This window comes from Streptomyces sp. NPDC054961 (assembly GCF_053609145.1).
This window is the reverse complement of sequence record NZ_JBSGWY010000014.1, coordinates 110,361-154,605: the sequence shown is the minus strand read 5'-3', so window position 1 is coordinate 154,605 and position 44,245 is coordinate 110,361. Positions and strand designations below refer to the sequence as shown.

The window sequence follows — 44,245 nt, the reverse complement described above, 5'->3', positions numbered from 1 at the left end:
CGAACACGAAGTCACCACCGAGACCAGCATCGACCAGATCGCGGGCGACCTCACCAAATGGCTGGCCGCCCGCGCTTCCTAAAACACGGCCTAGCGGCACGAGGAGGGCGGGGGACGCGGGGCACGGCACGGCACGGCACGGCGCGGCACGGCGCGGCGATCCGCGGGTCGGCCGGTTCCGGACCGAGGCGCTCGGCTGGAGCGTCACCGGCGAGGGGTGGCGCCGGGCGTCATCGCGCTCGGGGCGGCCTGCGTCCTCGTCGGGCCGGGCCCTGCGCGTCCGGCCCGGGCCGCAGGTCCAGCATGGCGAGCAGCGAGGCCAGCTCCTCGGGCCGGGTGGTGCGCGAGGCGACCACCTCGTGGGCCCGCTCGCGCAGGTCGGTGGCCCCGGGAAGGGTCTCCTGGTCCCGGGGCCGGCGCGCGGCGTCCGGTCCGGACCCGTCCTGACGGCCGGCGTGCGACCGGTGCTCGGCGGCGGTCGCACAGGTGGCCGCGGCGCCCGCGACGCGGCCTCGGCCGCGCCGGGTCACCAGGGCCAGGGTCCGTGTCAGAAGGCGCGGACCGAGCGCGGTCGGCCCGTTCGGCGAGCCGCGGGACATCCGCGGGGCGGTGCGGCGGGCGTCTGCCATGGGGTGTTCCTCGTCGTCGCGGCCGGGTCCTGACCGGTGGAACCGGGACCCGGGTGTCGTGCGAGGGGGAGGGCGGCCCACCCGGGGAACCGAGGCGCGGCAGCGGTGGGCCGGGCCCGCTCAGTGGGAGCCGGTGAGAGAGGCCGCCACCGCCTTCGCGCGGTGGGCCGTACCGGCGGCGGCCGCTTCCACGGGCCGGCGGACGGCCCGCACCGGGTGCCGGTGATCGAGCGCGTGCCGGGAGCGGTAGGCGAGCGAGGGCTTGCCGTGGGTGTCCGCGGCGGCGATGAGGAGCCCTCCCAGGACGGAGAGGTCGGTCAGGAAGTGGGCGCGGAGCCGTGCGCGCTCCTGCGGGTCCTCCACCGTCCAGAAGGCGTGGGCGGCGAGGGAGGTCGGGACCAGGGTGGTGGCGAGCGCGAGCGCCGCCAGGCGCGGGGCGCGCCCCGTCGCGAGCAGCAGACCCGCTGTCGCCTGGATCGTGCCGGTGACGCGCAGGAGCCGCCGCGGGTCCCCGGCGAGGGCGGGGACGCGCTGGCCGGCGGCCCGGAGCACGGGTGCGGCTGCTTCCGCGGCGCGCTCGGGGCGGCGCACGGTACGCAGTCCGTCGGTGACGAACGGGGCGGCGAGCAGAGGGCGGGCGAGCTTTCGTAGAACGGCCATGCCTCGCGGCTGCCCAGACCTGGCCCGTCCATCCGCTCCGGATCCGCGGCGGTTCCCCCGATCCGCGGGCGCCGTCCCGCCCCTGCGGCCGGGGGTCGGCCGCGGGCCGCCGTACGAGGCCCCTCCCGCGGTGTGAGCGAGGCCGCACCCCGCGGGCGAAGGCCGGCCGCTCGAGGGTTCCGGGCACATCACCGGGCGGTTACGGATCGGGTCCAGAGACCTGACGGGTCGACAGTTCGTCGCCCCCGCCCGCCGATTGGCAGTCCTTGTGTCGATTGTGGCGCAGGTCACGCGGTACGAGAGTGGCCGCCTTGCCATCGGCTATCCGCCGCCTGCGTCGAGAGGACGTCCATGTCCCACACTCCCACCGGTGAAGTACACCGGCTCAAGGCGAACTCGGTCGGCCTGGTCGGGGTGGTCTTCATGGCCGTGGCCACCGCCGCGCCGATCACCGCGATGACCGGCAACCTGCCGATCGCCGTCGGCTTCGGCAACGGCATCGGGGCCCCGGCCGGATATCTCTTCGCCACCCTCGTCCTGACGGTCTTCGCCGTCGGCTACGTCGCCATGGCCAAGCGGATCACCGCGGCCGGCGCGTTCTACGGATACATCTCACACGGCCTGGGCCGGATCGCCGGCATGGCCTCCGGGATGCTCGCGGTCCTCGCCTACATCGTCTTCGAGGCTTCGATCGTCGGCGTCTTCTCCTACTTCGCCAAGACGACCGTGCACGACCAGCTCGGTCTCGACCTGCCCTGGATCCTCTACGCGGCCGCCATGCTCGGCGTCACCGTCGTCCTCGCGCACTTCGACATCAACTTCACCGCCAAAGCGCTCGGCGTGATGCTGGTGGGCGAGATAGCCGTCCTCTTCGCGGTCGCCACCGCCGTGCTGCTCGCGGGCGGCGGCCCGGACGGCATCCCGCTCGAACCGGTCCACCCGAAGAACGCCTTCACCGGCACGTCCGCCGGGCTCGGCCTCTTCTTCGCCTTCTGGTCCTGGGTCGGCTTCGAATCGACCGCCATGTACGGCGAGGAGTCCCGCGACCCCAAGCGGGTGATCCCGAAGGCCACCCTGATCTCGGTCGTCGGCGTCGGTCTCTTCTACATCTACGTCTCCTGGATGACCATCGCCGGCAACGGCCTTTCCGCGTCCGTCGAGCTGTCCGCCTCCGCCAGCCCCCTGGACCTCTTCTTCGCGCCCACCCGGCAGTTCCTCGGATCCTGGGCCGTCGACTCCTTCCAGTGGCTGCTCCTGACCGGATCCTTCGCCTGCGGCATGGCCTTCCACCAGTGCGCCGCCCGCTACCTCTACGCCATCGGCCGGGAGGGCTTCCTCCACCCGGCGCTCGGCCGCACCCACGCCGAGCACGGATCCCCGTACATCGCCTCCCTCGTGCAGAGCGCCATCGCCGTCGCCCTCGTCGCCGCGTTCTGGCTCACCGGCCAGGACCCCTACATCCACCTCTACACCCTGCTCGCGATCCTCGGGACGATGGCGATCCTCATCGTCCAGACCCTCTGCTCCTTCGCCGTGATCGGCTACTTCCGCAAGAACCACCCCGAGGACCGGCACTGGTTCAAGACCTTCACCGCCCCGCTCCTCGGCGGGCTCGCGATGGGCGCCGTCGTCGTCCTGCTGGTCCTCAACATGAAGACAGCGGCCGGACTCGCCGCCGACTCCCTCGTCTTCACCCTCATCCCCTGGATCGTCGCCACCGTCTTCCTCGGCGGCCTGGCGCTCGGCGTCTACCTCAAGTACAAGGCGCCCGAGCGCTACGAGGTCATCGGCCGGGTCGTCCTCGAAGACGCCGCCGAACGCACCGATCCCACCGATCCCACCGCCGAGAGCACTTCCCCCTCCGCCGCGAACGTCTGACACCCGGGAGCCACCCGCCATGGCCCGAACCTCCGTCATGCACGCACTCAAGCGACTCGCCGCCGAACACGCCGCCGCCCGCCGCCTGGCCCTGCCCACCGCGGACGTGCGGGGACTGAGCCGTCGCGCTCTGCTGGAGCGCGCCGCGGCCCTCGGTCTGGGCACGACCCTGGCCGGCGCCGTCGCCGCCGTTCCCGCACGGGCGCAGACGGCCCCGGACGGCGAGAAGCCGTCGACGGGCACCCCCCGCATCGCCGTCATCGGTGCGGGCATCGCAGGCCTGACCGCCGCCCTCACCCTCAAGGACGCGGGCATCGCCTGCACCGTCTACGAGGCGAACCCCACACGGGTCGGCGGCCGCATGTGGACCCAGCGCGACCACTGGGCCTACGGCCAGACTTCCGAGATCGGTGGTGAGCTCATCGACACGAGCCACAAGAAGATCCTCGAACTGTGCCGCCGCTTCGGCCTCCCCACCGAGGACTTCCTCGGCGGCGGACCGAACGGAGCGGAGGAAGTCCTCTGGTTCGGCGGCGCCTACTACCCCCGCGCCCAGGCCGACGAGGACTTCAAGGCCGTCTACCAGGCGCTGCGCCGCGACCTCCAGGCGGCGGGCGAGGTCACGTGGAACTCCACCACCCCCGCCGGCACCGCCCTCGACGACATGTCCCTGTACCAGTGGATCGAGACCCGGGTCCCGGGCGGCCACACCTCACGCCTCGGCCGGTTCATCGACGTCGCCTACGCCGTCGAATACGGCGCCGACACCGTCGACCAGTCGGCCCTGGCCCTGGTCCTCCTCATGGGTTACCAGCCCAACCCCGGCCACTTCAACGTCTGGGGCCTGTCCAACGAGCGCTACCACATCACGGGCGGCAACGACCGGCTTCCCCACGCCATCGCCCAGGCCCTGCCCGCCGGATCCCTGCTGATGGGCCGCGAACTCACCGCCGTCAGGGCCAACGCCGACGGGACCCAGACCCTGACCTTCGACGACGCGGGCAGCACCCGCACCGTGACCGCCGACCACACCGTCCTGTGCGTACCGCTGCCCGTACTCCAGCGCATCGACCTCACGGCGGCCGGATTCGACCCCCTCATGCGCGACCTCCTGCGCGATGCCCGCATGGGCCACTGCACCAAGCTCAACATGCAGTTCACCAGCCGGCCCTGGCGTGGCAGCGGCCCGTGGCCCGGAGTCAGCGCCGGCGACTGCTTCACCGACTCAGGCCTCCAGCAGACCTGGGACACCACCAAGGTCCAGCCCGGCAACGGAGGCATCCTGCTCCAGTACGGGGGCGGCACCCCGGCAGGCGCGCTCACCCCCGCGACCCCCTTCGCCACCCAGACCGACCCCTACGTACGAGCCCTCGCCACCCGGACGCTCACCGGCATCGACGCGTTCTTCCCGGGCACCGGAGCCGCCTGGAACGGACGCGCCCAACTGTCCGCCTGGCACCGCAACCCCTTCTCGCTGGGCGCGTACTCCTACTGGCCCACCGGATACCTGCACCGGTACGCCCGCTACGAGGGCACCGCGCAGGGCAACGTCCACATCGGCGGCGAGCACTGCAGCTACGACTTCCAGGGCTTCATGGAAGGCGGCGCGACCGAGGGCGAACGCGCGGCACTCGAGGTCGTGGCCGCCCTGACGTAGACGGCCCGCCGCCGTCAGAAGGCGTTGCGCCGCCGGAGGCCGAACGTACGGCCGTCCGGGTCGACGAGGAGCCGGTACAGCGGCATGGTGAGGCGGCTCTCGGCGTACGAGAACTCGGGCGGCCGGTAGGTGCGCAGCCGGCCGGGCGGTTTCGGGCCGCGGCCGCCGCCCTCGTGCCAGGCGTCCAGCGCGGCAGCGGTCGCGGCGAACGCCTCGAAGGCCCCTACCGGGTCGCACAACGGGTCCGGGGCGCCGGGCGAGTCGGACTCGGACTCGGGGGAGCCGGGTCCGGGGGCGTCGAGGTGCTCGCGGGAGAGTTCCAGCCGCAGTTCCCTCGCGAAGCGCCGCGCGCCGTCACCCCGCCCGGCGGGATCGGCGGGCGCCCGGGCGTCCGCGTCCTCGTCCAGGACGGCGCAGTTGAGTTCCGAGTCATGGGTCCACGACCGGAGGTTGATGTTGTCGGATCCGATCGTGGCCCACACGTCGTCGACGACGCACACCTTGGCGTGCACGTACACGGGGGTACCGGCGCGGTTCTCCAGCCCGTAGACCGCCACCCGTCCGCCGCCCGCCTCGCGCAGCTTGTCCAGCGCCTTGACCCGCCCGACCAGGTTCATGGGCCGCGACAGCCGGCCGTCCTGGTCGGGCTCGGCCGGTATCACGGCGATCAGGCGCAGTCCGGGGTTCTCGCGCAGCGCCCGGGCGAAGGACTCCACCACCTCGGGGGACCACAGGTACTGGTCCTCCAGGTAGATGAGCCGTCTGGCCCGCTTCAGCGCCTTCAGGTAGCTGCGCGCGACGCTCCGCTCCCCGTCGGGCGCGAAGGGGTAGCCGCGCAGCAGCCGGTTCGGGTAGGTGCGCAGCACCTGCACGGTGTGGCGGCCGCAGGGCGGTGGGTCGGGAAGCTGCGGCGGGAGGGGATCCGCCGAGGTGTCCTCCCCGTTGACGAGCTCCCGCAGCTTGACGAGCGGGCTGCGGCTCAGCGCGGCCGGGTCCTCCCAGCGTTCGCGGAAGCCCGCCTCGATGTCCCCGACGGCCGGTCCCCGGACGGCCAGTTGCACGTCGTGCCACGGTGGCCGGGGACCGTAGACGGCCGCCAGGGGCATCGCCTGCGGATCCCCGTGGTGCGAGGCGTCGTCGTTGCGGCTGTGGCACAGGTCGATCCCGCCGACGTAGGCCACGTCCAGGGCGGGGCGGCCGGGGTGGCGCAGGACGACCAGCTTCTGGTGGTGGCTTCCTCCGGGACGGACCCGCAGGTCGAGCAGGCATTCGCCACCCGCCGCCTCGATCTCCTCCCCGAGGTGCCGGTTCTCGCTCTCGCTGTACCGCAGTCCGTCCAGGTGGGAGCGCCAGAGGAGGCCTTTGACGATCACGCCGCGCGCGGCCGCCGCCGCGAGCACGGCGCCGATCTCCGTCCCCTCGCCGTCGAGGCGTTCGTCGGGATCGCCGCGCCAGTCCGTGAAGAGGAGGAGGTCTCCCCGGCGCTGGGCCCGGACGGTGCGCAGGAGCTCCGCGAAGTACGTGGCACCGTGTACGAGCGGGCGCGCCTCGTTCCCGCGGGTCCAGGCGGCTCCGTCGGGGTGCCGGCGGTCCACCCGGGTGGCGCTGTTCCCCCGTTCACCGGCGGTGAGCATCCAGTCACTGAGTCTCATGTGGGGTGCCTCCCCAGACCGGCTACCCGCCCGGCGCCGTTTCAGACACGGGCCGGGCCCCCGCCGGTACCCCGGCCGCTCACCTCGGCCTGAAGGTCGGGTGCGAGGACGTGGTCGGGTGCGAGGACGTGGTGGGGTAGCCGCGGTCGGAGGGGGCCGTGCCCGTGGAAGCCCCACCCGTGGACGCGCCACCCGTGGACGCGCCACCCGTGGACGCCGCACCCGCGCCGGCCGTCGTCGCGGGACGGGCGGGTACGGCGCCGGAGGCGGGGATCCCGTTGCTCGACGACGCGGGCCGGGCGCCGGCGGCCGGCGCGAGGGCTCCGTCGGCACCGACGGAGGGGACCCGGGCGGGAGTCCCCTTGGGGACGGAGTCCACGAGGGTGTGGTGAAGGGTCTGGCCGGCGCCGATGCGCTCGATCCGCAGGACCAGGTTGCGCTCCTGCGTCCGGCCGGGCCAGTCGTGGTCCTTGCTGCGCACCACCTGGCTCTCCACCCCGTCCACGCTCTGCCAGCGGCTCGTCACCGCACGGACGTTGGGGCGCCACTCGTTGTCGTACTGGTGCTCCAGCGCCAGATCCCAGCTCGGCGCGTCGACGATCTGGGTCGCTCCCACGACGCCCGGGATGACCAGCCGGGTCCGGCTCCCGTGCACGGTCACCACCGTCCGCTGGGGCCAGTCGGCGTCCACGCCGATCACTGTGATGAGGCAGTGTCCCTGATACCAGGCCATGACTCTCCTTCGCTTCCGCTTCCGCTACCGGGAACGGGTCGATCGGTGGTTGACGGGGGCCAGACCGCGCGCCTCCAAGAGGGGGGCGAGGGCGCGTACGGCATAGAAGTTGCGGGACTTGACCGTGCCCGTGGGGACGCCGAGGACGCGGCCGGTCCTGGCGGCGGTGTGGTCGTGGAAGTGCAGGTGCACCAGCACCTCCCGCTGGTGCGGCGGCAGCCTCCGCAGGGTGCGGGCCACGTCGTGGGCAGTGATGACCTCGTCGTAGGGGTCCTGCGTGTCCGCCCGCTCGTCCTGGGCCTCGTCGCCCACCTCCTTGACCCGTGCGGCGGCCATCCTGAAGTGGTCGATCGCTATGCGCCGGCCCACCGTGAACAGCCAGGGGCGGCCGTGTTCGGGTCCGCGCGCCAGCGCCCGCGGGTTCTGCCAGGCCCGCAGGAAGGTCTCCTGGAGGATGTCCTCGGCCTTGCCGCGGTCACCGTTGGCCATCCTGAGCAGGGCCCGCAGCAAGTAGGGGGCGTGGAGCCGGTACAGCTCCGCCAGGGTGTCCTGGTCCAGGGTGTCCTGGTCCAGGGTGTCCTGGTCCAGGGGGGCCGCCGCCGTGTCCGTGTCGGTGCGGTCGAACATGGATGTCGTCACTGCTCTGCTCCCGGGCAGGGGGGGTGGGGAGGGGCTTCGACGGAGCCTGTCAGCGCCCGGAAACGTTCCGCTAAACCCCGCCTAACGCCGCCCGCACCGCGCGTTAGCGGCCCCCGTCGGCTCCCGCACCGGCTCCCGCACCCGCTCCCGCACCGCGCTCCCCATAGCGGCCCGGCCGCCAACCGCGACGCCGGCCCAGGGGAACCGCGTACCCGATGGCGGCCGCGGCCAGCACCGTGGCGAAGGCCGCGCCCGTGACCGCGTACGCCGCCCGCGCGCCCCCGTCGCCGGGGGCGTCCGGCATGTCCAGGTGCTGCCGGACCGGGGTCCGTACGGAGAGCTCGCCCTCTTCCGGCAGCACGGTGGTCGTGGCGGACACCGGGTCGAGGGAGCCGTAGCCCAGCCGCGCGTCGGGAAGGGCCGTCCCCGGGTGGTAGGCCGTGGACTGCAGCCGGTGGACCAACTGGCTGACGGTGAGGCCCGGCCGGTAGCCGAGCACCAGCGCCGCGGCGCCGGCGACCTCGGCGGCCGCGTAGCTCGGTCCCGACGCGGTGAAGTGACCGCTGCCCGCGGGGCCCGTGCTCAGCACGGAGTCCCCGGGCGCCACCAGGTCCACCCGGCCTGTGGAGGCCGAACGCGCCGGCGCCCCGCCCGGCCCGCTGTCGGTCACCGCGAGCACCTCGGGGTACGCGGCCGGATACACGGGCGCCTTGCTGCCCTGCGTGTCGGAGGCCGCCGGGGCGACGATCAGCGCGCCCTTGGCGGTGGCGTACGAGACGGCCGCCGCGAGGGAGTCGCCCGCGGCAGGGGTGACGGCGGCCACGTCGATGACGCGGGCGCCCCCGTCGGCCGCCGCCCGGATGCCCTGGGCCAGCAGGTCGGGATCGGTGTTTCCGGCCGCGTCTGTGACGGTGACGGAGAGGATCCGCGCCCGGGGTGCCATCCCGGCGAACCCGGTGCCCGGACCCCGCTTCGCCGCGATCAGTCCGGCCACGAAGGTGCCGTGGCCCACGCAGTCCGCACCCGGCCCCGCGTCGTGGAACCTGGGCCCGGCCTGCAGCCGACCGCCGAGGACCCCGGCCGTGTCGTCCACGCCCGAGCCCACCACGGCCACCAGTACGCCCTCCCCCTCGGTCAGCGGCCACACCGCGTCCGGGCGCAGGTACGCCTGCGCCCACGGCACCCGGCCGCTGACCCGGTCCGACCCCTTGCGGCACCCGGCCTGCCGGACGTCGGCCAGGGTCTGCGTCATGCCCGGCAGCGAATCCGGCTCCGCGTCGGAGCGCGCCCGTACCGCGTCCGCCCGCGCGGGCCCCGCCCCCGGGAACAGCGTGAGCGCCCCGGACGCGCCGCACACCGCGAAGACCCCGGCCAGGCTCGCCGCGGTGAGGGTACGGCGGAGCGCGCCGGCACCCGCCCTCACGCGGCGCTGCCCGTCCGCGCGCCCACGGGCAGGTCCGACGGCAGGAGCAGGCTGATCTCCGACAGGTCGTCGACCTCCAGCCGGCTCAGCCGCCCCGCCTGGCGGGTGATCATCGACTCCAGGGTCTGCCGGGCGAACCGGCCGTTGCCGAAGGTGCGGTCGCGCGGCGCCGCGGCGAACAGGCCGAGGAGCGCGGCGGTGGTGTCCGGCGCCAGTACGTAGCCCGCGGCCTGCGCCTGCTTCGTCACGATCTCCACCAGCTCGGCGTCCGAGTAGTGCTCGAACAGGACCTGCCGGGAGAACCGCGAGGCGAGACCCGGGTTGGACGCCAAGAAGCCCTCCATCTCGTCGGAGTAGCCGGCGACGATCACCGCCACCTCGTCGCGGTGGTCCTCCATCAGCTTCATCAGCGTGTCCACGGCCTCCTGTCCGAAGTCGTTGCCGCTGCCACCGCGCGGCGTCAGCGTGTACGCCTCGTCGATGAACAGGACTCCGCCCCGGGCCCGGTCGAAGGCCTCCTTCGTGAGCTGCGCCGTGTGGCCCACGAAGCGGCCCACCAGATCGGCCCGCGCCACTTCCACCAGCTGGCCGCCGGGCAGCACGCCCAACTCCGCGAGGAGCTTCCCGTACAGCCGCGCCACCGTGGTCTTTCCCGTACCGGGCGCGCCCGCGAACACCAGGTGGTGGCTGATGGTCGCGGTCGCCAGACCCGCCTCCCGCCGCCGGTTCACCTGCTTGATCAGGTTGACCAGGTCCTGGACCTGTTCCTTCGCGGCCGACAGGCCGATCATCGCCCCGAGCTGATCGAGGAGATCGGTGCGGGGCGCGCCGCCGGCCGGCGCGTCCGGTGCCGGTGCCGCCACGTCCTCGGGCAGCAGCAGCGCCAGGTCCGCGTTGCCGAACTCCGCGAGCCCCGCGAGCCGGGAGGCCTGCCGGTCGACCATCTCCTCGAAGACCTTGCGGGCGGCACGGCCGTTGCCGAAGTCCGCGCCCTTGGCCATCGCCCCGAAGTGCCGGGTCAGGACCTCGTGGGTGCCTTCGGCCAGCTCGTAGCCGTGGCCGTGGGCCGACATCTCCACGATCGTGGTCAGTTCGGCGTCCGAGTAGTTCTCGAAGTCGACCGTACGGCTGAAGCGCGAGGCGAGTCCCGGGTTGGAGTCCAGGAACCCGCGCATCTCCTCCGAGTACCCGGCGACGATGACCACGATGTCGTCGCGGTGGTCCTCCATCAGCTTCACCAGGGTGTCGATCGCCTCCCGGCCGAAGTCGGGACCGGTACCGCCGCCGCCCTGCGAGAGCGTGTACGCCTCGTCGAGGAACAGCACCCCGCCCAGGGCCCCCTTGAACACCTCGGTGGTCTTGATCGCCGTACCGCCGATGATGGACGCGACCAGGTCCGCGCGGGCCACCTCCACCAGGTGCCCGCTGCGCAGCGCCCCCAGCTCCGCCAGGATCGTCCCGTACAGCCTGGCCACGGTCGTCTTGCCGGTCCCGGGCGGCCCCGCGAAGATCAGGTGCCTGCTCATGGGGAGCGCGGGCATCCCGGCCAGCTCCCGCCTCTTGGCCAGCTTGTTCAAGTTGACCAGCGTCTCCACCTGCTCCTTGACCCCGGCCAGTCCGACCAGGGCGCCGAGGATCGCCTGAGGACCGTCGGGCACGGCCGGCTGCGCCGGTCCCGCCGCCCCGCCCGGCTCGCTCGCCCCCTCCTGCGCGGACCCGCCGTCCGCGGGGGCGGTCGCCGAGCCGTGCGCGTCCGGCATCTCGTTGGCCCGGCTGGTCAGGTTCTCCACCGCGAGGCGCGTACCCGGCTTGGTCTGGCGCAGCCCAGACCCCCGGTTGCCGACGACGGAGCAGTCGTGCACCCGTACGGCCTCCGTCGAGTCGACCCGGATGCCGTCGTGGGCGTTCTCGGCCGCCTCGCACGCCGTGAGCGTGGCCCGGCCGCCGGGGGCCACGGTGAAGCCGTGGCGGCGGTTGGCGCGGGCCCGGGTGCGCGTCGCGGTCAGCTCGCCGCCGTCCTCCACCACCGCTCCGTCCTGCACCGACTCGGCCAGATCGCAGTCGCGCAGCGAGGCGACGCCTCCACCGCCCACCGACACTCCTGCCGCGCCCGTGGCCCGTACCGAGGTGTCACCGACGTAGGCGTGGCCGCCCTCGGAGATCCGTATCCCGCACTGCCCGGTGGAGCCGATCTGCGAACCCTCCAGCCGGCCGCGGCCGTTGCGGGTCACTTCCACACCGTGGCCGCGCACGTCCAGGACCGTCAGACGGCGCAGCATGGGATTGGCCCCGTCGGTCACCAGCACGCCCGCACCGATCCCGTCACGCACCTCCAGCCGGTCGAAGTCGGGTGCGCTGTCCCCGCTCAGCCACACGCCCGCCGGCCCGCAGTCGCGTACGGAGACCCGGCTGAACGAGGGGCTCGACGACTCGTCGACCCGCACCCCGGCGCCCTCCGCGCCGCTGGCCTCGCACTCCTCGAAGGCGCCCCGGGAGCGTCCCGTGACGTGGATGCCGTCCCCCTTGGTCCGTGACGTGCGGCAGCGCCGCAGCACCGGATCGGTGCCGCCCGAGAGGGCGATCCCGTGGCCGGCGGTGTTCGTGACCGTGCAGTCCTCCAACAGGACCCGGGAGGCCGAGCTGATGTAGACGCCCAGGACGCAGTCCCGCACGGTCGTGCGCAGCACGCGGGTAGCGCTGTTCTCCTCGAGTGCCACGGCGGGCTTGTCCGTCGAGGAGATCTCGCAGTCCTCGACCGAACCCCGGCCCTCGCCGTTCGCGCACACGCCGTTTCCGCGCGCGTCGCGCAGCACGCAGTTGCGGATCGTCGGATTGGCGCGCTCCCCGATCACCACCGCCGAGGTGCCCAGATGCTCGATGACGCAGTCCTCGATGACGCTGGCGCCGGTGGACGTCTCCACGATGCCGGCGCCCGCCGGGTTGACCACCCGGCAGCCGCGCATCGCGAGCGTGCCCTGCTGGCGGGTGAGCAGCGCCGTCCAGGAGCTGCCGACGACCTCGCAGTCCTGCAACGCGGCCTGACCGCGGGGTACGTCCACCGTGGGCAGTTCGTCGTCGTGCCCCTGGAGCACCAGACCGGTCAACTGCACCGCCTCGGCGATGACTTGGACGACCGCGCCGCTGCGGGGTGCCACTTTGACGCTGCCCCTGGCGTCCTCCGCGGTGATCGTCACCATCTTGTCGATCACCAGGTTCTCTTCGTACAGACCCGGGCGTACGGAGATCACCGCGCCGCTGCGCGCCACGCGGAGGGCTTCGCCGATGGTGCGGTACGAGCCACTTCGTGACTGCGCGCACACGGTCAGCACAGGGCGCGACATCTCTGGAGGATCCCTTCGGTGGAGCAGGCGGGGAGGAGGGGGTGCGCGGGGGAGGGTGCTAGGCGGTGCAGGAGACGCGTACGGCGGCCGCCGCGTTGTGGGCGTACGTCTTGTCGCCGCTGCCGGTCCAGTCCTGGCCGCGGTCGTGCAGCATCACCGCGAACTGGCCGCCCCGTACGTCGTACGTGCCTGCGTTGTACCAACTGCCCAGCTGGGTCCGCTGGTTGATGTTGAAGGAGCTGATCGTGCCGCTGCCCGCGGAAAGGGAGTTCTGCACCGTGTAGTAGGCCGGCGCCCCGCCGACCGCCTTGATGTCCTTGTTGTTCGGGATGTACACGGACACCTGGCAGCGCCCCGTGGAGACCTGGCCGGTGCGGAAGGTCCACAGCGCGTAGTTGCCGTTGTCCTTCTTCGGCGCGCCCGACATCGGGATGGCCGTGAACCGCCCGTTGCAGCCGTCGCCGCCCCAGCCGCCCGAGTACGTCTTCCACCCGGCCTGTCCGTCGTCGAACCAGCCGTTCTGGCTGTAGCCGGTGCCGCTGCCCGAGCACCCGGCGCCCGCGACGGCCTGGTACGTCTTCGCGGCGGCGGGCGGGGCGCCGGCGTTGGGCTGCCCCGGTGCGGGGGGCTGGGCACCGCCGCCGGTGCCGCCACCGCCGGTGCTCCCCCCGCCGCCGCCGGAGCCGCTGCTGCTAGAGCCGCCGCCGCCGGTGGATCCGGTGCCGCCCGAGGCCGGGCCGCTGCCGCCCTGGGGCACGGAACCGTTCATGTGCGGGTCGACGGAGTTCTGCGTGCCCGCGTCGCCCGCGGCGCCTCCCGCGGCGTTCGGGTCACCCTGCCCCGGCGAGGGGTTGCCCGCCTGGAGGCCGGCCTCGGGCACCGCGTTGCCGCGGTCGTCGAATCCGGGCACGAAGCCGTCGGGGCCGCCCGCGGCGCGGTTCATCCCGGCCGGGGGCGGAGCGTCGGGCCCGTGCTGCGGGCCGCCACCGCCCAGCTGGGACAGCACCAGCGGCAGTCCGACCAGGACCAGCCCGCCGACGAGGGCCGCCGCCACCACCGGCTTCGAGACCCGGCCGGGGCGCGGTCCGTCCGCCGCGCCGCCCTCGGCCGCGCCGACGGTCTCCGCGGAGGCGGGTACGGGCTCTCCGAGCACGGGACTCGGGGCCGTCTCGGCTTCGGCCTCGGCCTCGGGGGTGGCCTCGGCTTCCGCCTCGGCTCCGGCCTCGGGGACGGATCCGGAGACGGCGGCCGAGGGCGCCGCCTGCGGGGCCCGCGGAGCCTCGGTCCCGGGCAGGCCGGGCAGCATCGGCAGGACGAACGCTCCAGCCGGGGCTGAGGGTTCGGCGGCTTCGGGTTCGGTGGCTTCGGCGGTTCCGGTGGCTTCGGTGGCTTCGATGGTTCCGGCGGTGCCGGGGGCTTCGGGGGCTTCGGAGGAGGAGGGGGCGGTGGCCTCCGGCTCCTCCGCGGCCCAGGCGACCGCCGGAAGCTGGATGCCTCCGACCCACACCCCCGTGGCTCCTTCTCCTGCTTCCGTAGCCGTTGCTTCGCCCTCGCCGTTCGGCCGTCCGCTCTGCTCCACCGCTCATCCCCTCCGTGCGCCGTCAGACCCCTATACGGCTCGACGGATGGGCACCCCCGCAGGGTTCACGGCCGTACGTCAGCGTTCGGCGGGAGGGCCGTCGCTGGTGACGCGGATCGGGGCGAGGGGCGCGATCGGCTCGGGCGCCGGGGCGACGGCCGAGGGCTCCTGCTCGGAAGCCGCCCCGCCGTCCGTCCGTCCCTGCGGCTCCCGCTCCGGCTCCCGCTCCTCCGCCGGCTCGCGCTCCCGCTCCTCCGCCGTCTCCGGCTCCTCCTCCGGCGCCCGTTCCGCCTGCGGCTCCTGCCGGGCGAGCTCCAGGGCCGCGCCCAGGACGGAGTCCTCGATCCGCATGGCCACACCGGCGGTCGGGTTCACGTACAGCTCGTGGCCGGCGGGCAGCAGTTCGGCCAGTTCGGTCAGCGGCAGCACCTGGTACGCGAACCGTCCGGCGACCTCCAGGTGCGGGGTGGCGGAGTACACGGGCACGACCGGGGTGCCGTCGGGAGCCGCGGCCGTGACCGGGCGGCCGTCGGCCGTCGTGTGCACGGCCAGTGCGGCCCGGGCCAGCGCGGCCGACACCGCATCGGCGGAGGCGTACCCGGTGGCGGAGAGCTGGACGGCCGCGTCGAGCGCGTCGGTGGGCTCGGGCCAGCCGAGGCTCTCGGGGGAGGGCCGGTACTCGGGGTTCTCCTGCCACTCCACGACCTCCCCGGCCGCGTCGGAGCGCCACTGCCCGCGCACCGCCCACACCGGCGGGGTCTCCTCGCCGTCCCACGCGGGGTCGATGACCGCCAGCCAGTGCTCGGGGGCCTGCCGGGCCGCCTCGCGGATGTCCTCGGGCACGGGCGGCAGCTCGGTGCCGGCGGTGGCGGCGGTGCCGGCGGCAGCCGCGTCGGCCTCGGGCGTCGGGTCGGGGGTGTCGCTCATGGGGTCCTCGAACTGTTGAAGGGGTCGATGGGGAGGGAGGGGAGGGGCGGGTCGCAGGAGTCTGTCAGGCGACCGGTACGGGCCGGACGACGGACCAGCGGAAGTCGCTCCCGTCGTGCACGAGGAAGACCTTGGTCCCCCCGGTCCCGAAGCTGCGCGAGGTGCCGTCCCGGGCCACGTAGACGATCGTGACGTCGAACTCGCGCGCCGCGATGGTACTGGCCAGGGCGATGGCCTCGCCGTCGGCGGGGTCCTGGGCCAGACGGTCCAGGATGAGCCGCGCCCGGTACTGCGGGGTGTGGGCCTGGGACGAGCCGCCGCCCAGCACGTCCTGGATCGACTGGACGAAGCTGTCGGGCCGCGTACCCGTGGCACTGGCCAGGTCGGCGTCCCGGGCGGTCTGGACGAGCTCGCTCCGCCACGTACGGGCCGGGTGTTCGGCGGAGGGGGCGTGCGCGGAGTCCCGCGCCGTGCGGACCGCGTTCGCCAGTGCGGCCGGGTAGTCGCTCCCGATGTCGCGGGGGAAGGAGCGCAGGTCCGACGGCATCACGATGACGTCGTCGGCCCCTCGCCCGTCGGCGTCGGCCCGTCGTTCGCCGGCGCCTTCGGCGTCGGTCCCCTTCCCGTGGGCCGGGGCAGTGGTCTCGCTCCCGCCCGTGCCGGTCCCGTCCGTCCCGGTCCCGTCCGCCGGGTCCGCCGGATCGGGGCGGACCTCCTTCTCCGTCCAGGTGAGGGTCCGCTCCGGGAAGTCCTGCGCGTGCGCCCACTCGCTGAGCGAGCCGCCCCGGCCGAACTTGGCGGCGACGGCCTCCTTGTAGACGGCCTCGATGACGGTCGGCATGTACGAGTAGTTCGCCGCCCGGTTGATCCGCGCGCGCAGCGCACGGCGCTCCTGATCGGACTCCGGGAAGCGGTCCGTGATCAGCTTGCCCGCCAGCCTCGTGAACTGTGCCTGCGCCGGCGCCCTGTCCGCGGGGCCGCCGCTCAGGAGATCCGGTCGGCCCAGCAGGTCGTGCAGCTGCTGCAGCTGTTCCACGTGCTTCGACACGGCCCGGTCGTTCGCCTTCAGCGACGGCACCAGGTGGGCCTGGACGTGCCCGGCCTTCGGCGGGCTGGTGTTCGGGACGACGGGCAGGCCGTTCGGGTCCGCGAGCGGCGACTCGTTCGGCAGCGGGCGTGCCAGCTCGGGGATGTCGCGCAGCTCGGGCAGGGACAGCTCGTCCAGCATGTCGCTGAGCGTCCGGACCTCGCCGTCGCGCGTTCCCGGCAGGTACTCGTCGCGGTACTGGTCCAGTACGTAGGTGCGCAGGGAGCCGGGCAGCGCGTCGTTGCGGATCTCCTCGACGCCGGAGTCGCGGATCAGGTACTGGTCGGAGTCCTTGTTCCGGTCCGTGTTGAGCGCGTGCCCGTTGCCGAGCCCGCTGACCTGTGCCTCTTCGATCGCCCCGGAGGTCAGCCGGTGGTAGGTCTCCACGGGGACGAGGAAGGAGCGCACGATCGGCTTGCCGTGCGAGCCCTCGGCGTTCCTGGTGATCCGGTCGTGTCCTTGGCTGCGGTAGGTCCGCATGTAGTGGAGGGCCCGCCACGGCCGGCCCGCGTTGACCCACATGTCCTTGGTGTCGGGCAGGATCCTGATCTCGCCGTCGGCGGTCTGGTGGATGTCCTTGTGCCCGACCCCGTCCGGTGCGTAGACGGTCTGGAAGAGCCGGACGTAGTCCTTGCCGTTCAGGGTCTCGACGCGCACGTCGCTCCGGTGGGCGAGGGATTCCACCTTGAGCACGGTGCCCCGGGGCGATTCGTACTCGGTCACCCGCAGATCCCGTCGTTTCATGAGGTCGGCGGCGGCGCCCGGCCTCTTCATGTCCGACTTCAGGACCTCCGAGACGACGTGGTACGCGGGCTCGGCCGGGCGGTACCCCAGCTCCGTCACCGGGGGACCGGCGGACGGCGCGAGGGACAGCAGGGGAGGCGTGGGAGGCGTGGGAGGCGTGGGAGGCCCGGGGGCCGCGGGAGGTTCGACGGGTGGTTCGTCGCCGTCCAAGACGTATGCCTTGGGCGGGGAGACCGCCGGGCTTCCCTCCGGCTTGGGGTCGGTGTCCAGGAGGAAACGGACGATGGTGTTTACGTCGTTCTTCGTGAATCCCTTGTCGAGGTCCCCCTTGTGCGCTGCCTTCGCGTCATCGGCCATGGGCCAACCGCTACCGCCCGGCTGGCGGTTCGCGTAGATGAAGGGCGGGGTATTGGACTGGTCCGCGCCCGGTACGCGGGCCTTCACGTCGGCGAGGACCCCCGCCTCGAAGAACTTTCCACTGCGGGTGGGGGAAGCGCTCACGTTCAGGAGCTCGTATCCGATGGACATGCCGCCGAGCTTGGTCGTGCCGGTCCCGGACTGGGTGTTCCAGGCGGCCATGCGGACGGTGCCGATGCTGTTCGGCTCCTCCATGTACTTGACCCGGTACCCGAGCATCGCCATGGCCTCCAGGTTGCCGCTGCGGAAGCCCAGGTGCCGCGCCGAATCGGCTTCGCGGTCGAGGTATTCGTACAGCTTGAACTGGCCGGTGCGGGTGTGGCCGCCCCAGCCGCGCAGGGCCGTGCCGATCTCCTCGCTCCCGGGACGCCAGAACGCCGTCAGGTCGTGGACGGACACGTGGTCGGTGCTCAGGTCGCGGGCCATCTCGGCGTACTTGCCCTCGTGGACGGGGTCCGCGTGGCGGTCACCGACGATCAGGACGAACGGCTGACGGGTAGTGGGTGAAGAGGCGGCCGTCTCGGCGACCCTTTCGATGATCTGGCGGACGCCGGTGAAGCTCGTGTCGTGTTCCAGGTGAGCGCCACCGCTCTTCCCGCTGAAACGGGACCACAGGACGATGACTTCCCTGCCCGCGAGGTCCGGGACGTGATGTGCCTCCAGCCACGTCCTCACGTGCGGGTGTTCCGTCGTGGGGAACGCCCTCGAGGAAACCCCCCACGAATGGCGGATGTCTTTGCGGATCGCTTCGCTGTGGGTGGCGGCCAGATAGTTCGTACCGGCGTTGATGGGCAGGTTGCGTCGCTTGAGCTGGGTGTTGCTCATGGTGAGCGCGCCGGCCAGCTGCGTGTCGTCGGCGAGGGGCTGAACGCGGGCGATCTCGTCGTTCAGCCCGTCCCACCGGTCGGCCATCGTCTGGAGCAGCGTCTGCTCGGCGGGGTGAAGTCCCGCGGGATCGACGGGTGGCACCAGGCCCGCCGTCCGCAGCAGGCGGTTGAGGTCCTCGGGATCGGCGACAGGGCGCGGGGCCCCCTGGAGCGGTGGGCGTGTCGGTGGCCGCAGCTCCGACTCCAGGTACATCTTCGCCACCTTCGTCAGCGCGGCGCGGTGCGCCCCGAGGGTGTCCGCGGCGTCCCCGGACTGCGACCACGCGTGCTTCACCCCCAGCAGCCTGATCAGGCTGTTGATCTTGATTTCGGTGGACTTCTTGTCGTCCCAGAGGTCGTTCACCTTGACGAGGTGGATCCGGTCGGCGTCGATGCCGCTGGCCACGTAGAAGTCGCGGATGTCGGTGGCCTTGTCCTCGCGCTCCAGCGGCCTGCCGTTCTCGCCGACGGCGCCCTGGGAGATCGCGACGTGCAGCCGGGGGACGTTGCGCAGGGTCGCGGCGATGGCGAACTGGTCGCCCGTCGCGTATCCGGGCTGGTTGAGGACCACCGGATGCGTCTCGGTGGTGGACTTGAGCACCTCCCACGGATCGGCCGCGTCGAAGACCTCCGCGACCAGCTCGGCGGCCAGCGGCCGTCCGGAGAACTCGCCCGCCGCGCGCCGGGCCTCGGCGAGCGTCCTGGCGGCGTCCGCGAGCGCCTGCGGGTCGGCCGTGTCGTGTTGGTCGAACAGCTCCCGGAGCGCCCGGGCGGCCTCCGGCTGCCCCGTCTCCAGATCGCCCCGCGCGTCGAAGCGGTAGGACTCCGCTCCGTGGTCGCCGCGCAGGACGAGCTCCACCGGGCGGCCCAGCCCGATGGCCGTGCGGTGGGCCACGTACAGGGCGTCGGCGCTCTGGCGGTGGTCGCCGGCGGCGAACCACACCTGCCGGGCGGTCCCCTCCGGCTGGTCCAGGGCTGCCCGCAGCCGGGTGATCTGCTCGGCGATCGGGACCTCGGCCCGTGGATCGCCGGCGTAGCGGATGCCGTGCAGGTCGACGTGGCCCCGGGAGGACCGGCCGAAGAGGCCGTGGCCGAGCAGGTCCTCCTCGGTCACCAGCATCTCGACGCGGCCCCGCACGGGCGGGACGGCCCGGCCGCCGGCGTCCGTGCCGGTGATCTCGGCGTCGAGCCGGACCACGTGCTGTACGGGGGCGCTGGGGTCGGGCACGGGGGCGGGGGCGGGGGCGCCGGGCACGGCGAGGGGGTCGACGGGCGGGGCGGGGGCGTCGGTCTTGCCGACCTTGACGATGTCGAGGGACAGCGAGGACGCGGCGCTCGTCGCGCTGTGCCGGAGGTTGGGCCCGGACATCGGCAGGGTCACCCCGGAGGAGCCGAACCGCTGGACGGCGTCGGCGCCGAACTGGGTGCGCGGGGCCGAGGACGCCGAACTGGACGTGCCCTGTCGGCTGCCCAGGTCCATCGCCAGGCTCCGGCTGCGGTTGGGGTCCGGGGCGCTGGTGGCCTGGCCGACGTCCACCGGGTTCGAAAGCCGGATGCCGAGGTGGGTCCCGCCGTCGATCGAGATGATGCCGGCCAGCGCCGCGGCCTCGGAGGCGTCGAACGTCCGGCCCCCGCGATCGCGCACCAGCCCGTCGATCAGAGCCAGCTGATGGGTGGTGGAGGTCGGGAAGAAGTACCTGTCGGTCCGCGGGTTCGGCTCCGGCTCCGACAGCAGCCTGAAGTCCCGGCTCGCGAAGTTGCGTACGGGCACGAAGGCGGTCGTCGACGGGACGTGCGCGGCGTCGGGGCCGGCCGCGGCGTCGGGGGCGGGGAGCAGGGGCAGCCCGGGCCGCCAGGTTCCCGGACCCGGGTCACCCCCGACGAGGCGGGTGTCCACGACGGGGAAGCGCAGGACCGCCCGCGCTTCCAGGGGCCGGCTGGCTTCGCGCGGGCGCCCCGACAGGTTGGTGACCAGGTTGCCCAGCGCGTTCAGCGGGTCCAGGTGGAGAGGCGTCCGGCGCACCGACACCGCGTACTCGAGGGGTACGCCCGTGAACTGGACGACGTGATCGGTGCGCAGCCAGGTGCGGGCCTCGGAGAAGCGGGTGGTGGGCTGGGTGAGCACTCCCGCGTGGCCGCCCGTCAGCGCGACGCCGCTGCGGGCGTTCATCGGGCCCGCCGGTTCCAGCGGATACGTGAACTGCGGCGAGAGGGAGTAGGCGTGGGCCGTGGTGGTGCCCCGGTTCGCCTCGACGGTGGTACGCGTCAGGTGGGTCTGGTTCTCGAGGCCCGAGTTCTTGGAGAGTTCGGTACCGGCTACGTTCTCCGCTCCCTCACCCGGCCTCGCGTGGACGCTGATCTCGACGAGGTTGCCGCCGATCCGGTCGTGGTGCTCGAAGGAGACCTTCATCGAGCCCGGGTGCCGGGCGGGCAGCGAGCGTATGGCTGCCGGGGAGGCCAGGCCCGCCACGGCGGTGTCCAGACCGAGGACGTACGAGAGGTGTCCCGGGATGCGGGCGCCGGGGGCGATCTCGTCGACCAGGTCGACGAGGCGCCGGCGCACCGGCTCGCGCTCGCGGCCCGGGGCGTCGTACCCCTCGGCGTGCGGGCGCACGGTCACCTCGTCGACGGAACCCTGGCCGATGTGCCCTGGTCCGGTGAACCGGTCCGGGAGCCGCCGGCCGGCGCCGGCCGGCCCGTCCTGGGGGAGCAGCGTGTCGACGGCCAGTCCGGCGTCCCGGAACTCCGCGCTGTGGCGCTGGAGCTGTTCCGGGGTGAGGAGTATGCCGACCGATCCTGGAATGACGACGACCCGGCGCACCGTCGTACGTTCCCCGAGCCCCAGCATGTTGGTGACGCCGTTGCCCCATCCCTGCCGCAGCGTGATCTCGTAGGTGGCGTTCAGCCGCACGCGGTGGTGGCGACCGGTGTCGGTGGGCACCTGGGCCGCGGCCAGCGCCGTCGTCCGGGAGGAAGCGGTGACGGTGTCAGGGGCGTACTGGTAGCCGACGGAGGGCGTTCCCGCATTCGCCGGGGCCTGCGGGCCGGTGTCCTTGAAGGCGAGGCTGGCGCCGCCCCGGACACCGTTCGTGGTGGTGTCACCCGCGGTGCCGCTGTCCGCGTGGGTCACACCCACCTCCGTGTAGAGGGCGCCGGCCGAGCCCTCGTGGACGATGGGGAACCGGGTCCCCTCGGCTCCGGAGGCGTGCAGGTATCCCTTGATCTCCAGGGACATGTGGTGGTCGACCGCCGTGCCGTAGCTGGTGGCGTGCTCCACCACGTACGTACCGCCGAAGATCTGGTGCCCGCGGGCCAGCAGCGCCGTCGCGGTCAGCTGGCTGTCCAGCAGGACGTGACCGGGCGGAAGGACGTCGCCGAGGAGCTTCCCGTTCAGCCAGTTCCGCATCGAGAAGGCACCGCCCGCGGTGGCCTCGGCCAGCGGACTCGCCGCGTCCCCGGTCCCGTCGGACGGCGCGAGACCGAAGCGCTCGCGCCACTGACGGTCGGCCGGTCGCGGACGCTGAGCCTCCAGGTCGGTGGCGGCGTGCGGCGCGGCGGGGGCCGCGACGGCGGCCTCCGGACGCGTCCGCGGGGCGCCGTGCAGCATCTCCCGTACGACGTCCTGCAGTACGTGCGCCCCGCGGACGTGTTCCACGACGGCGTCGCCGGGGAGGGGGACGACACCGGGGCGCAGCAGGCCCGCACCGGTCAGGCTGTCCAGGTGCGTGTCCATCGTGTCGGCGGACCGCAGGATCTCGTTCGCGGCGCGCGGCGCGGCCGGTGCGGCGGGCGTCGGCCCGGCGGGCGGAGCGGCCACCGCGTCGGGTTCCGGAGTCGTACGGTCGTGGGCCACGGCCAGTGTGATCACGGCGGGCGACGCGTTCGTGGCCGAGTCCGGCGTCGGAACGACGGGCTGCCAGGGCCCTCCGTCGGACATGTCCAGGCGGTAGGTGACGGGTACGTCGAAGAGGGCCACGCCTTCCTTGGTCACCACCTGCTGGTCGTGGCTGACCGAGGTGGACCAGCCCCGCACGGTGCCCCAGGTGCGGGTGTACGCGGGATCGAAGGAGCCCTGGGCCTGCCAGTTCGTGCCCACCAGCGGTACGTTCCCCTGCACGGTGCCGCTGACCGTCAGGGACGGTGCGGTCGTCCGTTGGCCGGAGGCCGGGAGGCTGTGGCTGACGGAGTTGGACAGGGCCATGTGCTCGTTGGACAGGGTTCCCAGGTACGCGGGATCCCCGGCGCGCTCGGCGGTCAGGCGCACCTGGATCTGCCCCGTGTGGCCGGGGCGGGGGTCGTCGAGGCGTACGACATAGCCGCCGTCGACGAGCTCGCCTGCGGCGCCGCGCAGCGCGAACTCGCTCCAGGCCGCCTTGAGACGGTGCAGGTTCATGAGCTGGGTGCGCCGGTCGGTGGAGGCCGTACCGCCGGAGTCGCCCGTCGACGAGGCGTTCGGAAGGTAGTGGCGCTCCGTCAGCTCGGCGATGGCCCGGTCGAAGTACCTCGTCGTGCCCTCCACCCGGGTGGTGGTGGCGGAGATGCCGAGCGATTCCAGTCGTTCCAGCTCGGGCGGGAGCCGCCTCCTGCCGGGTCCGTCGGGATTCAGGTCCAGGGTGTCGCGGGCGGGGACGTACAGCGTCAGCGGAACGGGGTGGTCGATGTGCTCCGCCGGTCGCCGCGTTTCGGTCGGTGCGCCGTCATGGAAGGTGAGGGTGAACCGGGCCGTGCCGTCGACCAGCAGGTGGGCAGCGCCGCTGCGCAGGTTCTGGCTCTGCTGGGCGCCGCCTCCGGTCGAGAAGTCCTCGCTCGCCTGGTACTTGCCGCCGAACTTGCCGCCGAACGCCCCGCCGAGGGCGGTGGCCGCGCCCGGATGGCCGGCCTCGGTCGCGGAGGTGAGGTTGCCCTGCGCGCCGCCTTCCAGGGCGAGGGAGCTGGTCAGAGTGGACTTGACGGTGTACCGGTTGAAACGGGTGTTGTGCGACTCCAGGTTCATGGAACGGGTGACCGCGGTGACGTCGGAGCCCGGCGTGACCGTTGCCGTGAGGCCGAAGAAGCCGATGGCCCGGCCGGAGGTGTCGTGCAGGACCGGTGAGAAGAACCCTCCGGACACCGCGATCGGCAGGCCGCCGCGCAGTGACTCCTCCGAGGTCCAGTGGTGCACTTCGGCGAGAGACTCCGGCGACAGGGTGTTCAGCTTCTGCTCGAACCCGCTCTTCACCAGCCGGGCGAGCTCGCCCGGCTCGCCGATCCCGGCGACCGCCCACAGCGGAGTGGTCCGCAACTGCGCCGCGGTGGCCGGGACGTGTTCGCCCTCCACCGCAGTCAGCAGGTGGTTGGGAAGGTACACGGCCAGCGGCTCGGCCTCGGTGACCGTCGGGTGGCTCTCGCCGTTGAGGCCGGCCTCGCCGTCCCGACCGGTCCCGCCGTCGCCCGCGTCGCGGCCGTCGCCGGTCTCGATCACCCAGGTCGCCTTGTACGAGTACGGAGTCGACGACTCGTTGCTGCGCAGGGCCTGAACGGCCTGATGTCCCTGGGCGAGGTTCTGGCCGAGCGCCAGCTCGTTGTGCACCGCCGAGACCGAGACGCTCCACGGCACCTTCGCCAGCACGCCGGCATCGGCTCTGGGTTCCGTTTCACCGTACGTACCCGCCAGCCGCCGCCGGTTGCCACCGCTGATCCCCTGCGAGGATTCGTTGGAGGCGCCGGCACGCCGCTCCACCCTGGTCTCGGGCAGCGCCCCGTGATCCCTGCCGAGCAGGCGGGCCTCCCGCGGCTCGGACAGCCGCAGCCGGAGCCGGACGTCGCGGCCGCCCAGCAGCTCGGAGGGGACGGGCCAGCCGTCCCTGTGCAGCAGGTACGGCAGTACGGCCTTCAGCCCGTCCGGTCCGAGCCGGTCGGCGAGTGCGGCATCGAGGGCCGCCGTGTCGGTGGTGAGCGACCGCAGCCGCTCGTGCAGTCCCGCCACCGGCAGCCGGTCGGGCAGCGCCAAGCCCAGCTGGGCGCCGTCGGGGTCGGCGAGCGCGCGGACGAACCGGCGCGCGTCCGCAGGGTCCAGCGGACCGGTGTGCGGCGCGATCACTGGTCCGGCGACCGCCTCGGGGGCCTGTGGACGGGGCTCGACCGAGGTCCATTCGGCCGTGGCGCCGTCGGGGTCGCTCACCAGGGCGATGACCCCCTCGTACCGGTCGGCGCCGACGGCCGACTCGTCCGAGCCCGTCCGGGGGCGCACGGCGGAGTAGGTCTGCACGGTCGAGGCGTACACCTTGCGCCCCGTGATGTCCGCGAACTGCTGGAGCTCCGGTGTGTTCCCTCCGATCTTGCAGGCGGTCAGCACGAGCGGGGCGCCCGGGGGCAGCATGCTGACGCGGTCCTTGATCTGCGTGCCGAAGTCCTTCAGGGTCACGGTCCGGTAGTCGTGGTCGCCGGGGGCGAGCACTTTCACGCCCGCGCCGCTGCTGTGCAGGTTGAGGAAGAACGGCTGCGGTCCGCCCGCCCAGGGAGCCGCGAGGTCGCCGCCGCTCTGGCGTCCGGCCTGCTGACCCAGCACCGTCTCGGTGCCTCCGCTCCAGTCGAACGGCCGGGTCTGGTCGTAGCCCGCGTTCCGCTCGTGCACCTGGTACACGCCGGAGGCTCCGCCGAACCGGTCCAGCGACTGCTCGCGCAGCTTCCAGTCCGGCTCGTGGTGGAACGACAGGCCCACCTCCTCGCCGTTCGCGTCCCTGATCGGACGGGTGAGCAGACGGGCCGGGGGCGGCGGGGCGGCCTCGGTGGACGTCCTGACCGGGCCGCCGGGGACGGGCGCGCCCTCCTGGGCGGGACGGACGGCGGCCTGCGTGGACGATTCCCCGGTGGACGTGACGGGCCTGACGACGATGCGGTCCATCGCGATGTGCTGGCCGCGCCGGACGTTGGGCTGATCGGCGTCACCGTCCAGCGGACGGGCCGTGGGCGTCGTCGCGCCGGTGGGCAGGGACGGCAGCGGCCTCTGAGGCAGTGGTTTGTCCGTACGGGGCGGGGCGGACGCGGAACCCTCGTCGCTGGTGTCCTTCGTGTCCTTCGTGTCCTTCGTGTCCGTCGCGTCCGTCGGGAGCGGCGGCAGCGGCCGCTCCCGCGCGTCGTCGTCCTTCTTCGCCGGGGCGGTGGCGTTCTCGTCCTCGGTCGGGTCGTGGTCCCGCGCCGGCCCGCTCTCGGTACCCGGCCGGGCCGCACCGTCGTCCTCCCCGACCGGGTGGAACCGGGGGTCGTCCGCGAACATCGTGCGGAACGGCTTGGACTCCGCGAGCGGGGGCAGGACGAACTCCCCGCCGTCGCCGGTCACGGCCCGGCCGGGAGCGGTCTGTGCCGCGGACCCCTCGTCCGTGGCGCCCTCGCCGGACCGCTCGCCCTTGCCGTCGCCGTCGCCGTCACCGTTGCCCTTCGGGTCCTCGTCCGAGGCCGGTCCGTCGCTCTGGGTCTTGGGCGGCTTCGGCGTGAGGACGTCCGCGACGTCGTCCGACTCGGGCGTGTCACCCAGGTTGTGGTCCGCGTCGTGCTCGGGCGTCAGGACGGGCAGCGGCTTGTCGAAGAAGGAGCGTCCGGTGAAGGGGTGCGAGAACACCCACTCGACCATGTCCTTCGCCTGCTGCTTGAAGGTCACGTCATGCGCGAACGAGGTGGGCCGCGGCACCGGGTAGGGGGCCTGGTGGCCGCTCATGTTGGCCAGGAACGAGACGATGTTCAGCGGGTGCAGAGCCCCGAAGTACTTGCTGTCGTTCGGGTTCGCCTTGGACTGGTGGGCGGCGAACCACTCCGCGTAGCGGTTCATGGCCGGCTCGAACAGCTTGTGCAGCGACTTGCCGATCATCCCCATGGCCATGCCGGAGACGAACGTCGACCAGGTGGTCGTGAACTCGTGCTCCTCGCTGAAGATGAGGTTGTAGAAGCCTTCGCTCAGGTTGTTCTGGACGCCGTCCTTGAGGTTGGCCGTGACCGCCATGCCCAGCTGGTACATGGGGTTGCCGTGCAGCGGGGTGGTCTGGAACATCCGCTTGAACGGCTGGGTGAAGGCGTTTCCGGTGATCTTGGAGGGGGTGAAGAGGTCCGGAAGGTCGCGCGCGAGGTTCTTCAGACCCTCGTTTCCGGAGAGTCTGCCGAGCGATTTCTCCAGGGCCTCGCCGAGCCCCGTGTGGTCGGCGGCGAGACGCCCCCACTTCTCGTTGAAGGTCTTGCCGAAGCTCTTGCCGAGCTCGTGCATCTCGGTCTTCAGGGCGGCGTCGCCCCCCTTGGCGAGGTGCTTCTCGAAGATCTCGCCCATCTGGTCGGAGACCTTCTGGGAGATCGTGCCCTTGCCGTGGCGGAGGAAGCCGTGCTCGATCTGCCCGCTGGCCGCGCCCAGCAGCTTGCCGACGTCCTTCGCGAAGCCGCTGCGTGCCGCGTCCGTCGACAGCAGCTTGGTGATGTCCGGGCCGGCCGCCTTGGCCCCGGCCGCGGCCGTGCCTTCCGCCCCGGCCTTGGCCCCTTCGGCGGCGACCTTGGTCTCGGCCTTGGCGGCTGAGCCTGCGGCGCCGCTCGCCGTCTCCTTCGCGGTTCCTCCGGCGGTGGCGATTTTGGTTTCGGCCTTGGTGGCTCCGCCTGCGGCGCTGTTGGCCGTTTCTTTCGCGGTTCCTCCGGCGGTGGCGATCTTGGTCTCGGCCTTGGTGGCTCCGCCCGCGGCGCCGCTCGCCGTGTCCTTCGCGGCCGTTCCTGCGGTGGCGCTTGGAGCCTCCGGGGCCGCCTTCCCCGCCTTCGGGGCGTCCAGGCCTTCGGAGGCGGTACGGGTGCCGGGTGCCGAGCCCTTGCCCGCGTCGCCGGCGGTCTTGCCACCGGCCGTCTGGGGGCTCGGACTGTCCAGGCCTCCCGACGCCGTCTTCGTACCGGTGTTCTTGGCGCCCGCTCCGGAGGCTTCACTCGCGGCGCCCTTGCCCGCGCCCGCAGCCCCGTCGGCGGCGGCGCCCTTGCCGGCTGCTGTGCCCGTGCCCGTGCTGGCGCCCGCGCCCTTGCCCGTTCCCGAGCCCGTGCCGGTGCCCGCGCCGGCACCCTTGCCCGTTCCCGACCCGGTGCTCGCGCCGGCGCCCTTCCCGGTGCCCTTGCCGGCTCCTGCCCCGGCGCCCGTACCCGTGCCGGTGCCCGCCCCCGCGCCCGAACCCTTGCCCGCGCTCTTCCCCGCTCCCGTGCCGGCGTTCGCGCCCGCGCCCGAAACGGTTTTCGTCCCGCTCTTCGCCCCTGCGGTCGCCGGATTTACCGCACCCGGAACCGCGTTGCGCGGGGACGCCGTCGGCACCTCGGTGGGGACCTTCTTGGCGGCGCTGTTGAGCTCCTCCTTCGCGAGGCCCTTGCCCGTCGTCTTGGAGGCGTTCTCCTTGGCCGCGTCGGCGATCTCCTTGCCCAGCTTGCCCGTGAGCGAGTCGTCGATCTTCTTCGAGATGACCGCGCCGGCGTCCTTGCCGAGCAGCTTGCCGAGGAACTGACCGCCGTAGTGCCCGATGATCTCCAGCGGCCCGGCCACCAGCCCGTTGAGCGCCCCGCCCTTGAGGGCTTCCAGGGTGTGCTCCTTGTCCCACTTGTCCGTGTGGCCGGAGGAGAGCTGGTAGAGCTGGATCACCATGTCCTGGAAGATGCCGGCGGTGATGCCGATGAACGTCTGCGTGAGGATCGTCCGCAGCAGGAAGGACAGCACGTTGCGCAGGCCCTCGCGGACGACCACGAACTGGAGGGCCGCGTTGATGGCGGTCGCACCGAAGGTGATCGGCCCGAAGATCATGGCGAACAGGATCTGGACGATCAGCTCGACGATCTGGAGGATCGCCATGATCTTCGTGTACTCGACCTGGTTGGCCACGTTCCGCGCCGCGTCCCCGAGTTGCAGCGCCAGTTCGCTCGTCTGCTGCATGATGTTCGACCCGGTCACCCCGCCGATGAGGTCCCTCATGGAGGCGACGAAGGCATCCGCCGCCTCGCCCTCGAAGTCCTCCTTGACCCTCGGGACGAGCTGGGCGATGTACGTGGCCAGGGTGTCCAGGTCCGCGGCCATGCCCTTGTAGTTGTCCGACACGCTCCGCATCAGGTCCTCGTCCGCCTGCGGCCAGGGCATGCCGGTGAGGAACGAGAAGAACTTGGAGACGTCCTCGGAGGGCTTGATCGACATGGTGCGGGCAACCTTCTGCCGGACGGGGCGGGCACGGACGCGGAGCGGGGGGAGGAGGGAGGGCGCGGGGTGGGGAGAGGGGCCCCGCGCGGGGGGAGGGGCGCGGGCTACCAGTCGCCGGAGTTCGTGGCGTCCTCGTCGGCCTTGTCGGTGATGTCCTTGGACTGCTTGCCGGCCGTGGTGACCAGGGTCAAGGTCTTCCCGATGTACTTGACGGTGCCCGTGAGGTTCTCCGTCGGCTTGTCCACCACCTCGTGGTACTTCTTGCCGATCGCGTCGTGACCCGCCGATTCCTTGTTGAGGCGGTTCACCTCGGCGATGCGCAGGCTCAGGTCGTGCAGTTTCGCCTCGTAGTCGTCATAGGCGTCGAACTTGCCCTTGAGGTCCGCCAGGGACTTGAGCTTCGGCTTAGCCATTGAACTCCTCCTGCTTCGTCGAACGCTTCTTGGCCTCTTCCGCCTCGAAGCCCGGGCGCATGGACCGCAGGGGTTTGAACAGCTCGTCCAGGTCCGTCGACATCTCGGCGAAGCCGCCCGCCATGCGGATCTGCTCGCCCACGTTCGCGAACGACTTGATCCGCTCGGTCACCTGCTCGCCCATCCGCCCCCGGGCGTCGTTGAGCACGTTGGTCAGTACGTCCGCCAGCTCGGCGGGGGCCATCTCCTGGTACGCCGTGGTGCGGAAGTTCATGGAGATGACCTGGCCCTGCGGACCCACGGTCACGCTGACCATGCGGTCCTTCGAGGTCGCGGTCGCGGTCGCCCGGTCGAGCTCCGCCCGCGCCTCGTGCATCTTCTCGGTCTGTTCGCGCAGACTGGCCATCATCTGCTCGATGCGGCCCTCGGCTTCGAGGCTCACTGGTCCTTCTTCCCTGTGTGGTGCGGTCGTACGGTCATCGGCCGATCACTCCGCTGACGGTCCCGGTGTCGGTGCCCCAGGTGTCCTCGTCCTCGGAGAGCCAGGTGGTCCGCTGGCGGTCCTTCTGGCCGCCCGCCCCGGCTCCCGCGCCCGCTCCGGCTCCGCCCATCGGCGGCATCATCGGACCGCTCTGGGTCTGCTGCTGGGCGGCCAGTTGCTTGGCCGCCTCCTCGGCGGCCTTGGCCCGGTCGGCCTCGGTGCCGGGAGGCGCCGAGGAGTTGGTCATCGCCATGGCCCGGTCGCTCAGCATCGTGGGGCCGGCGATCGCCGAGGTGGCGCCGGAACCCTTCGCGCCGCCCGTCCCCGAGAGGCCGCCCGCTCCCGAGCCGAGGCCCGGGACGGAACCCAGGCCGGAGTGCGATCCGCCCACGGACAGGTCCAGGGGGCCCCGCACCTCGGGTACGTAGGGGGAGCTGGTCCCCGGCCGGGCGCTCGTTCGCGAGTCGAGCAGCGCGTGCTCGGTGTTGGCGAGCAGCTGGGACATCCGGTCGATGGGCCGGCCCTGTGCGTCGACGAGTACGCCGTCGTGCTTGACGCTCGCGCCCTTCGGGAGAGCGTACGGATTGCCGTTGGAGTCGAGCAGCGGCTTGCCCTTGGCGTCGACCAGGGTGCCGGAGGGGTCGACCTTCGAGCCCTCCGGCAGCTTGATCTGGTCGAGCGGGGAGGGGGCCGGGTGGGGTGGCGCCTGCTCCTTGACCTTGGAGCCGGGCGGCGCCACGAGGGGTTTTCCGTCCGCGCCGAGGACGAGGTTGCCCTTGGAGTCCCGGACCTTGCCGTCCTTGCCGATGACGGATCCCACGGGGACCATGACCGGCTTCTTGTCCTTGCCCAGGACCGGCTTGCCGTTCTTGTCGAGGAGGTTGGTCGTACCGGGGAGGGGCAGCCCGGTGATCGGATCGCGGTTGCCCGGGACGGGTGCGCCGGGTTTGGGGATGAGGTCGCCGGGCTTGGGAACGGGGCCGCCGGGCTTGGGCGCCCCCTTGTTCCCGCCCTTCTGGTCCTTGCCGCCGTCGATCTGCGTATTGCTCCCCGGCGGCGGGATCTTCTGGTCGCCCGTCCCGCCGCCGGGCGGGGCGTCGGCGCCTCCGGGACCGGGCTCGGGCACGGGGCCGCCTCCGGCGCCTCCCTGGGGCAGGCCGAGGTTGGGCTGGATGACCCCGCGTCCGAAGGCGCTGCCGAGACGGTTGTACTCGTTGTCGAGGAGCGCGTAGACGGCGTCGGCCAGGGAGTCCAGCGAGTACGTGCCCGTGACCCCCTTGAAGGGAACCTGGAGCTTCTTGGCACTCAGACCATCCAGCCACGCCTTCTTGGCGGCCTGTTGGACGTTGTCCCAGAACTCACCGTCGTCGACGTTGAGCCCGTTGACCATGACCTTGGTGGAGCTCATCGTGATGTTGCCCGTCAGCTGGGCGTCGAGTGCGTCCTGCAGCACCTCGGTCGCACCGCTCTGCCGGGTGCCGAACCATGCGAGCTGCGCCCCGAGCATCTCGCGCGACGCCTGCTTCAGCATGCCCCCGGTGCCGGACAGCTGGGCGTAGAAGTTGTCGGGATGCTGGAGGTCGGTCTGGATGTGGGTGAGTGCCAGGGCGATGGTGGAGAGGTACTTCTTGAACTCACCCGCCGCGCTGCCCCGCCAGTTGTCCCCGGTGTCCCCGAGCTCGTCGATCCACCGCATGATCCCGGCGTCCTTGCCGAGTGTCACGCTCAGCAGGTCGCAGACTCCCAGCAGGGCGGTGGAGGCCTCCGCGAACGTGTTGTGGTTGACGGTCTCGTTCTTGTCCGCCTTGTTGACCAGATCGTCCAGCATGGCCCAGACCCCGGTGCGGTACGTGTTGTAGTTCGCGGTGGTGTCGTTGAACATGGACCAGTTCATCCGCCCCCCGACCAGCATCCCCCAGCCGAGGTTGGCGTTCACAGGTCTGAGAAGGGTGTAGATGTCGTAGAGCTGGTTCTTGTGGGCGGCCAGGGCCTTGACGTCCGCGGTGGCGGCGTTGGAGACGTAGTAGTTCTGGTGACCGCTGAGCCACGTGGGCGAGCCCGGTCCCGCCACGTCGTTGCGGGTCTTCACGGAGTCGGTCTTGGGAAGGAAGATCGGGGCGACTTCGTCCCAGGTGGGCATCTCGGGGGCGCCTTTCTTGTCGGCTCAGGATTCCGGCGGTTTGGGGGCCGTGGGGGGCTTCGAGTTCGCCTGCACCTGGGTGAGGACCTCCCACATCTCGGCCGCGGTCAGCGCGTCGTCGTCCGCGTTGTCCATCATCAGCCGGATGTCGTGCAGCGTGACGTACGAGCCGTGGGCGGCCGCGGAGATGACGGCGAAGGCGCTGACGAGCTGCTTGGCGTAGGTCTGGAAGTTGGTCTGCAGGAACCCGGCGCTCGGCAGCCGCACGGTGTTGCCCGGCAGCAGCTTCCCGCGGTTCCCCACCAGAGACCCCACCTGCCAGAAGTTCGCGAGCGCGAGGAGATGCGGATTGTGTTCCAGGGACGCCTGGAAGGGAGCGATCTTCTTCTCGGCGAAGTCCAGGAGGTACTCGTCGGTGATTTTCAGGTCGGCGCCGTCGCCCGACCCCTCGTCGCCGTCCTTCTTCGGTTCCTTCGCCATGCTGCTCCTTCGTCGGGGTGTCGGCCGCGGTGCGCGGGGTCCCGTCGTACGCCCACCACCCGGAGGAACGGGCCGGCCGCGGGCGGGGGTTCAGGCGTACGGGGAGAAAGCACGGACCCGGCCTGCTGGGGGAGCGGGGCCGGGTCCGTTGGCGGCAGGGCAGGAGGCGAGGGGACCTCCGGCCCTGCCGGTCTGTGGGGGCGGGCGTCCGCCGGTACGGCTGGTTGCCCGCCGGATCAGGTGCGTCCGCCGGGGAACAGCGCGGCGCTGCGCTTGTCGGCGTTCCTGATGGTCATGTGCATGTCCGCGAGCTTGTCGGCGCCGCTGTCGAACTCCGTCGACATCGCGGTGTCCAACTGCTGCACGGTCGTGACGAAGTCCTGGAACGCTGCTGCGGCGGCACCCTTGAAGTTGTCCTTCACCGTGGAGAGGTCGGTGACGAGCGCCGCCAGGTTGGTGTGCATCTGCTTGGCCGCGGCCTTCATGTCCTCGTTGGCCTCGACGAGCGCATTGTGGTTGATCTCGATGTCTGACACGGAAGCGGGCCTTTCCCTGTGATCCGGTGAGAGGGTGCGCGGGCTCGGGCTCGGGCTCGGGCGCGGCGAGCGGCGCGGGAGTGGGAGCGGCGGAGGGTCAGCCGTTCAGCACGTCGAAGATCGGCCCGCCCCAGTTGCCGCCCGAGGCGTGCGCCTCCTCCTCCGCCTGGGTGAGGAACTTCTGCGCACCCTGGGTGGAGTCGATGAGCGTCTGGTACTTCTGCATGATCGTGTCGTAGCCGATGATCCACTCCTCGACCTTGCGGAGGAACGCCTTGGACGACTCGGCCTGGTAGTTCCAGCCGATCCGTCCCATCACCTCGTCCACCTGGGAACGCGCGTTCATCATCTGCACCAGGTAGCCGTCCAGGTGCGAGATGGTGTTGAGGATGACCTGGTCCGAAGTGACCAACTGCTCTTCGGGACTGGCTGTCACGTGCTCTCCTAGGTCGATACCGGAGCGGCGGCGAGGTACGCCGTGTGCCTCTGCCAGACAGAACGGGCGGGCCCCGCCGAAGGGTTCATCCGCCGTTCCGCGCCGAGCAGGGCGGAGCCTCGGCGGTGGTCACCACACCGCCCGCCGCCAGTGCGTCCGGGTCCAGGCTCGGGCCGGTCGGCAGCAGTTTCAGCAGGCCGGCGGGGACACCCACGGTGGGAGTGGCGCCGTAGCCCAGCCGCTTCGCTGCCTCCGCGGACGCCAGCGGGTACTTCACCCCGCTGTCCGTCACCAGGTAGAAGGTGCTGCCCGTACCGCCCCCGGACAGGGCCCGTACGAGAGCTCCGCCGCCGGGCCTGACCATGATCCGGTCGGCGTCCGCGCAGGTCGGGTTCACCCCGGGCTGCGCCGCCGGAGGCCGGCCCGCCACGGCCGCGGTGTCCGCCAGGGCCACCAGCGTGGCCGGGCCGGCGGCCCCCGGGCGCAGCCCGGCGCAGACGCTCTGGCCCGGTGACGGGGTCAGCAGCAGGGGAGGCTCGGCCGGCAGGGCGCCGCCCGGGCTCCCGGCCGGGGCCGCCGCCGAGTGGGCGGCGAGGTCGGCGGCGCCCACCAGGGTGGCGGTCGCCGGAGCGTCCGCGTAGGCCTCGCGCTGGGTGCGCGGATCCCCCCGCAGCAGCTCGAAGCCGGTCCGGGTCAGGGCCCGCAAACCGTCCTGCGCCAGTACGTAGGTCTCGCCGCCCGGACCGGTGAACAGCTGCCCGACGGTCGTCGGATGCCCGGAGAGGACCGGCCCGGGACCACCGCGCCCGGGGACGTCCGCCGCCGCCAGGTCGGGCCCGGCCGGCAGGGTGTTGAGGAAGGCTCCGGAGACCGGGAACGGCGTGGCGGCGCCGTAACCGAGCGCGGCCGGGGCCCTGTTGGCGGTGTCCAGCCGCAGCCGCTGCCCCTGCCACAGCAGGTGCCGCTCTCCGTCGGGGGTGGCGACCAGTACGCCCTGCTGGTCCGTCAGCGCGGCTCCCTGGCCGGCCATCGCGACGGCGAGCGAGATCTGGGGCGCGCCCGCGTCGGCGGCGGGCGGGCGCAGGGCGCAGGCGAGCCAGCCGTCCGCCGACAGTTCGCCGGCCGCCGGCAGTCCGTCCGGGGCGCCCACGATGCCGACCGGGCCGCCGCGCGGGGCCCCCTTCAGCGATTTCTCGGCGACCTCGGTGACCACCATCTTCTCCCCGGCCAGCAGCCGTGCGCTCGACTGGTTGAGCACCGGGTGCAGCTCCCCGCCGAGGAACAGGTACCGGGCCCCGGTCTTCTTCACCACGACCAGGGTTCCGGGCTTGCGCCAGCCGGTCGCGCCGCCGGGCGAGATCACCCCGTACAGGCCGACGACCACCGCGATGGCGATCCCGATGTACAGGCCCGTCCTGACGCCACGGTTGGTACGGCCGGTCGGCGTGTCCGGTGCGTCGGGCTCGGCCCGCAGCATTCCTGCGCCGAGCCGGCCCACCACGAACAGGTGGGCCTGGACCTGGTCGCGCCTGGACTGCATCCCCACTCCTCCTCAAGAAAGCTTTGTGTGTCGAACAGCGGGCGTCGTGCGGCGGACGGGGTACGGCGCGGGGTGCGCGTCCACGGCGTGCGGCGCGCGGTCGGCGGGGTGCGCCGGGCGGTCAGCCGCCGACCGCGCGGACCAGCTGGAAGACCCCGGCGACGGTCAGTGCCAGCGGCAGCAGGCTCAGCGCCGCGAGGCTGTGCAGGAGATCGGCGATCCGCCCCCAGTACGGCAGCAGCCGGCGCCCCGGCACCGTCCACGACACGACGGCGGCCACACCGGCCACCGCCACCAGCGCCGTGAGCAGCATCGGCCGTTCACCGGGAGCCAGACCGGCCGCGAAACCGCCGGTCAGCAGGGCCAGGCCGTAGATGGCGGGCAGCAGCAGCGACAAGCGCTGCGGCACGCTCCCGACCGTACGGGCGTGCAGGGCCAGGAGCGCCGAGAGGGCGGCCGTCAGGGCCGCCGGGGCCCAGCCGTCCTGGCCCGCGATCAGGGTGAGGCAGCCGGCGCAGGCGGCGCCGACCACCACGTGGAAGGCCGTCAGATAGCCGTCGGCCACCGCACTGCGGGCCAGCACGTCGGCGGCCGGGAACGGCTCGATGTTCTCCTGGAGCTCCTCGGCGTTGCGGGGGAGCGCGGGCAGCCGCAGCCCCGACATCCGGAACGAGAGGCTGGGGGCGAAGGCGCCGACCACGACGACCAGCACCGCGACCAGGGAGGCGGTGTGCCCGAGCGGCAGCCCGGCCAGGGCGACGGCCCCGGCGGCCATGCCGAGCGCCGCCGTCAGCGCCAGCCCGAGGAACAGCGGGGCCGCGCAGGCCACCGCCGCGAGGGCCAGTACGGCGCCGCCCGCCGCCGCGGAGCTCCCGGCCAGGACCCGCGCCGCCGTGGGATCGCCGCCGCCGCCGGGCAGCAGCGCTCCGGCGAGCGCCAGGTAGGGCACGGCCGCGGCTCCCAGCGCGGTTCCCGCCCCGGCGTCACCCACCGCCCGCGAGGCGCTGCCCGCGCAGAGCAGCAGGAGTACGCCGGTCACGGCCGCGGCCGTGATCCGCTGCTGGTCCGGGCCGGGCAGGGCCAGCAGGACGATGCCTCCGGCCAGCGCGAGGAGGGCCACCGCGAGCGCCAGGTGGTGGGTCATCACCGGCCGCCAGGAATCGCCGCGCTCGCGCAGCCCGGTCGCGATGCCGTCCACCAGGTCGTCGAAGTGGACGAGCGGCATCGTGTCCCGGCGGTGGCGCAGCTGGAGCTCCTCACCGTCCTTGAGCCCGAGCGCCTCGGCGGACAGCTCCTCGTCGAGCGGCTCCGCGCCCAGGCGCTGCAGGACCCAGCCACCCGCCTCGACGGCCTCCTCGGCCAGATCCTCGCCGTCCTTGCCGGAGAACCCGACGACGGTCGGCAGCAGGTCACCCAAGGGCACGTCGGAGGGCACGGACAGCTCGACCACCTTCAGCGGCCCGCGAAACCTCAATCGGCAGAGTCCCGCCACCGCGCCACCGCTCACCGCTGCCCGTCCTTCCTCACCGGCACGTCCGCGTACCGGAATGCCGTCATGGGCGAGAACGGCCGGGACGGGGCGACGGGTTCACCGGCCGGCGGACCGGGTCAGCTCTCCCCGCGCAGGGCGGCCACCATCCGCCGCGTCCCGTCCTCGCCGCACCGCTCCAGGAGCAGCGCGCACCAGGACTCCGCGTCCAGCCTCTCCTCGGCGGTCCACCGCGCGGCCGACGGATGCTCTTCGACCACCAGGGCCCACGCCAGCAGCCGCAGCTCGGCGAAACGGCCGGTGGACAGGGCGGACAGCGCGCGGGGGCCGGCGCGTGCCGACGGGGACGCGCACGGGGCCGGGGGCTCGGGCAGGAGGCCGCCGCCCGGCGTGGCGCCGAGGCCGAGTACGGCGCGTACGGCCTCGACCACGGCCGCCGCCTCGGCCTCCGGTACGTCCAGGCCGGTGCGCGGCACCGGATCCGTCCCGGCCGCGGGGTGCGTCCCTGCCCCGGGATCCCTTCCGGCGGCGGGGTCCGCCCCGGCGGCGGGGTCCGCCCCGGCCACAGGGTCCGCCCCCGCCGCGGGGTCCGCCGGCACCGTCACCGCCAGCCAGCCGCGCAGCATGCTCCGGACCGCCTCGGTCTCGGTCTCGGTCTCGGTCTCGGCCTCGTCATCACTCACCGGATCCACCGCCCCCCTGTCGTCCGGACGGGCTCCCGCGCCGTCGCCCACTGCAACGTCGCCGCCCCGGGCCCCGGTTCAACGACCCGCCCCCGGACCGCCGGGACCTCCTGAACCACGGCCCGCGCCCCGCACGTTCCCCGGAGGGACGGACCGCCCGGCCGCCCGGAAGTGAGGAGCCTCCCGTTGAGCGTGGTGCTAGTCAGCCGACCGGCCCGGCGTCCCGGACCCGAAATGCCGGAGGGCGAGCTCCAGCTGCAGGAGCCCCCCGTACTGCCGGAGAAGCAGAGCAGCGCCTCCAACATGATCACCATGGTGCCGATGGCGCTCAGCTCGCTCTCCATGGTCTTCATCTTCCTCCGCCCCAACGGCGGCATCATGACCTACATCGCGATGGGCACCATGGTGCTCTCCGCCGTCGGCATGCTCGTCACCCAGATCATCCGCGGCAACAGCGACCGCAAGGTGCAGCTGATCGGAGAGCGGCGCGACTACCTGCGCTACCTCGGCCAGATGCGCCGCCAGGTCCGCAAGGACATCGGCAAGCAGCAGGAGGCCCTGGCCTGGCGCAACCCGGGCCCGGAGGAACTGCCCTCCCTCGTACGGACCTCCCGGCTCTGGGAACGCCGGGCCTCGCACCCCGACTTCAGCGACGTGCGCATCGCGACCGGCGCCCAGCGCCTCGCCGTACGCCTCGCCCCGCTCGCCACCAAACCGGTCGAGGACCTCGAACCGCTCGCCGCCCACGCCCTGCGCCGCTTCATCCACGCGTACGGAACCGTCGACGGCCAGCCCATCGCCATCCACCTGCGCGGCTTCGCCCACGTCATGCTCCGCTGCGAGCAACCCGACGGCGAGGAGCGCACCCGCGCCCTGGTCCGCTCCGTCCTCGCCCAGCTCGCCACCCTGCATGCCCCCGACGAACTGCGCATCGCGGTCGTCACCTCCCCCGACCGGCGCGCGCACTGGGACTGGACCAAGTGGCTGCCCCACGCCCTGCACCCCCTCGAAACCGACGGCGCGGGCCCCGTACGGCTGGTCGCCGCCACCATCGGCGAGGTCGAGCAGCTGCTCGGCGACGAGTTCGCCGCCCGGCCGCCCTACGAACCCGACGCGACCCCCAGCCGCGACGAGCCGTACACCGTGATCGTGCTCGACGGAGCCCAGCTGGCCGGCCCGCACCGCGCCGCCCTCGCCGGATACCGCAACGCCACCCTCATCGACCTGGCCGGGGTGCTGGAGTGGAAGCACACCCGGGTCACACTGCGGCTGCGGATCACCGACAGCACCCTGGAGATGGTCGGCTCGGACCGCAACCGCAAGGACGACGTGACCGTCCTCGGCCGCCCCGACGCCATGGCGCCCGCCGCGGCCCGCCGCCTCGCGACGCTGCTGGCCCCCTACCGGCTCGGCGACTCCGTCGACGCCGGGGAACCGCTGGCCGCGGACTTCGACCTGACCTCGCTCCTCGGCATCCACGACCTGCACACCTTCGACGTCCAGCAGCAGTGGTCCCAGCGCAACCAGTCGAACAGGCTGCGGGTCCCGCTCGGCGTCGGCGCCGACGGCGCCCCCGTGGCCCTCGACATCAAGGAGTCCGCCCAGGGCGGCATGGGACCGCACGGGATGCTCATCGGCGCCACCGGCTCCGGAAAGTCCGAACTCCTGCGGACCCTCGTCCTCGCGCTGGCCCTCACGCACTCCTCGGAGATCCTCAACTTCGTCCTCGTCGACTTCAAGGGCGGCGCCACCTTCCTCGGCCTCGACAAGCTTCCGCACACCTCGGCCGTCATCACGAACCTCGCCGACGAGGCCGCGCTCGTGGACCGCATGCGCGACGCCCTGCACGGCGAGATGATGCGCCGGCAGGAACTGCTGCGCGCGGCCGGCAACTACTCCTCCCTCCTGGAGTACGAGACGGCGCGCGCGTCGGGCACCCCGCTCGACCCGATGCCCACCCTCTTCGTCGTCGTCGACGAGTTCTCCGAACTCCTCTCCGCGCACCGTGACTTCATGGACCTGTTCGTGATGATCGGCCGACTCGGCCGCTCACTCGGCGTCCACCTGCTGCTCGCCTCGCAGCGCCTGGACGAGGGCCGCGTACACGCCCTCGAATCACACCTCTCGTACCGCATCGGCCTGCGCACCTTCTCCGCGATGGAGAGCCGCGGCGTCCTGGGCGTGCCCGACGCCTACCAGCTGCCCTCCCAGCCCGGCAACGGCTTCCTGCGCAGCGACATCTCCACCCTGAGCCGCTTCAAGGCGGCGTACGTCTCCGGCACCTACAAGCCGAAGCGGAGCCCCGGCCGGCTGGCGGCCCTCACCGGCCAGGTGGTCGAGCACAGCACCGAGTACATCGCCCCGCCGCCGCTCCCCGAAGTCGAGGAGACCCCGCAGGAGGAGGCCGAGGAGACCCGGGCGCTGCTCGACATCGCCACCCAGCGGCTGTACGACGCCGGACCGCCCGCCTACCAGGTGTGGCTGCCGCCGCTGGACGTGCCGCCCACGCTCGACGAACTGCTGCCGCCGCTCGCCCCCGACCCGCGGTTCGGCCTCACCGTCGAGGGCGATTCCGTACGCGGCACCCTGAAGATCCCGGTCGGCGTCGTCGACCGGCCCTTCCAGCAGATGCGTGACCTGCTCACGGTCGACCTGTCCGGCGCGGGCGGCCACATGGGCATCGCGGGCGCCCCGCAGAGCGGCAAGTCCACCCTGATCCGGACCGTCATGGCCGGCCTGGCCCTCACCCACACCCCGGCCGAAGTGCAGTTCTACTGCCTGGACTTCGGCGGCGGCGCACTCACCTCCCTGCGTGAACTGCCGCACGTGGGCGGTGTGGCCGGCCGGCACGACCCCGAGCGGGTGAACCGGACCGTCGCCGAGATCAACGGCGTGATCACGCGCCGCGAGAAGTACTTCGCGGAGGAGGCCGTCGACTCGGTCGCCTCCTTCCGCCGCCGCAAGGCCGCCGGCGAGTTCGCCGACGACCCGTACGGCGACGTCTTCCTCGTGGTGGACGGCTGGAACACGCTGCGCCAGGAGTTCCCGGACCTGGTCCAGCAGTTCACACTGATCTCCCAGCGGGGCCTCAATTACGGCGTCCACCTGATCATCGGCACCACCCGCTGGGGCGAGGTCACCAGCGGCCTGCGCGACCAGCTCCAGACCCGGCTCGAACTGCGCCTCGGCGACCCGATCGACTCGGTCGTCAACATGCGCGCCGCCGCCAAGGTCCCGCAGATCCCCGGCCGGGGCCTGACCGGCGACGAGATGCACTTCCTCACCGCCCTGCCCCGGATGGACGGCCGCGGCACCGCCGGCGACCTCAGCGAAGGGGTGGCCGACCTCGCCGACGTGGTCGCCGACCACTGGACGGGCCCGCGCGCCCCCGCTGTCCGGATGCTGCCCCTGCTCCTCGACGCCGCCGAACTCCCGGCCCCGCGCGGTACGTTGCAGATCCCGCTCGGCCTGGAGGACCAGCAGATCCAGCCGCTCTGGCACGACTTCGAGCAGGATCCGCACCTGATCGTGGTCGGCGACAGCGAGTCCGGCAAGACCAACCTCCTGAAGCTGATCACCACGCAGATCATGAGCGCCTACACCCCGGCCCAGGCCCGCATCATGCTGGTCGACTTCCGGCGCGAACTCTACGAGACCGTCCCCGAATCCCATCGGCTCGGCTACGCCGTCGCGGCGGACGCGTTGCGGCAGATGGTCGACGGAGCCGCGAAGGCGATGGTCAACCGGGTGCCGTCGGCGGACATCACGCCGAGCCGACTGCGCCTGCGGGACTGGTGGCAGGGGCCCGAACTGTTCGTCGTCGTCGACGACTACGAACTCATCGGCAGCTCGGGAACCCATCCCTTCACCCCGCTGCTCGAACACCTCGCCCAGGGCGCCGAGATCGGCCTGCACCTCATCGTCGCCCGCTCGGCCAACAACGCCGGACGCGGGCTGGTCGACCCGCTCCTGCGCAAGCTCCAAGAGGTCAACACCCCGGCGCTGCTGCTGTCCTGCCCGCCCTCCGAAGGCATCCTCTTCGGCAACGTCAAACCCAAGGTGCTCCCGGTCGGGCGGGGCCTGCACATCACGCGGCGCCGTACGGTCCAGGTCCAGACGGGCTTGTACGCGGGCCAGCGCGGCGGCGAGGGGGAGGGTGACGGCGGCGACGGCGGCGACGGCGGTCACGACGGTGATGTCGGTGGTGGCGGTGGCGGTGGCGGTGGCGGTGGCGGTGGCGAGTGAGGGTGAGTGAGGGCGACGTGCGTGGGGACGGACCGGCAGAACGGACAGCATCGATGAACACAGGCACGCCCCCACCCGTCACCGTGACGCCGTCCGGCCGGAGCGGCTCCCAACTGCGTGCCCTCGGGGCGCACTTCGTCATCGCGCCCGCGGGGGCGGACGACGCCCCGTTGGCATCGGCCCTGGCCGGCCTGCGGCCGGACCCCGACGCCCTGCTCGTCCTCGCCGCCGCGGCCGACGCCGCTCCGGTGCTGCGCGCCTCGCTGGCGCGGCTGGCCGGTCTGGCACGCGAGCGCGGGGCCTCGGCCCTGGTCCTCGCCGCCTCGGGCCTGGCGGCGCCCGGACCGGACGGCCGCCGGCCCGCCGACGCGGTCGCCCGCGCCGCCGGTCTGCCCGTCATCGCACCCGACGGGCTGGTCTCGGTCGAGGCCGACGGCAGGCTGCGGGTAACGGCGCCGGGGGACACGACTCCCGGCTCGTGGTGGCTGGTCGAGCCCGCGGAGGGACCGGACCGGGACCTCGGGCCGACGTGGCCGTCGGACGCGGAGGCGCGGGTGAACGCGGGGGAGCCCGGCGAGGCGGGTGCGGAAGGAGAGGTGGGCGAGCCGCGCGGGGCACGCGGGGCGGGGGAGCCGGGGAACGCGGGCCAGGCGCGCTCGTCGGCGGACTCGGCGGACGCGGGGGATGCGACGGACCCGGGCGAGGCGCGCTCGGCGGGGGACGCGGCGGAGCCGGGGCATGCGGGGGCGCCGGCGCGTGCGGGGGACTGGCAGGAGTCGGGCGAGGGGGGCGGGGAGCGGCCGGTGCCTGCGGATCCGCGGGCCGAGCCGATCAGCCAGGGGTTCTGGCTGTCCGCCCCCGGACGCCCGGACGGGGCGGGAGCGCTGGCCGCCGCCGACCCCGGGACGCTCATCCTCGGCGTCGGCTCCCCGCAGGATCCGCATCTGCCCGCGGCCGAACTGTTGCGCCGGGTCGTCGCGCTCGGCCTGGCCCCCGCGGGGCTGCTGCTCTGCGCTCCCTGGGCCGGTCCCGCCGCGCTGGCCGACATGGCCGCCGCGCTGGCCGGCCACTTCGGCCAGGACGTACGGGCCGCCGTCGGCCTGCCCGTCCGGGGCGCGGAGCACAGCACCACCGCCTTCCTGGACGCGGAGGGCCGCCCCACCTGGGAGCCCGTCCTCGCCGAACTCACCGCCTCGCCGTCGCACGGCCGCGTCGTGGCCTCCGGGTGGCACACGGTCCACCCGCTGCGCACGGCGGGGCCCGCGCTGTTCGCCGCGTGGGACGGCTGGGTGCTGGAGGCCGTCCCCGCCGGGCTCTGGCTGCGGCCCGAAGCGGAACCGCAGGGCGTCGAACCCCGCATGCGCCCGGCCGCGTACGAACGTCCCCTCCTCATCATCGGCGAACGCGGCCGGCCACTCGGCACCGAGGTCTGGGACCACCTCGAGCCGGTCCTGGCCGCCCTGCCGTCCCCGCTGGGCGGCGGCCCCTACGGTCTGGTCCTGGCCGGCACGGGCGACGGCGACGCGGAGGCCGTGGGACGTTTCCTGTGCCGCCGCCACCCGGTGGAATGGCTCGGGCCGGAGCCGCAGGCCACAGGCGGGCACGCCCCGGACAGCGCCGAGACCCTCGCCCCTCCAGGGCCGGGTCGGTCCGCCCCCGTGGGCCCCGCGCCTTCCGGCCCCGTCGGCCCCGCGCCTTCCGGCCCCGTCGGTCCCGCGGCGTCCGGTCCCGTCGGTCCCGCGCCGTCTGGCCCCGTCGGTCCCGCGGCGTCCGGTCCCGTCGGTCCCGCGCCGTCTGGCCCCGTCGGTCCCGCGCCGTCTGGCCCCGTCGGTCCCGCGGCGTCCGGTCCTGTCGGCCCCGGGTCTTCCGCTTCCGTCGAACCCGGTCCTTCCTGTTCCGTGCGGCCTGATCCGTCCGGTGCGGGCGGGTCTGTGGTTTTCGGCCCGGTGATGGCTGTGCCTTCTGGTGCGGGTGGAGCTGTGGCCTTGGGTCGCGTCGGTCCCGGTCCTTCCGCTTCCGTCGGGTCCGTGTCTTCCGGTTCCCCGGGGCCCGAGCCTTCCGGTCCGGCTGCCCCGGTGCCTCCGGGCCCTGACGATCCCCTGGATCCCCGTCCTGCCGATCCGGTGACCCCCGGCCCGGATGCACGGCCTCCGGGGCCGGTTGCTCCTGTGCTTCCCGGCCCCGCGAGCCCGCCGTCATCCGGGCAGGTACCCCCCGGCTCCGGGGGTCCTACGGGCACGCCGGCCCGCACGGCGGCGGCCGCAGCCGCGCCCGCGCCCGTGCCCGTGCCCGTCCCGAGCGTGACGCCCGTCCCGGCCGTCGCTCCGGCCCTGCCGCCGGACTCCGCTCCCGAACCGTCCTCGGCTCCCGAACCGTCCCCGGCCCCGGCCCCGGTCCAGGAACCGGCCCCGGGTGCCGCACCCGCAGCGGGACCCGCACCGGTTGCGGCGGCCGGGCCCGGAGCGGCTTCGGGTCCGGTGGGGGGACCGGCGTCCGCGCCCCTCGCCGAGGCCGCTCCGGCGCCTGCCCCCGCTTCGGCGAGCGCGCCCGTACCGGCAGCGGCACCCGTGCCCACACCGCACCCCGCGCCCCCAGCGGCAGCGGCAGCGGCAGCGGTCGCCGCGGCCTCCGCCCCGGACCGGGAGGGCCTGAGGGCGCTGCTCGGGCAGCGGTACCACCTCGTCGCGAGCAAGGCCGAGTTGGTGGCGGCCAAACTCCCCGGCCTGCGGTCCGCGCAGCGCGAGGACCTCAAGCCGGACCTGGTGGCCGTACTCCTGCACCAGGCCGACAGTGGCGGACCCGCCGGCCGCGCGGAGCTGGTGGCCGAGGCCCGGGCCGGGGGGCAGGGGCCGCTCGGCCCGTATCTGCGGTGCCTCGGATCGGGGCTGCGGAGGCTGCCGAGCCATCACGGGGCCGTCCTGGTCGGCGCGTCGGCGCAGGGGACCGAGCTCGACGCCTACCGCCCCGGCAGCCTCGTGGCGGAGCCGGCCCCGGTCGCCGGGGTCCTGGCGCACGACGTGGACCTCGGGGTTCCCGTGGAGTTCGGGATCTGGTCGGCCACCGGGCGCCGTACGGCGGCCTTCGCCCCGGACGCCGCCGAACCGGAGGTGGTCTTCGCCCCGGGGACCCGCTACTCGGTGCTCGCCGTACTCCCCGGCGACGAGGACACCGCCCTGCCCGCCCGGGTGCTCCTGCGCGAGGTCTCCTTCGCCGAGACGGAGGCCGGGGCCGCCGGCGACCGGGACCGTCAGGCGCGGGCCCGGCTGACCGCGTGGTTCGAGCGCCGGGACGGGGTCCGGCCCGAGGAGCGCCGTACCGGGCGGGGGGCAACGGGCCGCCAGCGAGCGGGGGGGGCCCGGGGGCGGGGACGCGCCCCCCACAAAAACACCCCCCCGAACGCGCCCC

At 73.2% G+C, this 44,245-nt stretch carries 22 protein-coding genes and 1 pseudogene; 4 read left to right on the top strand and 19 right to left on the bottom strand.

Features of this window, described 5'->3' with window-relative positions:
- Nucleotides 1–230: 230 nt before the first annotated feature.
- Nucleotides 231–629, bottom strand: coding sequence for a hypothetical protein (locus tag ACWF9Z_RS15830; RefSeq protein WP_453602488.1), 399 nt, complete (start codon nucleotides 627–629; stop codon nucleotides 231–233).
- 120 nt (nucleotides 630–749) lie between these two features.
- Nucleotides 750–1,289 (bottom strand): DoxX family membrane protein, encoded by a 540-nt coding sequence (locus ACWF9Z_RS15825; RefSeq protein ID WP_453602486.1) that lies wholly within the window; start codon nucleotides 1,287–1,289, stop codon nucleotides 750–752.
- Between the two features lie 351 nt (nucleotides 1,290–1,640).
- Here ACWF9Z_RS15825 and ACWF9Z_RS15820 point away from each other — a divergent pair, with 351 nt between their 5' ends.
- Together ACWF9Z_RS15820 and ACWF9Z_RS15815 are read left to right on the top strand one after the other, a co-directional pair.
- Nucleotides 1,641–3,167: an APC family permease gene (locus ACWF9Z_RS15820; protein ID WP_453602485.1), complete on the top strand. Its 1,527-nt coding sequence runs from the start codon at nucleotides 1,641–1,643 to the stop codon at nucleotides 3,165–3,167.
- A gap of 19 nt (nucleotides 3,168–3,186) precedes the next feature.
- Nucleotides 3,187–4,824 carry an FAD-dependent oxidoreductase gene (locus tag ACWF9Z_RS15815; RefSeq protein WP_453602483.1) on the top strand — a complete coding sequence of 546 codons (1,638 nt, stop codon included), beginning with the start codon at nucleotides 3,187–3,189 and terminating at the stop codon, nucleotides 4,822–4,824.
- A gap of 14 nt (nucleotides 4,825–4,838) precedes the next feature.
- Here the strand turns inward: ACWF9Z_RS15815 and ACWF9Z_RS15810 are convergent, their stop codons facing one another.
- From ACWF9Z_RS15810 to ACWF9Z_RS15730, 17 genes are all read right to left on the bottom strand, one after another.
- Complete coding sequence (locus ACWF9Z_RS15810; RefSeq protein WP_453602481.1) at nucleotides 4,839–6,476, bottom strand: phospholipase D family protein; 1,638 nt, start codon at nucleotides 6,474–6,476, stop codon at nucleotides 4,839–4,841.
- Nucleotides 6,477–6,555: 79 nt separating this feature from the next.
- Nucleotides 6,556–7,209: a hypothetical protein gene (locus ACWF9Z_RS15805; protein ID WP_453602479.1), complete on the bottom strand. Its 654-nt coding sequence runs from the start codon at nucleotides 7,207–7,209 to the stop codon at nucleotides 6,556–6,558.
- Between the two features lie 24 nt (nucleotides 7,210–7,233).
- The gene (locus ACWF9Z_RS15800; protein ID WP_453602477.1) at nucleotides 7,234–7,848 is read right to left on the bottom strand and encodes a sigma-70 family RNA polymerase sigma factor; all 615 of its coding nucleotides are present in this window, start codon (nucleotides 7,846–7,848) and stop codon (nucleotides 7,234–7,236) included.
- A gap of 103 nt (nucleotides 7,849–7,951) precedes the next feature.
- On the bottom strand, nucleotides 7,952–9,271 hold the full coding sequence (locus ACWF9Z_RS15795; protein ID WP_453602476.1) for a S8 family serine peptidase: 1,320 nt from the start codon (nucleotides 9,269–9,271) through the stop codon (nucleotides 7,952–7,954).
- The gene (locus ACWF9Z_RS15790) at nucleotides 9,268–12,612 is read right to left on the bottom strand and encodes a right-handed parallel beta-helix repeat-containing protein (protein WP_453602474.1); all 3,345 of its coding nucleotides are present in this window, start codon (nucleotides 12,610–12,612) and stop codon (nucleotides 9,268–9,270) included. Before ACWF9Z_RS15790 ends, ACWF9Z_RS15795 begins: the two co-directional genes overlap by 4 nt.
- A gap of 58 nt (nucleotides 12,613–12,670) precedes the next feature.
- Nucleotides 12,671–14,119 (bottom strand): hypothetical protein, encoded by a 1,449-nt coding sequence (locus ACWF9Z_RS15785; protein WP_453602472.1) that lies wholly within the window; start codon nucleotides 14,117–14,119, stop codon nucleotides 12,671–12,673.
- A 150-nt stretch (nucleotides 14,120–14,269) separates the two neighbouring features.
- Entirely contained in the window at nucleotides 14,270–15,118 is an 849-nt protein-coding gene (locus tag ACWF9Z_RS15780) for a type VII secretion system-associated protein (protein WP_453602470.1), read from the bottom strand.
- Nucleotides 15,119–15,182: 64 nt separating this feature from the next.
- Nucleotides 15,183–28,394 carry a WXG100-like domain-containing protein gene (locus tag ACWF9Z_RS15775; RefSeq protein ID WP_453602469.1) on the bottom strand — a complete coding sequence of 4,404 codons (13,212 nt, stop codon included), beginning with the start codon at nucleotides 28,392–28,394 and terminating at the stop codon, nucleotides 15,183–15,185.
- Nucleotides 28,395–28,501: 107 nt separating this feature from the next.
- Nucleotides 28,502–28,810 carry a hypothetical protein gene (locus ACWF9Z_RS15770; protein ID WP_453602467.1) on the bottom strand — a complete coding sequence of 103 codons (309 nt, stop codon included), beginning with the start codon at nucleotides 28,808–28,810 and terminating at the stop codon, nucleotides 28,502–28,504.
- Nucleotides 28,803–29,252, bottom strand: coding sequence for a YbaB/EbfC family nucleoid-associated protein (locus tag ACWF9Z_RS15765; protein ID WP_453602465.1), 450 nt, complete (start codon nucleotides 29,250–29,252; stop codon nucleotides 28,803–28,805). Before ACWF9Z_RS15765 ends, ACWF9Z_RS15770 begins: the two co-directional genes overlap by 8 nt.
- 34 nt (nucleotides 29,253–29,286) lie before the next feature.
- Nucleotides 29,287–31,431 carry a hypothetical protein gene (locus tag ACWF9Z_RS15760; protein WP_453602463.1) on the bottom strand — a complete coding sequence of 715 codons (2,145 nt, stop codon included), beginning with the start codon at nucleotides 31,429–31,431 and terminating at the stop codon, nucleotides 29,287–29,289.
- A gap of 24 nt (nucleotides 31,432–31,455) precedes the next feature.
- On the bottom strand, nucleotides 31,456–31,911 hold the full coding sequence (locus ACWF9Z_RS15755) for a hypothetical protein (protein ID WP_453602461.1): 456 nt from the start codon (nucleotides 31,909–31,911) through the stop codon (nucleotides 31,456–31,458).
- A 236-nt stretch (nucleotides 31,912–32,147) separates the two neighbouring features.
- Nucleotides 32,148–32,447, bottom strand: coding sequence for a WXG100 family type VII secretion target (locus ACWF9Z_RS15750; RefSeq protein ID WP_453602459.1), 300 nt, complete (start codon nucleotides 32,445–32,447; stop codon nucleotides 32,148–32,150).
- Nucleotides 32,448–32,544: 97 nt separating this feature from the next.
- On the bottom strand, nucleotides 32,545–32,883 hold the full coding sequence (locus ACWF9Z_RS15745; RefSeq protein WP_453602457.1) for a hypothetical protein: 339 nt from the start codon (nucleotides 32,881–32,883) through the stop codon (nucleotides 32,545–32,547).
- Nucleotides 32,884–32,968: 85 nt separating this feature from the next.
- Nucleotides 32,969–34,423, bottom strand: coding sequence for a type VII secretion protein EccB (gene eccB, locus ACWF9Z_RS15740; RefSeq protein ID WP_453602454.1), 1,455 nt, complete (start codon nucleotides 34,421–34,423; stop codon nucleotides 32,969–32,971).
- Between the two features lie 121 nt (nucleotides 34,424–34,544).
- Nucleotides 34,545–35,915 carry a type VII secretion integral membrane protein EccD gene (gene eccD / locus ACWF9Z_RS15735; RefSeq protein ID WP_453602497.1) on the bottom strand — a complete coding sequence of 457 codons (1,371 nt, stop codon included), beginning with the start codon at nucleotides 35,913–35,915 and terminating at the stop codon, nucleotides 34,545–34,547.
- Between the two features lie 116 nt (nucleotides 35,916–36,031).
- A complete protein-coding gene (locus ACWF9Z_RS15730; protein ID WP_453602451.1) occupies nucleotides 36,032–36,595 on the bottom strand; it encodes a hypothetical protein in 564 nt (187 codons plus the stop codon).
- A 186-nt stretch (nucleotides 36,596–36,781) separates the two neighbouring features.
- Here ACWF9Z_RS15730 and eccCa point away from each other — a divergent pair, with 186 nt between their 5' ends.
- The gene (gene eccCa, locus ACWF9Z_RS15725; RefSeq protein WP_453602448.1) at nucleotides 36,782–40,840 is read left to right on the top strand and encodes a type VII secretion protein EccCa; all 4,059 of its coding nucleotides are present in this window, start codon (nucleotides 36,782–36,784) and stop codon (nucleotides 40,838–40,840) included.
- A 53-nt stretch (nucleotides 40,841–40,893) separates the two neighbouring features.
- Nucleotides 40,894–44,245, top strand: a pseudogene (locus ACWF9Z_RS15720) (hypothetical protein); the annotation flags it as partial.

Bases quoted from the DNA above. Each gene is read 5' to 3' on its own strand.
- ACWF9Z_RS15825 (WP_453602486.1), bottom strand. From the start codon at position 1,289: ATGGCCGTTCTACGAAAGCTCGCCCGCCCTCTGCTCGCCGCCCCGTTC.
- ACWF9Z_RS15770 (WP_453602467.1), bottom strand. From the start codon at position 28,810: ATGGCTAAGCCGAAGCTCAAGTCCCTGGCGGACCTCAAGGGCAAGTTC.
- ACWF9Z_RS15755 (WP_453602461.1), bottom strand. From the start codon at position 31,911: ATGGCGAAGGAACCGAAGAAGGACGGCGACGAGGGGTCGGGCGACGGC.
- eccB (WP_453602454.1), bottom strand. From the start codon at position 34,423: ATGCAGTCCAGGCGCGACCAGGTCCAGGCCCACCTGTTCGTGGTGGGC.
- ACWF9Z_RS15790 (WP_453602474.1), bottom strand. From the start codon at position 12,612: ATGTCGCGCCCTGTGCTGACCGTGTGCGCGCAGTCACGAAGTGGCTCG.
- ACWF9Z_RS15775 (WP_453602469.1), bottom strand. From the start codon at position 28,394: ATGTCGATCAAGCCCTCCGAGGACGTCTCCAAGTTCTTCTCGTTCCTC.
- ACWF9Z_RS15815 (WP_453602483.1), top strand. From the start codon at position 3,187: ATGGCCCGAACCTCCGTCATGCACGCACTCAAGCGACTCGCCGCCGAA.
- ACWF9Z_RS15780 (WP_453602470.1), bottom strand. From the start codon at position 15,118: ATGAGCGACACCCCCGACCCGACGCCCGAGGCCGACGCGGCTGCCGCC.
- ACWF9Z_RS15830 (WP_453602488.1), bottom strand. From the start codon at position 629: ATGGCAGACGCCCGCCGCACCGCCCCGCGGATGTCCCGCGGCTCGCCG.
- ACWF9Z_RS15810 (WP_453602481.1), bottom strand. From the start codon at position 6,476: ATGAGACTCAGTGACTGGATGCTCACCGCCGGTGAACGGGGGAACAGC.
- ACWF9Z_RS15760 (WP_453602463.1), bottom strand. From the start codon at position 31,431: ATGCCCACCTGGGACGAAGTCGCCCCGATCTTCCTTCCCAAGACCGAC.
- ACWF9Z_RS15820 (WP_453602485.1), top strand. From the start codon at position 1,641: ATGTCCCACACTCCCACCGGTGAAGTACACCGGCTCAAGGCGAACTCG.
- ACWF9Z_RS15805 (WP_453602479.1), bottom strand. From the start codon at position 7,209: ATGGCCTGGTATCAGGGACACTGCCTCATCACAGTGATCGGCGTGGAC.